The following is a 57325-nucleotide window of genomic DNA, read 5'->3' on the forward strand; positions in this document are numbered from 1 at the left end:
CACCTGGCGGATCGGCATCGCCGGATTCGGCCGTCTCGGCCTGCACCTCGACGGACGCCCGCTGCTGGACGATGAGTTCGCCGCCACGACCGACGACCCGGCCGTGATCCACGTGAGCCCGCCCACTCAGGTCGTCACGGCGCGACTGACCGCCGGCACGACTCCGTTGCTGGTCGCCCGCCGGGAACTCGCCCCCGGCACCGGCCGGGCCACCGTCGTCGGCGCCGAACCCCCCGCCCCAGCCGCCTCCGAGGCCCTCGCGGCCGCGTCCCGGGCGGCGCGCGAGGCGGACGTGGCGGTGGTGGTGGTCGGCACCGGGGAGCAGCACGAGTCCGAGGGGCGCGACCGCACGCACCTCGGGCTCGGCCCGGAACAGGACGCCCTGGTCCGTGCGGTCGCCGGGGCGAACCCGCGCACGGTGGCCGTCGTCAACAGCGGCGGCCCGGTGGAACTGCCCTGGCGGGACGAGGTCGGCGCCCTGCTGCTCGCCTGGTTCCCCGGCCAGGAGGCCGGCGGCGGCCTGGCCGACGTGCTGCTCGGCCGGACCGAGCCCGGCGGGCGCTTGCCCACCACCTGGCCCGCCGCGCTCACGGACAGTCCCGTCACCCGCACCCGGCCGGACGCCGGCCGGTTCTCCTACGACGAGGGCGTGCACGTCGGCCACCGCGGCTGGCTCCGCGCCCGGCGCACCCCCGCGTACTGGTTCGGGCACGGACTCGGCTTCACCACCTGGGAGTACGAGGAACTGTCGGGCCCGGAGCGGACGCAGGCCGGGGAGGACCTCACCGTACGGGTGCGGCTGCGCAACACCGGCGCGCGCGCCGGCCGGGAGGTCGTGCAGATCTATCTCGCCCGCCCCCGCCCGACCTCCGTGGACCACCCGGAACGATGGCTCGCCGGCTGGGCGGCGGTACGGGCCCGGCCCGGGGAGACCGCTGTCGCACAGGTGCGGATCCCGGCGCGCGCCCTGTGCCACTGGGACGTCCCCGCGGGAGCCTGGCGGACGGAACCCGGGCCGTGCCGGGTACTCGCGGGACGCTCGGCGGGAGACCTGCCCCTGAGACTGGAGGTGGACGTGCTCGACCGGCGCTGAGCACCTCGCGCGGCGGCAGGAGAGCGCTCTATCCGCGCGGGCCGCCGGGCCGTTAGGGTGCGGGCATGAGCAGACAGGCCCCCACGCTGGAGGACGTCGCCCGGGAGGCCGGTGTCTCCCGGGCGACCGTCTCCCGGGTCGTCAACGGCGTGCGCAACGTGGACCCGGCGATCCAGGAGGTGGTCCGCCGAGCCATCGAACGGACCGGGTACGCACCCAACCGGGCCGCCCGCTCCCTCGTCACCCGGCGGGCCGAGACCGTCGCCCTGGTCGTGTCCGGCGCCGGGGAGACCTCCGACGAGGCCCAGGCGGCCTTCGCCGCCCGGGTGTTCGCCGACCCCTTCTTCGGGCGGGTGGTCGCCGGGATCGTGGGCCATCTGCGGCCCCGCTCGGTGCACCCCGTGCTGATGTTCGCCGAGTCCGCCGAGGCCCGCCAGGAGGTGCTGACCTATCTGCGGCAGGGCCGGGCCGACGGCGCGCTGGTCGTCTCCAGCCACGCCGACGACCCGCTGCCCGCCCTGCTGGCCGAGGCACGGCTGCCCGCGGTGCTCTTCGCCCGCCCCTCCCGCCCGGTCCCGCTCAGCTATGTCGACCTGGCCCACCGGGACGGCGGCCGGCTCGCCGCCGAACACCTGCTCGCCCGTGGCCGGCGCAGACTGGCCACGATCTGCGGCCCGTTGGCGGTCGCCGCGAGCCAGGAACGGCTGGCCGGCTTCCGCGACACCCTCGCCCGCAACGGCCACCCCTACGTGCCCGTCTCCGAGGGCGGCTTCACACTGGACAGCGGCATCGCCGCCATGACCGACCTGCTGGCCGAACACCCCGATCTGGACGGGGTGTTCGCCGCCAACGACCTGATGGCCCAGGGCGCCTGCCAGGTGCTGCGCGAACACGGCCGCCGGGTGCCCGAGGACATCGCGGTGGTCGGCTTCGACGACTCCACCGTCGCCGCCACCTGCCGGCCCCCGCTCACCACCGTCCGCCAGCCCGTGGAGGACATGGCGGCCGACATGGCCCGGCTGCTCGACGAGCACATCCACGGCATCCGCACCGCCCCCACCTCGGTCGTGTTCGACCCGGAGCTGGTGGTCCGGGACTCGGCCTAGGGAAGGCGCGGGCTCGGCCGGTCCGGTCGAATCCGCCCCGGCCGGAACCGCGCCGGCCCCCGAACGGGCGATCCTCGGTACGCGGCGGCCGGGCGCCCGGTGCCTAAGGTGGAGTGTGATCAGTAGCGCCACGGAGGACCACCGGCAGGACCGGCGGGCGGACCGGTGGCGGCCGGGTTACCTGGCCGCGGCGGCCGTCTTCGCCGTCGGGATGCTCGGCACCACCCTGCCCACACCGCTGTACGGGCTGTACCGGCAGCAGCTCGGTTTCTCCGAGCTCATCGTGACGGTGGTGTTCGCCGCCTACGCGGTCGGCGTCATCACCGCCCTGCTGATCGCCGGTGGTTTCTCCGACGTGCTGGGGCGGCGGCCGGTGCTGCTGGCGGCGCTGGGGCTGGCGGCGCTCAGCGCGGTGTGCTTCCTGACCGAGGGCGGACTGCCACTGCTGTACACGGGCCGGGTTCTGTCGGGCTTCTCGGCCGGGCTGCTGAGCGGCACGGGCACCGCGGCCGTCCTCGAACTGGCCCCGCCCGGCAGGCACGCCCGGGCCGGGTTCGCGGCGACCGCGGCCAACATGGGCGGGCTGGGGCTCGGCCCCCTGGTGTCCGGCATCCTCGCCGAGTACGCGCCGCAGCCGCTGAAGCTGCCGTTCGTCGTCCATCTCGCGCTGCTCGCGGTGGCGGCTGTGGTCGTCTGCCTGCTGCCCGAGACCGTGCACCGCTCGCATCCGCGGGGGTCGCTGCGGCCCCAGGGAATGACGGTGCCGCCGGAGGTGCGCGAGGTGTTCGCGCCCTGTGCCCTCGCCGCCTTCGCGGGCTTCTCCATGCTCGGGCTGTTCACGGCGGTCGCGCCGGCCTTCCTCAACCAGACCCTGGGGGAGCACAACCTGGCGGTCGCCGGTGCCGTCGTCTTCTGCGTGTTCTGCGCCTCCACCTGCGGGCAACTGCTCATGGGCCGGATCGGTGCGCGCCGGGCCCTGCCCTGGGGCTGCGCGGTGCTCGTCGCCGGACTCCTCCTCATCGCGCTGTCGCTGCTGCTGACGTCCTTCCCGGTGCTGCTCGCGGGCGCGCTGACCGGCGGCACCGGCCAGGGAATGGCGTTCCGCGCGGGTCTGAGCGAGGTCAGCTCGGCGGCACCGGAGGCCCACCAGGGCGCCACCATCTCGGCGTTCTTCGTCGTCGCCTACGTGGGGATCTCGCTGCCGGTCGTCGGGGTGGGCGCCCTGACGTCGGCGCTGGGGCTGCGCGGCGCCGGGCTGGTGTTCGCGGGGTGCGCGGTCCTGCTCGTAGCGGCCGTGGGCGTACGGGTGAGCCGCACCCTGTCCCGGACCTCCGACCGGTGACGCAGGCGCCGCGCACCTCCGGCGAACGTCCGGCCGTCCACCGGCGTCGAAGGAGAGACCGCCGGCGAAGCTGAGAGGCGCCCCATGACACGCGTACGTTCCACATCCCGCTCCCCGCTGCCGCGCCTCGCGACGATCGCGGGTCTGGTCTGCGTGGCAGCCGCCTGCCAGGGACCGAGCGTGTCCACCCATCCGGCGCGGACCGCCGGCACCGCCTGGCAGGAACCGTCCGCCTACACGTACCTCCTGCGCTCGACCGGCGGGGAGCGGGCGCTGATCGGCTCGTTCCGGGTCAGTGTGCGGGCGGGGAAGGTGGTGCGCGCGGACGGTCTGGACGCGGAGAGCCGGGCCGTGGTCCGGCGCTCGCCCACGATCGTGCCCACCATCGGCACGCTGGTGCGGGAGGTCGAGCAGGCGCGGCGCGAGGGCGCGGACCGGGCCGACGCGGAGTACGCGTCCGCCGGGTACCCCCGCCGTATCACCGTGGACTGGTCGGCCACCGCCGTCGACGACGAAGTCCGCTACGAGATAAGCGGCTACACGCCCGGTGGGAGGCGACCCGGCGCCAACTGAGCACCGCTCGCGGGGCACACGCGCGTGCGGGCGAGTCCGTCACTCGCGTGGGGTCAGGACCTCCTGGAGGAGCGCGCCGTAGCGCGTGATGAGTTCCTTGCGGTCGGTGCGGAGCAGGCCCTCGTCCCGGGCCACCCACAGGCCGTAGAGCAGGCCGCCGGACATCGACGCCGCGAGCCGGGCGCGCAGGTCGGCGTCGGGTCCGCGGAGCCGGTCGCGCAGGGGCGCGATGAGCACCTTCTCGTGGGTCTCGCGCAGCCGGTCGAGGATCTGCGGTTCGCCGCTGCCGTGCACCAGGGCCAGGAAGATCCCCCGGGCGGTGCCGTCGAGGTCGAGGAGGAGTTCGGCCAGCCGCTCGCCCAACTGCTCCAGCGGTACGTCGAACAGGGGCTCGTTGTCGATCGCCAGGTGCATCGTCTCCAGGAACAGCAGCTCCTTGCTCTTGAAGTGACGGATCACCAGCGCCGGGTCGGTCCCGGCGGCCGCGGCGATCCGGCGGACGGTGGTCCTGGCGAACCCCTGGTCCCGGAACAGACGGGCGGCGGCCTCGTGGATGGCGTCACGGGTGGTGGAACCGGAACCGGTCTGCAGCATGCGGCACAGCCTATGCGGCGCCCCGCCCGGCTTCGCGAGCTCTCCTCGACTGCTCCGCGAACAGGGCGTGAACCGGCCCCTGACCGGCTGGAAGATCGGGATACGTGAGCGTTTCAAGAAGTTCGGTCAACATTGTTGACTCGCCGCTGCGGCGCCCGCACATTACCTATCAGTAGAACCGCCCGGTAATCCCGTGACGGTCCTTCACGGACGTCGACGTGCGCCTTTCCGCCCACGCTCCGCCGGCCGGCACTCCCCCCCTGCTCGAGCCGCCCCGTTCTCGCGCACCAGGTCCGCGTGCACCGCCGTGCCCGCGTGCTCCCCACGCGCCCCCACCGAGAAGAGAGAGCAGATGCACATGCCCGCATTGCGCCATGTCATGACCGCGACAGCCGCCGCCGCCGGTGCGCTGGCGCTCGGCCTCACCGGCTCCACCGCCCAGGCCGCCACCCCGCTGCACTACGCGGCCCTCGGCGACAGCTACAGCGCCGCCTCGGGCGTCCTCCCCGTCGACCTCTCCAGCCCGCTCTGTCTGCGGTCCACGGCCAACTACCCGCACGTCCTCGCATCCCGTACCGGCGCCCGCCTGACGGACGTCACCTGCGGCGCCGCCCAGACCAAGGACTTCACCGCGTCCCAGTACCTCGGTGTCGCGCCGCAGGTCAACGCGGTCACCGCGGACACCGACCTGGTGACCCTGACGATCGGCGGCAACGACAACGGCACCTTCATCAACGCCATCCTGTCCTGCGGCACCGCCGGCGTCCTCAGCGGCGGTCAGGGCAGCCCCTGCAAGGACAAGTACGGGACCTCCTTCGACGACGCCATGGACGCGAACACCTACCCCGCCCTGAAGAAGGCCCTGGGCAGCGTCCGGGCCAAGGCGCCGGGGGCCCGCGTGGCGGTGCTCGGCTACCCGTGGATCACCCCGGCCACCGCCGACCCGTCCTGCTTCGCCAAACTGCCGATCGCCTCCGGCGACGTCCCCTACCTGCACGCCATGCAGGCCCATCTCAACGCCGTCGTCCGGCGCGCCGCCGAGGAGACGGGGGCCACGTACGTGGACTTCGCGCAGGCGTCCGCCGGCCACGACGCCTGTCAGGCCCCCGGCACCCGCTGGATCGAACCGCTGCTGTTCGGGCAGAACATCGTCCCCGTGCACCCCAACGCCCTGGGAGAACAGCGCATGGCCGAGCGCACCATGACCGTCCTCGGACTCGGCTGACCGACCGCCGGCCGGCCCGGCTTGCCTTCGAGCGGACTCCAGCGTCCACACTTAGCGCGACGGAATCCGTACCGGGGACGAGGATGGGCGCAGCCGATGGACACGACGAGCAGGGCAGGGCACCCGCTGCCGTACGACACCTACCGTGAGGCGATCGCACGCGAGACCCTCCGCTTCACCGAGGCGGTCGACGGCGCCGACCCCACGAGCGCGGTGCCCTCGTGCCCCGACTGGACCCTCGCCGACCTCACCCGGCACGTGGGTGCGCTGCAGCGGTGGTTCTGCACGCTGCTGACCCGGCTGGTGCAGGAGCCGCCCCGCTCCCGCGACGTGGAGCTGGGGCTGCCGGACAGCGCGGCCGAGTACCCCGGCTGGGTGGCGGCCGGGGTGCCCGCCGTGGCGGCCGTGCTGCGGGACACCGATCCCGGGGCGCCGATGTGGGCCTGGGGTGAGGACCAGCACGCGCGGTTCTGGGTCCGCCGGATGCTCTTCGAGACACTCGTGCACCGGGTGGACGCGGAGCGCGCCGCCGGCCGGGAGCCGGACATCGACAGCGCACTGGCGGCGGACGGGGTGGACGAGTTCCTCGTCAACCTGCCCCACGCGGGCCTCTTCGCCCCCGGCGTGCGGGAGCTGCGGGGCAACGGCGAGACCATCGCGTTCCGTTGTGCGGACACCGGCGAGGAGTGGCGGGTGCGGCTGGACCCGGACGGCTTCCGCCCGCTGCCGCTCGGGGAAGACGGCACCGCCCGGTCCGAACCGTGCACCGCGGCGGTACACGGGCCGGCGGCGGACCTGCTGCTCCTGCTCTACGGCCGCAGGTCCCACCAGGAGCCCGTCTTCGACGTGTCGGGTGAGGCCGCGACCCTCGACCGCTGGTTCGCCCACACGGCCTTCTGACCCGGCCGCCGCTTCCTACGGTTCGCCTGCCTTCGGCTCGCCGGAGAGCAGGCAGGCGGCCAGCGCCGCGGTGTCGTCCTGCAGGCGGTTGTCGCTGTAGGCCAGCAGGTCGTGGTGGAGCTGGTCCAGCAGTTCCCGGGGCGGCAGCGGACCCCACTGGCGCAGGCGCTCGGTCAGGGGGTAGAAGGAGCCGTCCGCGTCCCGCGTCTCCGTGACACCGTCCGTGTACAGCAGAAGCTGGTCACCGGGCCGGAACGGATAGGCGTCCACGTGATACGCGTCCCCGACCAGCACGCCGAGGTTCAGCGGCGGCGCCGACCGCCCCCGGTCCAGCTCGCGCACCTCTCCGGGAAGGATGAGAAGCGGCGGCGGATGGCCGCAGTTGACGACGCGGACGACCTGGCCCTCGCCCGGGATCTCGGCGAACACGGCCGTGACGAACCGCTCGCCCGCCTCGTTTCCGCCGAACTGCGTCGCCCTGCGGCTCATGCTCGTCTCCACCCGGTCGGCCAGGGCGGCCAGATCGGACTCGTCGTGCGCGGCCTCGCGAAAGGCGCCGAGCAGGGCGGCCGCGGTCTCCACCGCGAGCAGCCCCTTGCCGCGGACGTCGCCGATGAGCAGCCGGACGCCGAACCGGGTGGGCACGGCTTCGTACAGGTCGCCGCCGATGCGTGCCTCCGCCGCCGCCGAGAGGTACAGGCTCTCCAGGCGGAGGTTGCCGATCCGGTGCGGCACCGGCCGGAGCAGGACCCGCTGCGCGATGTCGGCCACGAAGCGCACGTCCGCCAGGGTGCGCTCGCGGCGGATGCGGTGCGTGGCCAGGATCGTGCCGAGGGCGCCGACCAGGGCGGTGCACACGTACGCGGCCACGTAATGGCGCTCCCACAGGTAGCCCACCTGCCGGCCCGCGCAGCACGGGGTGCCGGCCAGCACGCCTTCGAGGAACACGGCGAACGCGGCGGCGGCGACCACGACGACGGGCCGGTGGGCGAACGCCGTCACCAGCGGCAGCGCGATCAGTACGAAACTCACCGGCCACTGCACGGGGGTGACGGGTTCGAGCAGCAGCACGGCCGCGACGAACATGACCGGCAGCCAGCGCATCCACGCCGGTGCCGCCGGTAACCCGATCCGCGAGACCGTGCCGTACACCGGCCCGTGACCGGTACGTCCGTGCTTCACCCCTCGCACTCGCCACTCCCGTCACATGATCCGGACGAGACCCAGCCTGGTGTGCCGGGCCCCGGCGCACCGGCGATTGCTCCACCCAGCGGCATGTTCAACCGCCCGCCGGCGGCCGCACCGGCCCGTGTCCGGAGACACGAACTGGTAACAGCGCACAACTGGACCGGAGTCGACGAGGTCTGCACCGGCATGAAGATCTCTTTCCTGCTCCACAACGCCTACGGGATCGGAGGGACGATCACCACGACGTTCAACCTGGCCCAGGCACTGGCCGAGCGGCACGACGTGGAGATCGTCTCCGTGTTACGGCACCGCAAGCGCCCCCAGATCACCCCCGACCCACGGGTGAGCCTGCGGCCGCTGGTCGACCTGCGGGAGGAGAAGGACCACGCGTCGCACCGGACACCGGCGAAGGTGTTCCCCTCCGCCGAGTACCGCTACCGCCAGTACAGCCGGCTGACGGACGAGCGGATCGCCGAGTGCCTGGCGGCCACCGACGCCGACGTGGTCATCGGCACCCGGCCGGGACTCAACGTGCACCTCGCGCTCCAGGCCCCCGAGCGCGTGCTGCGCGTCGGCCAGGAGCACCTCACGCTGGACAACCACCCGGCACCGCTGCGCACCTCGCTGCGCCGGGCCTACCGGCGTCTCGACGTCCTCACCACGGTCACGGAGGCGGACGCCCGCGACTACCGGCGCAGGATGCACCTGCCCGGCGTCCGCGTCGAGGCCCTGCCGAACAGCGTGCCCGATCCCGTGCTGCCGCCCGCCGACGGCCACGCGAAGATGATCGTGGCGGCCGGCCGGCTCGTCCCGGTGAAACGCTACGACCTGCTCATCCAGGCGTTCGCCCGGGTCGCCTGCGAGTACCCCGACTGGCACCTGCGCATCTACGGAGCGGGCGAGCAGCGGGACGCGCTGCGGGCCCGCATCGAGCGGCTCGGGCTGAGCAACAACGCCTTTCTCATGGGCCCCGCAGCGCCCATGGAGGCGGAGTGGGTGAAGGCGTCCATCGGCGTGTCCACCTCCTCCTTCGAACCGTTCGGCATGACCATCGTCGAGGCCATGCGCTGCGGCCTGCCGGTCGTGAGCACCGACTGCCCCCACGGTCCCGCCGAGATCATCGAGGACGGGGTGGACGGCCGGCTGGTGCCGGTCGGGGACCGGGACCGGCTGGGCTCGGCGCTGCTGGAGCTGGTCCGCGACGACGAACGCCGCCGGGCCATGGGACGGGCGGCCGCCGAGAACGCCCGCCGCTTCGCTCCCCGGAACGTGGTGGCACACGCGGAGCGCCTGCTGGAGGAGGCCGTCGCGGCCCGGTCCGCGGGGCGGAGCGCCACAAAGACGCCGCACGACGTGCGGCAGACCCTGGTGAGCCACGGGTTCGCGGCCCGCGACATCGCGCACACCGCCACCGGGCGGGTGCTGAGGACTCTGCGCAGGGGGCAGCGGTGACCACGGAAAGCGGCGCCGGAGCGCGCGTGAACTGCGTCGTGGACGCCGAGGGCCGCGTCGCCCTCGAACTGCCGGCGCCCGTGGCGGCCACTCGGCCACACCTTCTGCTGCGGCTGCGGCCCAAGAAGGGCGAACCCGTCACCGTCAGCCGGACCGTCCCCCTCGAAGCGGTGGCGGACGGGCCGGCGCGTGCCGTCCTGGAACCGCTGCCCGCCCTGGAGGAGGGCCGCTGGGACGCGTTCCTGCTGAACGGACCCGACGACACCGCACCCGAGCGGCTGCGGCCCGGCCTGCGCGACCTGCGGGCCCTCGTCGACGGGCATCTCAGGGACCGGCCCTCCCCGGTGGCGGTGCGGATCCCGTACGTGACCAAGGAGGGTTATCTCGCGGTACGGGCCTGGCTGCGCACGGCCCACGCGGAGGCCGGCCGGATCGACGTCGGCGACCGGTCGACGACGGTCACCGCCCGGCTGCACGGCGCCACGTTCGAGGACGGCGCCGTCGTCCGCCTGCGGATGCGGGGGAGTGATGCCCCCGAGCGTGACGTGCGACCGGTGACCGACGGCGACCACCTTGGTTTCCGCTTCACCGTCGACCACGAGGACCTGGCCGCCGGCACCGCCGCCGAGGGCGGCATCTGGGACGTCTTCGTCCACCCCGCCGCGGGCGCGCCCCCGATCCGGGTCGCCCGGCTCCTCGACGACGTGGCGGACCGCAAGGCGTCGTTCGTCCACCCGGCCGCGCGCGCGGCCGGCGCGGTTCTGCGGCCCTACTACACGCTCGACAACGACCTCTCCATCCGGGTGGCCACAGGCTGACCGCCCGGCGTCCGTCGGGGACACGGGCCGGGGCGCGCGCGGCCGCCCCGGCCCGTGTCTTGCCCCCGCCGGGCGTCCGGCGCACGCTGTTGCTATGCGCGCGCACGACAGCCCCACGCTGATCACGTCCGTACAGCGCGCCTTCCGCCTGATGGAGGCGGTCAGCGCGCACGAGAACGGCGCGCCCGCCAAGCAGCTGGCCCGGGAGACCGAGCTGCCGCTCGCCACCGCCTACCACCTGCTGCGGACGCTGGTGCACGACGGATACCTGCGCAAGCTCGACGACGGCGGCTTCGTCCTGGGCGACAGGCTGCAGACCCTGCACGCCACCAGCCGCGCGCAGGTCCTGCTCAACCGGGTCCGTCCGACCCTCGCCGCGCTGCGCGACGAGCTCGCCGGAGCCGCCTACCTCACCTTCTACGAGGACGGCGAGATCAGGGTCGCCGAGATCGTCGACGGCCCCCGCGCGCCCCGCGCCGAACTGTGGGTGGGCTTCGAGGACGCGGGACACGCCACCGCCCTGGGCAAGTCCGTGCTGCGCGAACTGGACGACGACTCCCGCCGCGACTACCTCTCCCGGCACCACCTCGCCGACCTCACCCCACGGACCGTCACCAGCCTGACCGAACTGCTCAGACGGCTCGACTCCGCCCCGCTGGCCCCGGCCGTCACGGACCTCGAGGAGTACTCGCTCGGCACCGTCTGCGTCGCCGTGCCCGTCTACAGCGGGGACACCCTGGGGTCGCTCGGCGTCTCCCTGCCGGTGGAGCGGCTCTCCCGGCTGCCTGAGGTCGGTGCCCGGCTGATGCCGGCCGCGAGCCGCGTGACCAGAAGCCTCTCGCTCACTATCTGAAAATCCGCTCCTTGAAGCCGTCCCGCCGAGCCCGTTTCCTTGAATGCGGGAACAGGGCGAGGGACAGGACAGGGGAGTACCCCCGGACAGGTGAGGAACAGCGCGACAGGTGAGCGACTCCGGAAAGAACTCGAGCCGGCGCCGGGAGCACGGTGGCGAGCACTGGGCGACACGGCTGCTCAGGGCGGCCCCCGGCGCGTCGGCGCCACGGCGCGCCGCCGCACAGGCGGCCGGCGCGCTTCCGGTGGTGATCGTCATGGTCATCGTGCTCGTCGACCTGCTGACCGGAGCGGGCGTGCCCTGGCTGCCCATGCTGGCGGCGGGGCCCGCGCTGGCCGCCACCACCAACGGGCCGCGAGGTGTCCTGTGCGTAGGTCTCCTCGCCGCGGCGCTGTGCGCGACCCTCAGTACGGTCTACCGCGCGCCGGGCCGTGAGCCGGCGGCAGTGCTGTGCGCCGTGCTCGCGGTCACCGCGGCGAGTGGCCTGGCCAGCGAGCTGCGCGGCCGGCGGGAGCGGGTGCTCGCGGCGGTCCGCTCGGTCGCGGAGGCCGCCCAGCACGCACTGCTCAAGCCGGTCCCGGAGACCGTCGGCCCGTTCCAGGTGGCGGTCCGCTACAGCGCCGCGGCGGCGGAGGCCCGTATCGGCGGGGATCTCTACGCGCTCTTGCCCACCCCGCACGGGGTCCGGCTGATCGTCGGCGACGTGCGCGGCAAGGGGCTGCCGGCGGTGAGCACCGCCGCGCTGGTCCTCGGCGTCTTCCGCGAGGCCGCGTGCGACGAGCCCGACCTCCTGGCCGTCGTCGGCAGGATCGAGCGGAGCCTGGCCCGCAACCTCGGGCCGGACGACTTCGTCACCGCCGTGGTCGTGGGCTGCCCGCGGCCCGGGGAACTGGAAGTGGTCAACTGCGGGCACGCGCCCCCGCTGCTGATATCCGCGTCCGGGGGAGTGGAGCCGGTGGAGCCCGCCCGTCCCACCCCGCCCCTCGGGCTGCGCGCGCTGTCCGGTGAACATCCGGAGCTGCACCTGCTGCCCTTCTCGGACGGCGACCAGTTGCTGCTCTACACCGACGGGGTCACCGAGGCCCGCGACCACGCGCGTGAGTTCTACCCGCTGGCCGAAGGCGTGGCGCGGCACGTGTCCGACGAGCCGGCCCGCACCCTCTCCGCGGTCCACGCCGACCTCCTGGCCCACGTGGGCGGCCGGCTGCACGACGACGCGGCCCTGCTGCTGCTCCGGAAGTCCGTCGAGGAGCCGGCCGGTGGCGAGCCGGAGGAGGCGGGCCGCGCGCCGGACGCGGGGCGCGAAGTCGTGCCGGTGCGGTCCGGCGCCCGGCCCGTGGCCGTGACCTGCCGTGGCGGCGGCCGCTGAGAGCGGTGCTCAGGCCGCCACGAGGTCGGCCCAGCGCGTGCACCCGCCGGGATGGATGTGTATGCCGTGCCGGGTGGCCAGAGCGTGCACGATGTCCTCGCCCCGCCCGTGTTCGTCCGGGTCGGCCCACACTCGTGACTGTCCCGCCGGCCGGGCCGGGCCCGCGTCGGTGACCTCCACCCGCAGCACCCCGGGCCCGTCGCCGCGCACCCACGAAAGCCGCAGCACCGCCGGTGGCAGGGCGTGCACGATCGCGTTGGTCAGCAGTTCCGACACCACCAGCAGCGCGTCCTCGACGATCGCCGGGGACACCTTCCAGTCCTCGAGGATCGCGGTCACCCGCCGGCGCACGAGCGAGACGGCCCCGGCGAAGGGCGGCAACACGAAGACCTGCTCGCGTGTCTCCCGCGCCAGCGTATTGAGCTGTACCGCCATGTTGGTCTCCTGGGGGTGAACACTGCGGGCCAGGCGCCCGGTCCCGGCATGTGCCGGGCTCTGTAGGCACGCTAGGGAGAGCCGGCGGGCCGGTCAATGAACAAGGGTCGGCATTGCCGAACGCCCCCGCCCGAGCGGGGTTACCGTACGGTCCCCCCGCACGCGAAGCGAATCTCCAGCAACGGTAATAGGCTCGCTGCATGGCCGGTCCGGTCCAGTCGATCGAACGGGCGGCGGCGATTCTGCGCCTGCTCGCCGGTGGGCCCCGACGGCTCGGGCTCGGCGAGGTGGCCGCCTCGCTCGGGCTGGCGAAGGGAACCGCGCACGGCATCCTGCGCACCCTGCAGCACGTGGACTTCGTCGAACAGGACGCGGCGACCGGAAAGTACCAGCTCGGGGCCGCCCTGCTGCACCTCGGCACCAGCTATCTCGACGTCAACGAACTGCGGTCGCGCTCCATCAACTGGGCCGACGCCCTGGCCGCCCGCAGCGGGGAGGCGGTGCGCCTGGGCACCCCGCTGGAGGGCAAGGTCCTGGTCGTCCACCATGTGTTCCGGCCCGACGACACCCTCCAGACGCTGGACGTGGGCTCGCTGCTGCCGCTGCACGCCTCCTCGCTGGGCAAGGTCCTGCTGGCCTTCGGCACGGCGCCCTTCGAGCAGGCCCTGGAGTCCGGCCTCGAGACGTACACCCGGCACACCCTGGTCAGCCCCGACCGGCTCAACCGCGCGCTGGCCGAGGTACGGGAGCACGGCTGGGCCGCCGAGATCCAGGAGATGAGCATGGGCGAGGCCGGCATCTCCGTGCCGATCCGGGGACACGGCGGTCTCGTCGTCGGCGCCATCGGGCTGTCCGGGCCGGTCGAGCGGATCTGTGACAACCAGGGCCAGCCCCGGCCGAACCTGATCACCCTGATCCGGGAGGCAGCACGGGCCATCTCCAGAGACCTGGGCGCGGCCCGCTGGTAGGCCCCTCCCGCCCCCGACGCGACGCATCGGAAGGTGAACCCGATCATGGTTGACCGGTATGTGATGTCCATCGATCAGGGCACCAACTCCACCCGCTGCATCCTGTTCGACCACGGGGGACGGCTGGTGGCCGTGGCGCAGCGGGAGCACGAGCAGCACTTCCCGAAACCCGGATGGGTGGAGCACGACGCCGTCGAGATATGGCAGAACCTGCGGCGCGTCGTGCCCGAGGCCCTGTCCGGCGCCGGAGTCGATCCGGCCCAGATCGCCGCCATCGGCCTGGCCAACCAGCGGGAGACGACCGTGCTCTGGGACCGGCGCACCGGAGCCCCGCTGGACCGGGCGATCGTCTGGCAGGACACCCGCACCGAACCGCTCGTCGAGGCCCTGGGACGGGACCCCGGCAGGGAGTTCTTCCTCGACCGGTGCGGCCTGCCGCCCTCCACCTACTTCTCGGCGCTGCGCCTGCGCTGGCTCTTCGACCACGTCAAGGACCTCGAACAGCGTGCCAGGGACGGCGAGGTGCTGTTCGGCACGATGGAGAGCTGGCTGATCTGGAACCTCACCGGGGGCACCGACGGCGGACTGCACATCACCGACGCCACCAACGCCAGCCGCACCATGCTGATGAACATCCGCACCCTCACCTGGGACGAGGAACTCCTCGCGTTCTTCGGTGTGCCCCGTGCGATGCTGCCGGAGATCAGGTCCTCCGCCGCGCCCTACGCCGAGTCCCGCGCCCTCCTGCCCGGGGTGTGGATCACGGCCGCCCTCGGTGACCAGCAGGCCGCCCTGTTCGGCCAGACCTGCTTCTCCCCGGGCGAGGCCAAGTGCACCTACGGAACGGGCAGCTTCCTGCTGCTCAACACCGGCACCGAACTCGTACGGTCCCGGCACGGGCTCCTCACCACCGTCGCCTACCAGATCGGCGACCGGCCGGCGGTCTACGCCCTGGAGGGTTCGATCGCCGTCACCGGCTCACTGGTCCAGTGGTTCCGCGACCGGCTGCGGCTGATCAACAGCGCGCCGGAGATCGAGACCCTGGCGCGGACGGTCGAGGACAACGGCGGCTGCTACATCGTTCCCGCCTTCTCCGGCCTGTTCGCACCCCGCTGGCGCAGCGACGCGCGCGGGGTGATCGTCGGCCTCACCTCGTACATCACCAGCGGCCACCTGGCCCGGGCCGTCCTGGAGGCCACCGGCTGGCAGACCCGGGAGGTCGTCGACGCCATGAACGCCGACTCCTCGGTGCCGCTGCGGGAGCTGAAGGTGGACGGCGGCATGACCGCGAACAACCTGCTGATGCAGTTCGTCGCCGACGTGCTCGACGTCCCGGTGGTGCGGCCCATGGTCGCCGAGACCGTCTCCCTCGGCGCCGCCTACGCCGCCGGACTCGCCGCCGGCTACTGGCCGGACCTGGAGGTCCTGCGCCGCAACTGGCACCGGGCCGCCCAGTGGCTGCCCGACATGGACTCCGCCCTGCGCGATGCGGAGTACGAGGACTGGCAGCGAGCCGTGGAACGCTCCCTGGGCTGGGTCAAACCACCCCGCCCCTCCTGAACCCGGGCCGCGCGGCGGCCTCCGCACCCGCGGCCCGGCCCGGCTCAGCGGCTCGCGCGCCGGCCCCGCTCAGCGGCTCGCGCGTTGCGCCGTCACGATCGTGTCCATCGTCCGCTCCGCCCCCGCCAGTCGCTGCACCCGCTCCGCGAACCCCGGGAAGTGCGAGGCCACCTTCGTCAGGAAGCGCAGTTCGAGCGGTGCCACGTTGATCTCGGCGACATCGCGTTCGATCGCCCGGACCACGCCTCTGACGACCCGCTCGGGCGCCACCGTGCGGACACCGCCGGGCGTGGGCGAGCCCGTGTCGGCGAACATCCCCAGCTCCCGTACGAAGCCGGGCTGCACGATCGAGACGCCCACGCCCGTGCCGTGCAGATCCTGGCGCAGGGCCAGCGAGAACCCGCGCAGTCCGAACTTCGTCGCGTTGTACAGGGACGACGACCTGGTCGCCGCCACCCCCGACAGCGAGCCGACGAAGCAGATGTGGCCGCGCCCGCCGGCCACCATGGCCGGGGCGAGCAGCCGGGCGAGCATCGCGGGCGCACGCAGGTTCACCGCGAGCGCCCGGTCGATCTGGTCCGGCGTGTAGTCGAGCAGGTCGCCGCTGGAGGGCAGCGCCGCGTTGGCGAGCAGGATGTCCGTACCGGCGGCTTCCCGGGCGAGGCGCGCCACGTCATCGGCGTCGCCGAGGTCGGCCAGGATCATGCGCGCGCCGTACCGGGCGGCCAGGGGCTCCAGCGCCTCGCGCCGCCGGCCGGTGAGGACGAGCCGCGCGCCGCGCGCGGACAGCTCCGCGGCGAGCGAGCCGCCGATCCCGCCCGTGACCCCGGTCAGCAGAACAGTTGCCCCAGCAATGCGCACGGTCATCCTCCGGTGTCTTGTTCGTTCGAACGAACAATAGGCAGGAGGGGAGGTCATGTCCACTGGTGGAACAATGCGGGGCATGCCGAACGACGCCTCCGCCGCCCCGACGCGCCAGCGCATCATCACCGCCGTCCTGCGGATCATCGGCGAGGACGGGGTCGCGGCCGTGACCAACCGGCGGATCGCCAAGGAGGCGGGCGTGTCGCTCGGCTCGGTCACCTACCACTTCGAGACCCAGCACGATCTGCTGCGGGAGAGCCTGCTCCACTTCGTGCGCGAGGAGGCGCGGCACTTCACCGAGCTGGCCGACCAGTGCCAGACGGACGGCCTCGACATCGCGGACGCGGCCTCCCTCGCCGGCCAGGTCGCCTGCGGCGCGGCGCTCGACAGCGCCCATCTCGCGCCGTTCGAGCTGTACCTGCACGCCGGGCGCGACGAACGGCTCAGGGAGTCGGCGGCGGAGGCGTTCCGGGCCTACGACCGGCTCGCCACCCAGATCCTCACCGCACTGGGCGTCCCGGACGCCGAACGCCTCGCGGCCACCACCGTCGCCCTGGTGATGGGCCTTCAACTGCGCCGCCTGGCCACCGGCAGCCCCGTGGACGACCTCGCCGACGCCCTGCTCCTCCTCGTACGCGGGGCCGTCGGACCGTAAGCGGAGCGCGATCCCACGTCCTGACGAAACGCCACTCGCAGTGTCAGGTCGGCGAGTTGAGGGTGCTCCGAACTCCGGCTCATCGCGCCGCCCCCATTGACGCCGCACGTTCGCGTTGGTTGAGTGGCTCATCCACTGAGCCACTGGGAGGACGCGTGGAGGCACTGCCCCGGGAGACCATCGTCGACGTGCTGGAGGGCCGGCTGCGGGAGGACATCCTCACCGGGCGCCATCCGGCGGGCAGTTACCTGCCGCCCGAACGCACCCTCGCCGACGGCTACGGCGTCACCCGCACCACCCTCAAGCACGCCTTCGGACGACTGACCCAGGCCGGACTGCTGGAGACCCGGCACGGTGTCGGCACCCGGGTGCGGGACTACCTGCGCCTCGGCGGCGCCGACCTGCTGCCGATGCTCGTACGGCACAGCCCCGACTGGATCCGCGAGGTCTTCGAAGTGCGGCGCGGCATCGGGGCGTTGATCGCCGAGCGGGCCGCCACCCGGGCCGGCGGCCGGCAGCGGGCCGAGCTGCGCGACCTGCTCGCGGCGGTGGGAGAGGCGGCGGACACCGACGCTGTTCAGCTCGCGGACATCGAGGTCCACCGGGCCCTCGCCCGCGCCACCGGCAACCGCGTCTACGTCCTGCTGACCAACACCCTCTTCAACGCCTACCTGCCGGTCCGCGCCGCGCTGAGCGGTCCGTTCACCGACGCCAGGGTGGCCCGCGAACGCCTGGCGCCGGTGGTCGAGGCGGTCGTGGCCGGTGACCGGGCCGGTGCCCGGAGTGCGGCCGAGCGGTATCTGACGGTGACCGAACGGATCATGCTGGAGGGCCTCGCATGAGCAGGGGCACCCGCAACCGCGCCGGCGCGCCCGCCCGCGGCACCGCTTTCGCCGAGACGATGCTCGGCACGGTGCGGCTCGACGGCGAGGACCGCACCCGTCCGATCCGCCTCGACCTGACGGTCCGCGCGGACCGTCTGCTGCGGCTCCTCGGTACGACCGAGGCCCGCGCCACCGGCCGGATACGGGTGGCCGGCTGGGCCGACGATCCGCGCGCCGAGGGGGAGTTGGAGATCTCGCCGATCGCCCGCCACCGCATCGGCTACCGCCTCGAGTTCAGCGCCGGCGGCCGTCGGCTCACCCTCGACGGCTGGAAGTCGGTCAGCGCGCTGAGGCCCCTGGCCTCGATGACGGTGCTGCCGTACACCCTCCACGAGGACGGACGGCGGATCGGAACCGGCACCCTCCGCTTCCCGCTCGGCACCCAACTCCTGCCGTTCCTGGCGAGTTTCCGCTTTCCCCGGCCCGCGAACTCCGCTGCCTTCCTCGCGCCCCGCTGGCGCGGCGAGCCCGGTCGTACCGAGGTCTGGTACACCACCCTCACCGACCCGGACAGCGGCAGCGGACTGTGGCTGCACCACGAACTGACCGCCCCCGCCGACGGATCCGAGCCGTACGCGCACGGCTGGGCCGCGGTGTTCCCCAAGGACGGCCCTGTGCGGCACGCCCGCTTCGGCCCCGCCGAGTGGACACCCGGAACATCCGGCTTCCACGCCGGCGGGGTCGAGGCCGGACCGGGGCACCTGACGGGCACGGCCGAAGGCGGAGCCCTGCGCTGGGACCTCACCGAACACCCCACGGACGAGCCCCTGTTCACCTTTCCGCGCTGGTCCTGGCGCCGGCCCCTGCTGCCGGCCGCCCAGATGCTCCCCGCCGCCCGCGCCGCCTACGACGGCACCTTCACCCACGACGGCACGACACTGACGCTCACCGCGGCCCCCGGCGCCTCCGCCCGGATCTACGGTCACGGCAACGCCCGCCGCTGGGCCTGGCTGCACGCCGACCTCGGCGGCGGGGACGTCCTGGAGGTCGTCGCCGCCGTCTCCATGCGCCCGGGCCTGCGCAGGCTTCCCCCGCTGGTCTTCCTGCGGCTGCGCCGGTCCGGCCGCACCTGGCCCCGCCGCCCCGAACGTCCGGCCTTCGGCTGGGCCGGAGCCGGCCGCTTCCGCGCCGACCTCGCCCTGCCCACCTGGAAGGTCACCGGCCGCAGCGGCCTGCGCCGCATCCGGGTCGAGGTCACCCAGCCCCCGGACCGCACCCTCGCCCTCGACTACACCGACCCCGACGGCCGCCACGCGACCTGCCGCAACAGCGAACGCGCCGACGCGCACGTGCTGCTGGAGCGGCGGTGGTTCGGCGGCTGGCGCACCGAGGCCGAGTGGACGCTCGACGGCACGGCACACGCGGAGGTGGGCACCCGATGAGCCTCACCGGTCTGGTGTCCGCCCTCATCGCCGACGACGGCACCGCCGACTGGCCCCGGCGCGTCCCCGGCAGACTCCGCACGGTCCTCTCGACGATGCCGCTGCCCGCCCGGGCCGGACTCCGGGCGGCCGCGAGCGCCGTGGACGCCTACGCCCTGGCGCGCACCGGACGCACCCTCGACACCCTCGGCGCACCCGAGAGGCAGTCCGTACTGGACGAACTGGGCGCACGGCCCGCCCTCCTGCCGCTCCTGGACGTCCTCAAGGTGCCCGTCCTCCTGGCGGCCGGGACCGAGCGGATGCTCCAGGACGGCCCCGCACCGCGCGGCCCCGCCCGCGAGGACCCGCCGCTCGACCTGACGCCCGCGGCCGACTGGCCCGCCCGGTCCCGCGCCGACGCCGTGGTCGTAGGCTCCGGCGCGGGCGGGGCGATGGCCGCACGGACCCTGGCACGCGCCGGACTCGACGTCGTCGTCCTCGAAGAAGGCCGGCACCACTCCACCGAGTCCTTCGGCAGGCGCGCGCCCCTCGACCGGTTCACCCGGCTCTACCGGGACGGCGGAGCGACCGTCGCCGTGGGCCGCCCACCCCTGCTGCTGCCGGTGGGCCGGGCCGTCGGCGGCACCACGGTCGTCAACTCCGGCACCTGCTACCGCACTCCGGGCCATGTCCTCGCCCACTGGAGTCAGGACCTGGGCTTCACGCTCGCCGACGGCTTCGACCGGCACCTGGACGAGGTCGAGCGCACCCTGAGAGTGGCCGTCCAGGCCACGGACGTCCTGGGGAACAACGGCCGTCTCACCCTCGCCGGCGCCCGTGAACTCGGCTGGCGGGCCGCGCCGTTGCGTCGTAACGCGCCCGGCTGCCGGGGCTCCTGCCAGTGCGTGGTGGGCTGCCCGACCGGCGCCAAACAGAGCGTGCAGCTCTCCGTGCTGCCCGAGGCCTGCGCCGCCGGGGCCCGGATCGTCACCGGAGCCAGGGTCGAACGCGTCCTCGTCGACCCCGACCGCCCCGGCGGCCCCCGCGCGGCCGGCGTCCGCGTGCGCCGGGAGGACGGCGCGTTCGAGATCCTCGCGCCGCTGGTCGTCGTGGCGGCCGGCGCGCTGCAGTCTCCGCCGCTGCTGCGCCGCTCCGGACTCGGCCGGCACCCCCGCCTCGGCCGCAACCTCAGCGTCCACCCGGCCACGAGCGTCGCGGGACGCTTCGCGGAGCCGGTCACGGCGTGGGAGGGCGTGCTGCAGAGCGTCGGCGTGGAGGAACACCACGCCGACGGCATCCTCATCGAGGCCACCGCCACCCCGCCCGGCATGGGCTCCTTCGTCCTCCCCGGGCTGGGCGGCGAGCTGCGCCGTGAACTGGAGGGCGCCGACCGGCTCGCCACGCTCGGCGCGATGATCGCCGACCGTCCCTCCGGCCGGGTCCTCGGCCGGGACCGCACCCTGCTCCGCTACGACCTGGACCGCCGCGACGCCGGCCGGCTGACGCGGGCCGTGCGGGCCATGGGGGAACTGCTGTTCGCGGCGGGCGCCGAGGAGGTGCTCACCGGCATCCCCGGCACACCCCGCGTCCACCGGCTCGCCGAACTGGACGCCGTGCTCGCCAGTACGACGGCGCGGCAGCTCCACCTGTCGGCGTACCACCCCACCGGCACGGTCGCGGCGGGCGCGAGTCCCCGGCTCTTCCCGGTGGACCCGCGCGGCCGGCTCCGCGGAGTGCACGGGGTCCTGGTCGCCGACGCCTCGGTGCTCCCGAGCTGCCCGCAGGTGAACCCCCAGCTGAGCATCATGGCGGCGGCGCTGGCGATCACGCAGGCGCACCTGGGCGGCTGAGGGGCGACTCGCGGGCGCGGTGGTTGCCCGGGGCACCGGTGATCGTCAGCATGGGCGGGTGGTTCTCGTTCCCGGCTGGGTGTGGCAAGGGGGCCCGGTGCGCAGGGCGCTGGGCGCCGGGTCGGCCGCGGGTGTCTTCTTCGCTCTCTTCGTCCTCGTCGAGTCCGGAATGTGGGCGGCCGCCGCCGTCGTCCTGCTGGTGCTGACCCCGCTGTACGGCGTGCGCGTGGCACGGCGGATGAGCAGGGTCTGGCCCGCCGGCGCGGACCTCGACCCGGCGGACCGGGCGGCGGTGGTACGGGCCACCCGGCGCGGCGAGACCGTCCGGGACCCCCGGCTCGCGCCGGATGTCGTCCGTTACGCCGAGGCGCTGCGCGTCACCGCTGAGCGGGACCGGCTCCGCTGGTGGGTGATGGCGCTGGTGGCCGCGGTGGCACTGGCCCTCGCCGGGTACGACACCGTGGCCGGGACGGCGCGGGAGGCTCTGGTGTCGTGGCTGGTGGTCGTCCTGGTGGCGCTGGACCTGATCTGGTGGCCCAGGCGGCGGGACCGGCTGATGGCGAGGGTGCGGCGCGCCGAGGCGGCGGCCCGCGTGCCGGAGCGACGCGACGCGCCGGGCGGGTGAGAGACCCCCGCCCGGCCCGCGCTCCGGACTTTTCAGGCAGCCGCCGACGGGCGGATGTTCTGGTTGAGACGGAACATGTTGGTCGGGTCGTAGGCGTCCTTCACCCGCACCAGCCGCTCGTGCACCGCGCCGGGGTACGAGGCACGCACCCGGTTCTCGGCGGCGTCCCCGGTGAAGTTCACGTACATCGAGCCGTCGCCGTGCCGCGCGATGTCCTCACGGGTCCCGCGGGCCCAGGCGACATGCGCGTCGAAGTCCGTCGCGTCGGGCGACCGCGCGATCACGTTGCACAGCATGCCCGGCGCGCGCCGGCTGAACGCCGTGGCCTCGGCCGGGAACCGGGCGAAGGCTCCGCCGAGCTGGTGCAGATGCACCTCGCTGAACGGCGTCGGTGTCGTGAGGTGGTGCCGCAGCACCGCGTCGAGGGCGTCGTCGGACGGCTCGATGAACGCCGACGTGAAGTAGTTGTGGGCGCCGGGCGTCCACATCGGGTCGAGCAGCGACTGCATGCCCGTGTACGGCATCGGGCCCATGAGGTCGGCGATGGGTGTCCCCAGGGTGCGCAGCGGGCCGACCGCCGCCTCGCCGGCCGCCGGGTCGCCCGCGTACATGCCGGCCAGTACCACGACGCGGGTGCCGTGCACCTCCGGTGGCAGGAACGGCAGCGGGGGCGCCGTCGTCAGGACGGCCATGGTCGTCAGCTCGTCCGGCATGCCGCGCGTCAGGTCGCGCCAGCCGGTGACCACCTGCCGGGCCTGGTCGAGGGGGTAGAAGATCAGCCCGCCCAGCACCTGGGGCCCGACCGGGTGCAGCCGGAACTCGAGCGAGGTGACGACACCGAAGTTGCCGCCGCCCCCGCGCAGCGCCCAGAACAGCTCGGAGTTCTGCTCGGCGTCCGCGCGAACCACACGACCGTCGGCGGTGACGACCTCGGCCGCCACCAGGTTGTCGGAGGCCAGCCCGTGGCGGCGCACCAGCCAGCCCACCCCGCCGCCGAGCGTGAACCCGGAGATGCCGGTGGAAGAGACCAGCCCGCCGGTCACGGCGAGGCCGAAGGCCTGCGTCTCGTGGTCGAGGTCGCCCCAGGTCATCCCCGCCTGGGCGACGACCCGCCGGCGCACCGGATCGACGATGGCCCCCTTCATCGGCGACAGGTCGATGACGATGCCGCCGTCGCAGGTGGAGAACCCGGCGATGCTGTGCGCGCCGCCGCGCACGGCGACGAGCAGATCCTGGCTGCGGGCGAACTCGACGGCACGGATCACGTCCGCGGTGCCGGCGCAGCGCACGACGAGCGCCGGCTTCTTGTCGTGCGCGGCGTTCCAGACCGCCCGCGCCTCGTCGTAGGCGGCGTCGCCGGGGCGGACGACGGTGCCGCGCAGGCCTGCCTGAAGTTCGGCGATGGTGGCGTCCCCCAGAACGCCCTGTGCCGTGTCGATCGACATGGTCGGCTCCTCGGTCACGAGTGCTTGCGCTGATACCCGTGACCGTAGGCAGCGCCTCTTAGCAACCACTCAGCAACCGCTTTGACCCGTCGGCGGCGGCACCGGGCGCCGCAGCGCGGCGAGGCCACGACGGTCGCCCAGGCGGGCGAACTGGGCTTCGGCCCGGGCGGCCGCCGCGACGGCCGCCTCGTCTTCGCCCCGCTGCCGGAGCAGATGTGCCAGCATCAGCTCGACCCAGCCGGCGGCGGGCACCGACCCGGCGACCTGTTCCAGGCTCCGGGCACGGGTGAGCAGGGTACGGGCCCGCGCCCAGTCACCCGCGGCCCGGGCCACGAGCCCGAGGTGCAGCAGGCTGTTGGTGGCGCCGGGGCGGTCGTCGCTGTCCTCGAAACCGGCGAGCACCGTCTCGAGGGTGGCCCTCGCGCTCTCGGTGTCACCGGCGGCCAGCTCCAGCAGGCCGAGGCAGCCGAGGGTGATGCCCTCCTCCCGGCGGTCGCCGAGCCGGCGCCGTATGGCCAGGGCCGCCTCGAGGTGCTTGCGCGCCACATCGTGGCCACCCGTGCCGCGGTGGATGTTCCCGAGGGCGTTCAGGGCCATGGACTCCCCGTGCTGGTCGTCGAGCGCGCGGAAGCTGTCGGCGCCGCGCTCCGCCGCCGCCGCGGCGGCGTCCGTGTCACCTTGCAGCCGGGCGGCCCACGCGAGGGTCGTCAGGACGTATCCGCGGGCCCGGGACGGACCTACCGTGCGGCCGGTGAGCACGGTCTCCTCGAAGAGGACCGTCACCTGGCCGCCGCCGTCGCCCTCCACCGCGTAACCCGGTGTCATGACCGGGAAGAAGGGGCCGGTCGCCACCCCGACGTCGTCCAGCAGCCGCAGACTCTCCGAACAGGCCGCGCGGGCCGTCACGCCCTCACCGCGGCAGGCGGCCCGGATGCCGTCCAGGTGGGCGACGGCGGCGAGGACGGAGGGCTCACCGGCCTCCTGTGCGAGCGCGCGGGCCCGGTCGAGCGCGGCGCGCCCCCGCGCCCACGCACCGCGCATCCACAACAGGATCGCCTGCTGGTAGTAGGCGTACGCCAGGGCGGCCCGGTCCGGCCGGCGCTGCTGGATGCCGACGATCTCTGCGGCGATGTCCTCCAGCGGGGAGCCGTCACCGAGCCGGATCGCCAGCACGGCCCGGCCCATCAGGGCCTTCGCCCGCTGCGGAGTGGGCTCCGGTGCGGCGGCCAGCGCGTCGTCCAGCCAGCGCCGGCCCTCGGCGAGCCGCCCGCGCTCGGGCCAGAACGAGCGCAGCGCCACCGCCAGGCGCAGCCCGCTCTCGGGCCGGTGGCGCAGGAACGAGCGCAGGGCGGCCCGGAGATTGCCGTAGTCCGCCTCCAGCTCCAGCGAGGTCGCACCGGCGACCCCGGTCGCCGGCTCACGATCCCGTGCCTCGGCGAGCCGCAGATAGAACTGCCGGTGCCGGGCCTCGACCGCGGCCGGTTCCGCACTGCCGCGCAGGAGTTCGGCGGCGTACTGCCGGATCGTCTCCAGCAGCCGGTACCGGGCCTCGTGCGGCCCGGGCTCCACGCACACCAGGGACTTGTCGGCCAGCCGGCCGAGGAGGTCCAGCACCGAGCCGGCCGGAACGCCGTCCGCGCAGACGTCCTCGGCCGCCGCGAGCGAGAATCCGCCCGTGAAGACCGAGAGCCTGCGCAACAGGCACTGCTCATCGCCGTCGAGCAGCCGGTGACTCCACTCCAGCGTGGCCAGCAGCGTCTGCTGCCGGGTCGCGCCGTGCCGGCTGCCCCGGCTGAGCAGGGCGAGCGCGTCGTCGAGCCGTTCGGCGATCTGGTCCGGGGCCAGCAAGTGCACCCGGGCCGCCGCCAGTTCCAGGGCCAGGGGCATACCGTCCAGCCGGAAGCAGATCTGCGCCACGGCCGCCGCGTTCCGCGGGGTCAGCCGGAAGCCCGGTGCCGCGTCGGCGGCCCGGTCCACGAACAGCCGTACGGAGGCGAACCGGGCCAGTTCCCCGACGGGCGGCAGCCGCCGTGGATCCGGCAGCCCGAGGGACGGCACCCGGAAGGTGCGCTCCCCGTAACTGCGCAGCGGCTCCCGGCTGGTGGCGAGCACGGCCACCCCCGGGCAGCGGGCGATGATCTGCGAGACCAGGGCGGCACACGCGTCGACCAGGTGCTCGCAGTTGTCCAGCACCAGCAGCGTCCGCAGGCCGCCGAGCTGTGCCAGCAGTGCTTCCCGGGCCCTGCCGGACGGCGGTAGCTGCAGCCCGAGCACGGCGGCGACGGCCTCGGGGACCAGGTCCGGCTCCGTCAGCGCGGAGAGGTCCACGAACCACGCCCCGTCCCGGAACGCGTCGCCGCTCCGGTCCGCCACGGCGAGCGCCAGCCGGGTCTTGCCGCAGCCGCCGGCCCCGGTGAGGGTGAGCAGGCCGCTGCGCCCGAGCAGCCGCCGCACCTCGGCGATCTCCCGCTCCCGGCCGACGAGCTCGGTCGCCGGCGTCGGTAGCCGGCCCCGCCGACCGTCCGCCGACCGCTCGCCGGGCTCCACCGAGTCGGCCAGCAGAGCCCGGTAGAGGCGGCGGGTCTGCGGGTCGGGATCGGCACCGGTGTCCTGGTGGAGCGTGTCGCGCAGACACTCGTACGCCGCCAGTGCCTCCCTGCGCTGCCCGGACTCGGCCAGGGTCCGCATCAGGGCCCGCAGTCCGGGTTCGTCCAGGGGGTCCCGGGCGACCAGGGCCCGCAGCACGTCCACCGCCTCGGCCGTGCGGTGATCGCGCTCCAGCGCCTCGGCAAGCCCCAGCCGGACCGCCGTGAGCCGGGTCTCCAGCGCCCCGGCCGCCTCGGCCACCCAGGTCTCGTAGCGGTCCTCGGGCAGCAGCTCGGCGGCGGCCAGGGCGAGCGCGGCACGGAGGTCCGCCGCCGTGCCGCCGGACGCGGCCCGCCGGATCGCCTCGTCGAGCCCGTCCAGGTCGACGCGCACACCGCCGTCCGGCCCGAGCAGCACCATGTCGTCGCGCAGCACGACGATCTCGCCCCGCGCCCCGGCGGAGGCCAGCGCGCGTCGCACGGCGTGCAGCACCTGGTGCAGGTTGTTCGACGCCGCCGTCACGTCGAGGTCCGGCCACAGGAGGTCGTAGAGCCGTTCCCGGTGGAGCCGGTGGCCCGGTGCCAGGCTGAGCAGTTTGAGCAGGGTCCGGGCCTTGCGCAGCCGCCACGCCCCGGTGGCGACCGGGCGGTCCTCGACCGCCACGGCGAAACCGCCGAGGAGCCGGATACGTACCTCATCGGCCATGACTGTCCTCACGAGCAGGCTACCGCCCGGAGAGCGGCCCCACCCCCGCACCGGCCCCGGGGTTCGGCCACGTTTGCGGGCTCCGTGAGGGGCAAGCCGCATTCCATGAGTGAACCGAACAAGGGCACGAGTCAGCAGACGCAGGACAAGAAGCGCACGGCCGCCTCTGCGGCCCGGCGCACCGCCGCCAAGGCGACCGCTCCTGCCTCCGGCGTGGCAAAGAAGGCCGAGGCCGCGGCCGGTGACGGAGCGTCAGTGGCGAAGAAGGCCGCCGGGCGCGCCGCCGACAGCATGGCCGGCACGGTGAGCGCGGCGGCCAAGGGTGTCGAAGCGGGGCGTCGGGCCGCCGTCGTGGCCTCGGGCCGGGTCGCCACGGTGGCCACGACCGCGTGGGCGGTCCTCGCGCACCGCAAGCTGGTGGCCGCGGGCGTGAGCGCCGGCGTGACCGCGGTGGGCGTCGCGTCCTACGCAGTGGGCCGCCGGTCGGGCCGCCGTACCCTGGGGCCGATCACCCGGTTCACGGGCGGCCGGATCTGACGTCCGGCCGACCGGGGCGCGGCGGGACCGTTCGCGGACGGCGGCTACCGGACCGCCGCCTCCGGCGGGCGCTCCCGCAGCGCGCCGTACCCGATGAAGTACGCCGGGAGCCGGCCGAGCCGCGATCCGGTGACCAGTGCGGCGAGGCGCCGGGCGCGCGCCGCGCTGCCGAGCGGCGGCCGCCCGTCCAGCACCGGGGCGACGAACCGGGCGTGGGCCGCCCGCTGCAGCGCCTGGGTGGCGACCGTGGTGGGGCGGCGCCGGCGCTGCACCTTGCGGACGTCGCGCAGCCCCACGGCCCCGCGCCGCAGCGGCGCGGTCAGATACCGCGCCGCGGCCACGGCGTCCTCGACGGCGAGGTTGATGCCGATGCCGAAGACGGGGGACATCGCGTGCGCGGCGTCGCCGATGCACAGCAGCCCCGGCCGGTGCCAGTGGCGCAGCCGGTCCAGGCGTACGTCGAGGAGCCTGACCTCGTCCCATGAGCGGAGCTGCCCGGTGCGGTCCGCGATCCAGGGGACGGCGGCGCCGAAGTCGGCCCGGAACCGCTCCAGGCCGGCCGCCCGGCGCTGGAGGTCGGTGCCCTTGCGGATGAGGGTCGCGCACTGCCAGTAGTGACCGCGGTCGATCATCGCGGTGAGGAAACGGTCCCCGGCGCCACCGACCAGTCCGCTCGGGTCGCCCTCGCGGCGCGGCAGCCGGAACCACCAGGCGTCCATCGGGCAGTCGAAGCGGCGCAGCCCCAGTTCCGGCCGACCGCGCGCCAGGGAGCCCCGGCCGTCGCAGGCGACGGTGAGCACGGCGCGCAGTTCGCCGGTGCGGCCGTCGCGAGTGCGGTAGCGCACCCCGGTCACCCGGCCGCCCTCGGTCAGCAGAGCGGTCGCCTCGGTGTTCATCCGCAGGTGGAAGGAGGCCTCGCGCCCGGCCTCGGCCGCCAGCAGGTCGAGCAGGTCCCACTGGGGGACCATGGCCACATAGTTGTACGGGCCGCGCAGCACCGAGAGATCGGCGACCGTCACCGGCGAACGCCCCTCGCCCACGGGGAGCTGGACAGTACGCACCCTGCGCTGCGGCAGCCGGGCGAAGCGCTCGGCCAGCCCCAGGTCGTCCAGCAGCGCCAGGGTCGAGGGGTGCACGGTGTCGCCGCGGAAGTCGCGGAGGAAGTCGCCGTGCTTCTCCAGCACCGTGACGTCGACGCCGGCCCGCGCCAGCAGCAGGGCGAGCACCATGCCGGCGGGACCGCCTCCCACCACGCAGCACGTGGTCCGCTCCATCATGCCCCCGCCTCTCCGGAGAACATTAATTCATCGGCTGATGAATACTGTACTCCTCGGCGAGGGCCCGGGCGCACGGGCGCCCTACCGCCTCCGGCGGCGCCCCGGCGAGCGGCCGGCGGAGTCGACCTCCCGGGAGGCGCCGTCCACCTGGACCGGGTCCCGGACCGGGTCGAGGATGTGCTCGCCGTACAGATCCTGCAGCCAGTTGGTCTGGTAGATGGTGTCGAGGTAGCGCTCGCCGAGGTCGGGCGCGATGGCCACCGCGGTGATGCCGCCGGTGTCGTGCTCGGCCAGCCAGTCGGTCGCCCCGCTGACCACCGTGCCGGTGGAACCGCCGAACAGGAAGCCGCGCCTGGCCATGCGGTGGCAGGTGCGGATGGTGTCGGCCTCCTCCACCCGGATCACCTCGTCCACATAGGACTCGTCCAGCAGCGGCGGGCGCATGCTCATGCCAAGGCCGGGGATCATCCGGCGGCCCGGCTCCCCACCGAAGGCCACCGAGCCCACGCTGTCCACCGCGACGATCCGCACCGGGCGGTGCCACTGCCGGAAGAAGCGCGCGCAGCCCATCAGGGTCCCGGTGGTGCCCGCACCGACGAACAGCACGTCCAGACGCGGGAAGTGACTGGCGATCTCCGGCCCGGTGGTCCGGTAGTGCGCCCGCCAGTTGCCCGCGTTGGTGTACTGGCTGAGCCACACGTACCGGTCGTCGGACTCGCACAGCGATCGGACGTACTCCAGCCGTGTGCCGAGGAAGCCGCCGTTGGCGTCCAGGTCGGCCACCACGTGCACCTGGCTGCCGAGGGCCTCCATCAGCAGCCTGGTCGACAGGTTGCAGCGGGCGTCCGTGACACACAGGAACCGGTAACCCTTGCTCGCGGCGATCATGCTGAGCGCCACGCCCAGGTTCCCCGACGAGGACTCCACGAGGATGGAGTCCGGCTTCAGGATCCCGTCCCGCTCGGCGCTCTCCACCATCTCGTTCGCGGCTTTCAGCTTGATGGAGCCGGCGAAGTTGAAGCCCTCGCATTTCAGGTAGAGGGGGCACCCGAAGATCGACTCCAGGTCGACGAAGAGGTTGCCTTCGTTGAAGGCGTTGGGGGAGGAAATGACGGGCACGGCGGGCCTCCTGGTCCCGGCTGAGGAAGGCCTCAGCCGTACCGACGCAGGTCGTGGAAGAAGTCGTCGACGAGGCGGAGGTTCCCCGCCCGGGCCACTTCGTCGTAGACGTACTTTCCGACGGCGAGATCGAGGACGCCGAGACCGAAGGGCGAGAAGATCACCGGCTGGTCGGGCGGCGGCGCGGCGCGTCCGAGCATCACGTCGTTGAGGGTGCCGTTCAGGAAGTCGCGGTCGCCGGTGCGCTGCTCGACCAGGTGGGGGGAGGTGTCGGCCTTCAGGCAGTGCTCGACGTCGTCGACGAAGTTGGCCGCGCCGAGCAGGATCTCCGGGGCGAGGTCGCGCAGCGACACGTGCAGCACCACGGGGTTGTGGTCGAACCAGGCCGGCGCCGTGACGTGCGGCCGGCCGGCGACGGTGGCGAAGACCACGAGGTCGCTGGAGCGGACGAGCTCCTCGGCGCTGTCGTGGACGGTGACCCGCGCCGCGGTGCCGGTCCCGCGCAGATAGCCGCTGAAGCCGGCCGCGCTGTCGGCGGACACGTCGTGCACGCCGATCGAGTCGAACGCCCAGCCGGTGCCGGCCAGGAAGGTGTGGATGTACCGGGCGATCAGGCCGGTGCCGAAGAAGCCCACGCGGGTCGGTCGGGCACGGGTGCGGCTGAGCCAGTCGGCCGCCAGCGCGGCGGACGCGGCGGTCCTGGTGGCGCTGATGATGGAGCTCTCCATGCACGCGAACGGGTAGCCCGTGTCATGGTCGTTGAGGATGAGCACCGCGGAGGCCCTGGGCAGCCCGGCGCTCACGTTCTCGGGGAAGCTGGAGATCCACTTCACGCCGTCCACGCGCACCGAGCCGCCGATGGAGGCCGGCAGCGCGATGATCCGGGAGGTGGGCCGGTCGGGGAAGCGCAGGAAGTACGACGGCGGGTTCACCGAGTCCCCGGCGCCGTGCAGCCGGTAGGTGGCCTCGACCAGCTCCATGATCTGTTTCTCGCGGCCGCCGAGCGCCTGCTGCACCTGTTCGCCGGAGATCACCGCGAACGTCGGCGCGGTGGCCGGGCTGGGCGTGGCCGACTGGGTCCCGGTCGACAGAAGATGGGTCATCGCTCACTCGCCTCCGGGGTCGGGCAGCCGTCGGCCAGGCGCTGCGGCTCGGCCATGCCGACCACCACCTGCCGCTCACCGGTGAAGGGCTCCCTGCTGTGCGCGGTGCGGATGTTGTCCACCAGCAGCAGGTCACCGGCCTGCCAGGGCTCGCGCCTGGTGTGCTTCTCGTAGGTCGCGTTGAGCAGCTGGACGACGTCCTCGCCGATCGGGGTGCCGGCGCCGTAGCGGGTGTTGAACGGCAGGCCGTCCGCGCCGTACTCGTCCACCAGGTACTCGCGCACCTCCGGGGCGAGCGTCCACTCGTTGAGGAACGCGATCTGGTTGAACCAGCAGCGCCTGCCGGTCAGCGGGTGCCGCACCACGGCGCTGCGGCGCTGCTCGGTGCGCAGCGAACCGTCCGGCTGCCAGTGGAAGTCGATGGCGTGGGAACGGCAGTAGCGTTCGATCTCGCCGCGGTCCTCGGTGCCGAACGACTCCGCCAGGGAGGCCCCGATCTCGTCGTTGTAGCTGCGGGTGAGCAGCCAGCCCTCGCGCTCGAAGCGTTCGGTCAGACCGGCGGGCAGGGCCTTGAGCACCTCTTCGGCGTCGGCCACCGCGGTCGCACCGCCCTCGTCGGGCGCGCTCAGGCACGCGAACAGCATCAGGCCGGGCACCTCCAGCGTGTAACTCAGCTCGTGGTGCATGCACATCGGCTGGTTGGCCGGCCAGGCCGTCGAGGAGTACAGCCCCGGGCCGAGGGGCTCCCGGGGGGCGAAGGCCTCCCGCTCCGTCATGAGGACACCGGCCAGCTCCGCGAAGACGGCTCCGGCCCGGTCCGCGTCCCGCAGTCGCAGGCCGCGGACGACGAGCGCCCCGTGCTCGGTGACCTGCGCGCGCAGTGACTCACGGTGCTCGGCCGCCCAACTCGCCGCGTTACCGGGGGAGTCGACGCGCAGGATGGCGGGACTGCCCGGCCGGGGCTCCACGTCGAGCGAGGTGGCCAGAGGTGAGGAGGACATCTCGGATTCCTTTCGTTGCCCGGCTGCGGGCTCGGCGAGGTTCAGGAAGGGGCCAGGGGCGCTACGGCGGTCAGGACGGCCCGCGCCGCCTCGGCCGGCCGTGTGCGTGGGAAGTAGTGGCCGCCGTCGGGGAGTTCGTGCAGTTCCACGTGGTCGGCCAGCAGCAGCCAGTCCCGGTGGCGGTCGGTGTGCCCGGCGGTGTGCGGGTCGTCGGCGGCGACGACCACCGAGACCGGCGCGGTCAGCCGCACCGCCGGCGGGCTCTGCAGCGCGTCGCGGAAGTAGCGGTGCGCGGACACGCAGTCGTGCCGGTAGGCGGCACCGATGTGTCCGGCGTGCCGGTCGTTCAGCTCCCCGAGTTCGGTGTAGCCGCTGTCCGAGGTCAGCCGGGCGGCGATCTCGGCGTCGCTCCGGCCGGTCAGCTCCTCGGCGGCGGCCCGCCGCTCGTCGGCGGTGCCGAGCAGTTGCGCGCCGAGGAACACCCGGCTCACGTCCACCCCGCGTTCCTCGAGCCGCCTGGCCGTCTCCACGGCCGGCGCGGCCCCCGACGAGTGGCCCCAGATCATGACCCGGGTCAGACCGCGCGCGGCGATCTCGTCGGCGACCCGCTCCGCCACCCGTGTGATCGACGCGAACGGCTCGGGGCGGTCGGACAGGTCGTGGCCGGGCAGGTCGACCGCGAGGACCGCCAGGCCGCTGCCGGCCAGCACGCTCGCCATCGGCTGGTAGTTGACGGCGTTGCCGCCCGCGTAGGGGAAGCACACCAGTGCGTACTCCGCGGTAGCGGCCGCCCGCGACAGCGGCTGGAGCAGTTCGGTGCGCTGCCGGCCCGCGCCGTCGAGCAGGGCCGCGAGGTCGGCGAGGACCGGGTGCCGGGTGATGTCCTTCAGGGACACCGCGCGGTCGAGCGCGATGGTGAGGCGGACCGCCGTCAGGGAGGTGCCGCCGGAGTCGAAGAAGTGGTCCGTCCGGCCGATCCGGTGCTCGGGCACGCCGAGCAACTCGGCCCAGGCGCCCGCCAGTTTCCGCTCGGTCGGGGTGAGCGGGGCACCGTCCCGCTCCGCTGCGCCGTCGCCCGCCACGGGTTCCGGCACCTGCTCGGCCCGCGCGGTGAGCGCCTTGCGGTCGGTCTTGCCGTTGGCGGTCAGCGGCAGTTCCGGCTGCCAGTGGAAGGCCGAGGGCACCATGTAGCCGGGCAGCACGGCACCCAGCGACTCCCGCAGCGTCTCCACGGGCTGCCGCTCACCCGTGTAGTAGGCGATCAGGTGCTTGCTCCCGCCGCCCTGCTCGGCGACCACCACGGCGGCGTCCCGCACCCCGGGCGCCCGCAGCAGCGTGTTCTCGATCTCGCCGATCTCGATCCGGAAGCCGCGGATCTTGACCTGGTTGTCCCGGCGGCCCAGGAACTCCAGCTTGCCGTCCGGGTGCCAGCGCCCCCAGTCGCCGCCCAGGTAGAGCCGCTCACCCGGTCGGTACGGGTCCTCGCGGTACGCCTCCCGGGTGCGTTCCGGATCGTTGACGTACCCCCGGCCCACACAGACGCCGGAGAACGCGATCAGGCCCGGGGCGCCCAGCGGAACCAGCGCCAGCCGCTCGTCCACGACGTGGATGCGGACGTTGTTGACCGCGCGGCCCAGCAGCACCCGCTCGGGCACCCGGTCCATGACCTCGTGGTTGGTGTCGTCCGAGGTCTCCGTCAGGCCGTAGGCGTTGACCAGCCCGATCCCGGGCCGGCTCGCGAACCATCGCTGGACCAGCTCCCGTTTCAGCGCCTCACCGGTCACCGACACACAGCGCAGATCGGGAAGGGCGCGGGGGTGCCGCTCCAGATAAGCGACCACGACCTCCAGGTAGGAGGGCACGACCTGCGCCACGGTGACCCGGCCCCCGGCCAGTGTGTCGACGAACCGCTCCACGTCCACGATCACGTCCTGCGGGACCAGCAGCGTCCGCCCGCCCACCAGCAGCGCGGACACCAGTTGCCACAGCGAGATGTCGAAGCACTGCGGAGCCGTCTGCGCCACCACCGAGCCCTCGCCGATCCCGAGGTCGTCGATCTTGGCGAAGAGGTGGTTGAGCATGCCCGCGTGCTCGCACATCGCTCCCTTCGGCTCGCCGGTGGAGCCGGAGGTGAAGTAGATGTAGGCCAGCTGTCCGGCGTCGACCCGCACCCCGGGGTCGTCGTCGGCGTGCGGCTCCGCGTAGGCCTCCTCGACCGGCAGCTTCGCCGTGTCCGTGAGCGTGGCCAGCGCCTCGTCGAGGGTGCCGGTGCTGCCGGACTCGGTCAGCACCAGCCGGCAGCCGGCCCGGGACAGGGTCGCCGCGATCCGGCCGGCCGGGAAGTGCGGCTCGATCGGCAGGTACACGCCTCCCGCCTTGAACACCGCCAGCGTCGCGGCCAGCCAGTCGAGGTCGCGCTCGGTGACCACGGCGACCACGTCCTCGCGGCCGACCCCCCGGGCCAGCAGGGCCCGTGCCAGCCGGTTGGCGCGCGCGTTGAGCTCGCCGTAGGTCCACTCCCGGTCGCCCCGCGCCGCCGCCACGGCCCGCGGATGCTCCCGGGCCCGCCGCTCGAACAGTTCGTGCGCCCGCGCGTCCGGCAGCGACCGGTGCGGTCCGGCGAACCCGTCGAGCTGCTCACGCACCTCGTCGTCGCCCAGCAGGCTCTGCCGCGCGTGCCCGGCGTCCACGTCGGCCGTCATCAGCCGCAGCGCCGTCAGGTGGTAGCCGGCGATCCGGTCCGCGCAGTCGGCGTCCAGCACGTCCGTGCGGTACCGCAGCCGCAGCACCGGCCGCCCGTCCCGGTCGGACCACCGCACCTGCAGCACACCCTCGTCGGCGAACCCGTCCTCGGCGTCCGGGGGCCCGAGCACGACCTCGTACGACGGCTCGGTCACGCCCAGTTCCCGACGCAGTTCCGCCACCGGGAACTCCCGGTGCGCCCTTACCTCCGCCTCGGCCCGCCGGGCGGCCGACACCAGGTCCCGCCAGGATCCCGTGGGGACGGTGACACGGCAGGGCAGCGGCTCTCCGCGCGCGCCGGCGGCGAGCCCCGTCACCACGTCCTGCTCGCCGGAGAGGGCGGCCAGCACCTTGGCGTGCGCCGCCAGGAGCAGCGCTCCGGCCGGCGCCCCGCACCGCTCGGCGAGGCCGCGCAGGGCCTTGCCGATTTCGTCCGGTACGGCTGTCTCGTGCTCCGCCGTTCCCGGCACCGGCTCCCGGACCCACCGCGGCACCGAGGTGGAGCCGCCGGCGGTCAGCACACGGCTCCAGAACTCCCGGTCCGTATCCACGCGCGCTCTCATCGAATGGCCTTCCTCAACTCACCGTCACCGAAGTGGCGCCGGCCGGGCACGGGGGTGCCGCCAGGTCGCCGTCACCGGGCCGGCCGGCGGCCTCGGGCATGTCCACGGCGGGGTTGCCGCCCCACCGCGCGTGCGGCGGGACCTCCTCGCCCTTCATCAGGAAGGAGTCGGCCGTCAGTACCGCGCCGTCACCCACCGTCACGCCGTAGTGCACATGGGCGCCGACGCCCAGCGTGCAGCCGTCCCCGAGGGTGGTGCCCTCGGACTTGAAGGTGCCGTCCTCCTGCGAGTGGCACTGGATCTTGCTCCCCGCGTTCAGGGTGCAGTCGTCGCCGATGACGGTGAGGGTCCGCTCCGTCAGGTAGCAGCCGTCGTCGAACACCCTGCGGCCGATGCGCACGCCCATCAGGCGCCAGACGAGGCTCTTGAAGGGGGTGCCGTTGAAGATGTTGAGGTAACGGTCCGGAACCTTCCACAGGCGTTCGTGCCGCCAGAAGGTGGGGTCGTAGATGGAGCACAACATGGGGCGCAGCCGGCGGAATCTCATGATCAGGCGTTCCACCAGGACGTGGTAGACGGTGGTGAAGACGAGCGTGGCCGCCAGGTAGAGGGCGATCACCGCCTGCCCGGCGGCGCCGTACAGGTCCACCGAGACGAGGGCGAACAGCGCGAGCCCGAAGGTGTGCACCCACCTGGCGAACAGCATCACGGCCATCGAGCGCAGGTTGTAGCGGTTCTTCGCCGCGAGACGCCGGCGCAGTGTCTCGCCGGTCCTGAGGTCGTCGAACCGCGCGTCGCGCTCCACCGTCCGGGGGATCTCGAAGCACGGCGAACCGAGCAGTCCGACGCCTTCCCTGACCTCCCCGTCGAGGGGCACCATCACCTTCGTCGCCAGCAGGCAGTTCTCCCCCGTCCGGCCTCCGGCGGGATACGCGATGTTGTTGCCCAGGAAGTTGCGCGCCCCGATCGACGCCCGGGAGAGCCGGAACGACGTGCTGGAGTAGTCCGCGTTCACGACGGAGAGTCCGTCGGCCACCATCGTGCCGCTGCCGACGGACACCAGGAACGGAGTCTCGTGCTGCACCTCGGTGCCGAAGTTGGACCCCGTCTGCTCGACGTGCGACAGGTCGTATCCGAGCCCGCGCAGATAGTGCACGATGTAGGAACTGTCACCGAACAGCCAGGCGAAGAACCTGATGTTCGTCATCCGGGCCGTCGCCCGGTGCACCGCGTAGTGGAATCCGTAGAGCGGATACACCCGGTCGGGCCTGACCAGCAGATTCAGCAGGCGCGGCACGGTGTACAGCACCAGCAGGCCGCCCACCACGAAGCCCGCGAACAGCACGAGCGACAGCAGCAGCGCGTCGGGGATCAGTTCCGCCCGCGACAGCGCGGCCGTCTGCGGGTCCAGCCGCTTGCCGAGCGCCGGGACCTCGATGAACAGCATGTACATTCCGCCGACGGCCAGGGGGATGTACAGGAAGAAGAGCTGGGCCAGCGTGACGAACCCGAACCAGGCCCGGCGCACGGTCCCGCACGCGGCCGGTTCGACACGTACGTAGTCGGTCCCGCCGGGTTCCGCCGGGGAGCCGTGCCAGCGCTCGCCGTCCGGGACCGCCTGGCCGCGGTGCAGGGCCGAGGAGTGGCCGAGCTGAGCGTCGTCGCCCATCGACGTGTCGATGTCCAGGACGGTCTTCTCGCCGACGAACACACCCCTGCCGAGGGTGATCCGGCCGGTCTGGATCCGCCCCGAGTGGGCCCGGTAGCCGAGGAGGAACGAGTCCTTGCGGATCACCGTTCCGGCGCCGATCGTCACCAGGTCGGTGCAGACCGGCACGGAGCGGGTGAGGATCGTGACCCCCTTGCCGATCCGCGCGCCCAGGGCCCGCAGGTACAGCACGTACAGCGGGTTCCCGACGAAGAGGATCATCGGGTTCGCGTGCAGCAGTACCTTCAAGAGCCAGAACCGGAGATAACGGGGGCCCCAGAGCGGGAACTCGCCCGATTTCCAGCGGCCCACGAGCACCCACTTGGCGGCGACGGGGAACACGCACAGGGCGATGAACCCGAGGCCCCCGAACAGCAGCGACCGCACATAGATGTCGGCCAGTCCCGAGCCGGCCGCGATCCACTGGTACCCGCGGTCCGTGACGAACCCGGCGACCAGGGAGTACAGCAGGAAAATCAGCAACTGGGAGAAACCGCAGAGGACATGATTACGGCTGCTCGCGCGCGGTACCCGGTCCGGTACAGCGGCCGGTGCCGGTGACGAGGCGGCCGCGGGAGCGGTCTCAGTGAGAGCGGCCGCCAGGCTCCGGATCGTGGGATACCGGTAGATGTCCTTCATGGACGGGGAAGGAAGGTCGGTCCGCTTCCTGACCCGGGCGCAGAACTGCGCCATCACCAGGGAGTTGGCGCCGAGGTCGGTGAAGAAGTGCCCGTCCAGCGGTACGTGCGCGGCGCCCACGACGTCGGCGAGCGCGACGGCGAGTTCCGTCTCGGTGTCCGCTCCCGCCGGGCCCGCGACATTCCGACTGGTGACCGTGCCTTCGTCCGATCCTGCTATCTGGACCTCGGAGGACTGTTCCACCATTCGATCTCCTGCAGGGCATCTGGGACAGCCGACGGCGGGGCACGGTCGGTCCCCGGCCCCAGTGGACCGGGACGCGGCCCGACCGGGCCGTCGGAGGTTCTTGGCGTGTCATTCCTGATCACGAACCGCCATCTTCAGTCTCGGTCGATCACCGTGAGGCTGCCACTTCGCGGCCTTGGTCATGTTTATTACGAATGACCTACATGCCGGGATTTACCGGCCCTCCGGTGGCCGGGGGGCGCGCGGCGGATCACCCGACCGGCGGTCCCCGGCACGCCCCCGAGGCCGTTCACGCTCCGTCCGGCCGGCGCGCCCATGCTCGGGTGAGCCCTGTACGCGCCCCCGCCCGGGCGAGCAGAATCCGCCGTGCCGGCGAGCGGGACACCGGGGGACACCGGGGCGCCGCCACGCCGGCTGCCCAGTCGTCCCCAGGAAGGCAGGTCGGCCCCGTGCTGCTGCGGCTGCCCACGTCCGTGTCCGAAGCGCAGGAGTGTCTGGCCGAGGGCGCCGTGCCGATCGGCGGGGCGACCCTGGTGTGGGCCGCCTGGCAGCGGGACGGCTTCCCCGCGCGGGCCATGTCCCTGCGGGAACTGCCGGAGGCCAATGTGATCGGTCGCGAGGCGCTGGGCGCCGCCGTGGTCCTCGCCCGCCTCGACGACCGGGTGCCGGACGTGCTGCGCCGCGCGGCCGCCTCGGTGGGCACCGGAACCGTGCGCCGTACGGCCACGGTCGGCGGCAACCTCGTGGGCAGCACCCTGCGCTGTCTGCTCCCGCCCGCGCTCGTCCTGGACGCCCGAGCCAGGGTGCTGGGCCCGGACGGCGTCCGCGAGACCGGCCTCGCCGATGCGGCGGCCGGACGCGCGGTGCTGCTCAGCGTCCACTGGCGGGAGCCGGTCGCCGCCGCGTACCGCAAGTTCCCCGGCGCGGACGGCGGGCCGCCGCCCCTGGTCGTCGCCTCGGCGCTGCACGACGTCGAGCCGGGCCCGCGCCTGCGCGTCGCCGTGCGCACCGGCTACGACGTGCTCAGTGAAGACGTCGACCGCGGCGCCGACGCCGAGGACACCCTCGGCGTACTGCGCGAGAGGTCCCTGGGCGGCCTGCCGCCGGTGGCCTGGGAAGCCGTCCGGGAGCAGGTTTCGGGCCTCCTGGGCCGGCCGGAGGGGCGCTGAGCGGTACGCGCGGGGTCAGGCCCACAGCTCCCGGCTGTCGCACACCCGGGCCCCCATGTTCCGCTCCATCATGCGCAGTGCCGCCTCCGCCAGGTCCGCGTGGATGTGCGCCACCGCGTCCCGGGGGATCACCACGTCGAAATGGCGGATGTGGGCGTCGAGGGACGAGTAGAGCACGCACTGCTCGGTGACCTGGCCGGACAGCACGAGCCGATCGATCCCCTGCTGGTGGAGCAGGTACGCCAGCGGGGTGTCGAAGAAGATCGAGTGGCGGGCCTTGACCACGAACAGGGAGCTCCGGTCGGGCCGCAGCGGCTCGACGAGTTCGGCACGCGGCCCGGCCAGCGCGTGCTCCAGCAGTTCGCCGTGGTGGGAGCGCCACTCGCCGAAGTTGTCGTTCACGTAGATCACCGGCACGTCGTTGTGCCGGGCCCGTCCCAGGAGGTCGGTCAGCACGGGCACGACGGAGGTCACCGAGGGGAGCAGCAGCTCGGCGTCCTTGTGGTCATAGGTGTTGATCATGTCGATGACGATCAGCGCGGTCTTGCTCATGCCTGCAGAGTTCCACTCCGCGGGGGCGGGCAACCGGTCGGTGACAGATAACGATCTCGGCGAACACCTTGCGTAATCCACATGCCCCTCTAGCCTCCGGCCATGGCTTTTCTATCGCGTCGCCGCCGAGGGGCACGCCTGGCGCCGGAGCTCGGCGACCAGGACCTGGGCAGGCTGCTGAAGTCCCTGCTGGCGACCACGAGGACTGGAACGATCGCGACGACGGACCTGTGCGCCGCCCAGCTGTCCCGGCTCCTGGGGCAGGAGCCGGGCGACTGGGACCGCCGTACGCACCGCATGAGTGTGCTGGCCGATTTCCTGGCCGGATCGCATCTGGCGCGGTCCTGGGCCACGCGCGAGCCGCGCGACGCGAACGCACTCGTCCTGCACGCCTGGACCGAGGTCGCCCACGCCCGCGCGCGGGGGAGCCTGGAGGACGCGGCCGGCACGGTGGACCGCTGTCTGCGGGCCGCCGAACTGGCGCCGGAGGATCCCACCCCATGGGTCGTCCTCCTGGCGGTGGCACGTGTGGAACGCTGGGCGCAGCCCCGGGTGTTCGGGGTGTGGAACGAGGTGCTCGCGCGTGACCGCTGGAACCGTGAGGCCTATCTGAGCATGCTGGGCTATCTGAGCCCGGCGGAGGCCGGATCGCGCATCCAGGTCCTGGAGTTCGTGGACACCCTGCGGGCCCGCATGCCCGCGAACGCCCCCTGCGCGGCGACGGAACTCACCGCCCAGGTCCAGCAGTACCAAGCCGTGCTCGACCGGGGCGGGTTCGAGGCGCTGGTGGCGCGCAACCACTGGTCCCAGGCGATGGCGGCCCAGGCCCTCGACCGTGTCGTCCACACCTGGGTGCGGCCGGGGTTCCTGAACCACGCCGCGGCCCCGGCCGATCTCAACGTCCTCGCCTACGCGTTGCTGGCCGCCGACCGGCGGGTGGAGGCCCGCGCGGTCTTCGAGGTGCTCGACGGCACCGTCACCGCCTGGCCCTGGCGGGCCGGCGGCGACCCGGTCCAGGAGTTCGAGCAGGCGCGGCGCAAGGCGACGGCCGGTATGTGACCGGCACCCGTTCCCGTTTCAGAGCGCGTCGGTGAGCAGGGGGAGATAGCCGAGGGACTGTCCGGTCGCCGTCGGGTGGTAGGACTCGCCGAGATCCAGCCAGTCGACGCTGTGCAGCCAGGGCTCGGCCGAGCAGATCTCGTGCCCGTCGAAGACGGTCCGTACGTCGACGAAGGTGAAGCCGTGGGCGGCGGCGCGCGCGGCGAGCACCTGGTTGAGATGGTCCGAGGCGTCGTTGAGCGCGGACCGCTCGGTGTCCGGCAGGCCGCCCGAACAACTGCCGTGCAACTGGTACAGGCGCGGATAGCCGAGCACCACGACGCGGGCGGCGGGCGCCTTGCCGCGGATGGCCGAGTAGAGACGGTCGAGGTCGCCCGGCAGCGCCCCGTCCGTGGCGGAGCGGGCCTTGGCCACGGCGGACAGGCACGTGCCGCTGCCGCCCAGCACGCAGGCCGCCATCACGCTGGTGAAGCCCGCGTCCCGGCCGCCCGCCGTGACCGTGACCAGGCCGGTGCGCGGGCCGAGCGCGCCGAGCTGCTTCTTCAGCACGTCGCCGGTCTTGGCGCCGTCGCAGGCCGTGAAGCTGAACGACGAGGGGGAGTGGGCCGCGGCCCACAGGGCGGGGAAGGACAGGCTGCTGCGCAGGCAGCGCGGCGCGGCGGTGAGGTAGCTGCCGGCTCCGACCCCCGCCGAGTAGGAGTCACCGAGGGCCACGTAGCCCGTGGCCGCGATGCCGGGTGCCGCCGCTGTGGCCGCGGGACCGGCGAGGGTGCAGGCGGCCGCGAGGAGAAGGGCGGCCGCCCAGGGCGCTATTCGGGACTTTCTCATGACTCTCCTCTATCCCGGCCCGGCCGGCGCCGCCCCCGCTGGATCCCCCGGCGGCGCGCCCGGGTTGACGGGAGCCGTCGGCCATGACGCGGCCGGGGCGCCCCGTGACGGGAGGTCCGCGGGCCGGACGCGGGTACGTGGTGACGTGCCGTCCGGTCGGCGGACTTCACCCGATGAGCCGTCACCCGCCCGGCGGCGTACCGGCCGCCGCTTACATCGTTGAAGTGCACCGTGCATTGGCATGGACCTGACGCACGAACCGGGACTAGGCTCTGCCCCGCCACGCATGAGAGCGCTCTCAGACATCGGCTGTTCCACCCCCACTCCTGGAACGACGAAGGGCAACCCCCATGAGACGCACCAGACTTGCGCATGCGGCCCTGGCCGCACTCCTCGTCCTCGGCGGACTGAGCGCGGCCGGTACCTTCCCCGCCTCCGCGACCGGCTCCGCCGCCGGATCCGCCACCTCCGCACGACCCGCCGAGCCCGCCTCCGGCGGGATCGTCACCGCCATGCAGCGGGACCTCGGTCTGACCCGAACCCAGGCGGTGGCCCGGCTCGCCGCCGAGAAGACCGCCGCCACCCTCGCCCCCAAGGTGCGCCGCACGGCCGGCGCCGCCTACGCGGGCTCCTGGTTCGACGCCCCGAGCGGGCGCCTGACCGTGGCGCTCACCCCGAACGCCCCGGCCGCCACACGCCGGGCGATCGAGCGATCCGGGGCCACCGTCCGCACCGCCGGGCACAGCGCCCGGCAACTGGACGCGGCCAAGGCGCGCATCGACCGGCTGACCGCGCCCTCGGGGGTCAGCGGCTGGCATGTCGATCCGAAGGCCGGCACGGTCGTCGTCGAGGTCGTGCGTGGTAAGCGGGCCGACAACGATGTCCAGCGCTTCCTGTCCCGGGCCCGCCGGACCGGGCCCGTCACCGTCGAGGCCACCGCGGCTCCGAGGACCCTCGCCGCGGGCACCGTGGGCGGCGACCCGTACTACACCGGCAACGTCCGCTGCTCCATCGGCTTCTCGGTGTACGGCGGCTTCGTCACCGCCGGGCACTGCGGGCAGCCCGGCGCCGGTGTCAGCGGCTGGGACCACTCCTACATCGGCACCTTCCAGGGCTCCTCGTTCCCGGACAACGACTACGCCTGGGTCAGCGTGGGCAGCGGCTGGTGGACGGTGCCGGTGGTGCTCGGCTGGGGCACGGTGCCGGACCAGCTCGTACGCGGCTCGAACGTGGCGCCCGTCGGCTCCTCGGTCTGCCGCTCGGGTTCCACCTCGCACTGGCACTGCGGCACGGTGCTGGCGCTGAACGAGACCGTCAACTACAGCCAGGGCGCGGTGCACCAGCTCACCAAGACCAGTGCCTGCGCCGAACCCGGCGACTCGGGCGGCTCCTTCATCACCGGGGACCAGGCACAGGGCGTCACCTCCGGCGGCTGGGGCAACTGCTCCAGCGGCGGCGAGACCTGGTTCCAGCCGGTCAACGAGATCCTCAACCGATACGGTCTGACCCTGCACACCTACTGACCGCACGCGGCAGCACGGGGGGTTGCGCGCGCCGGCGCGGAACCCCCACCCGCGGCCCCCGGGACCGGGGGCCGCGAGACCGTCCGCGTGACGACACCACCGCGGAACGGATCTCCACCCACGATGCGCGACACCTGGACCACCCGCCCCGAGACCGCCGCCGACGCGGCCGCCGTCCGCGAGATCCACCTCGCCGCCTTCGGCACCCCGCTGGAGGCCGACCTCGTCGACGCCCTGCGCGCCGACCCCGCCTGGATCGACGGGCTGTCCCAGGTCAGCTCCGGGACGGACGGCGCACCGACCGGCCACGCGCTGCTGACCCGGTGCCACATCGGCGACGTTCCGGCCCTGTGCCTCGGCCCCGTCGCCGTACACCCCGAGCACCAGCGCACCGGCGCCGGATCGGCGGCCGTGCGCGCCGCCCTCCGGGCCGCCGGGGCCCAGGGCGAGCGCCATGTCGTCGTCCTCGGACACCCGGAGTACTACCCGCGCTTCGGCTTCGGCCGCGCCCGCGCCCACGGCATCGGCCTGACCATCGACGTACCGGACGAGGCCCTGATGGCCCTCACCCTGGACGCCGGCAGCCCGCTGCCCGCCGGAACCGTGCGCTACGCCGTGCCGTTCGGCATCTGAGACGACCGCGCCGCGCGGGGCACTGCCGCCCCGCGCGGCGCGTGGTCCGGACGCAGGGCAGGTCACTGACCGCCGAGTCCGGTCGTGGCGACGGACTTGACGATGTGACGCTGGAAGAAGACGAAGACCACGACGAGGGGGAGCGCCGCGAGGACGGCGGACGCCATGGTCTGCGCGTACTGGATGCCGTAGGCGTCCTTCACCGAGGTGATACCGACCGGCAGGGTCATCAGCCCCGGGTCCGACGTCGAGACGAACGGCCACAGGAAGTTGTTCCAGGCCCCGATGAACACGAAGATCGCGACGGCGGCCAGCATGGGCCGCGACAGCGGCAGCAGCACGGACCAGAAGATGCGCCAGTGGCCCGCGCCGTCGATGCGCGCGGCCTCCTCCAGCTCCCGCGGCAGCGAGTCGAAGTGCTTCTTCAGGATGAACACCATGACCGGCGCCACCGTCTGCGGCAGGATCACCGCCGCGTAGGTGTCGACCAGGTGCAGGGCGAGCATCTGCCGGAACCACGGCACGATGAGCAGTTGCGGCGGCACCAGTACCGCCGCCACGGTGAGCGCGAACAGCCACCGGCGCCCGGCGAACACCGTGCGGGAGAAGGCGTATCCGGCCATGGCGGAGACCAGCACCGTGATGACCGTGACCGCCGCGGACACCAGGAAGCTGTTGAGCATCCACAGCGGAAGGTCGCCGCGCTCCCACACCGTCGAGAACCCGTGCAGCGTGAAGCCGTGCCGGGGCAGGAACCACTGCCCGGGATCACTCGCGTCCTGCTCGGACTTGAACGCGGTGAGCAGGGCCCAGGCCATCGGCAGCAGCCACACCAGGGCGAGCACCGCGAGCACGGCCAGGGCCAGTCCCCGGGCGAGCCGGCTCTCCCCGAGGGTGAGGTTCCCTTCCGGCCGGGCGGCCCGGCGCGGCCCGCCCGGGCCTCTCGACGGACGCGTGGCGCGGACCGGCGCGGCCGGGCGGACGGGCAGTTCGGTGGAGGTCATGTCACTTCTCCCGGCGGCGGAGGGCGGCGTACTGGGCCGCGGAGGCGATGAGGACGAGGGCGAAGAAGACGTAGCCGACCGCCGAGGCGTAGCCCAGCCGGTAGCCGGTGAAGCCGACGTCGTACATGTACTCGATGACCGGGCGGGTCGAGTTGTTCGGTCCGCCCTTGGTCAGCAGGTACACCTGGTCGAACACCTTCAGCGAGGCCAGGATCTGCAACACGGTGATGACGCCGGTGATCCGGCTCAGCTGCGGCAGCGTGATCGACCACAGCCGCCGCCAGGCACCCGCCCCGTCGATGGCCGCCGCCTCGTACAGGTGGTCCGGAATCGCCTGCAACGCGGCCAGGTACAGCAGGAAGTTGAAGCCGACGGTCCACCACAGGGTGGTCAGCACGATCGCCCACATCGCCACGGACTCGTCGCTCAGCCAGGACACCGGTCCGAGGCCGGCCACCTCCAGGAGGTGGTTCAGGAGCCCGAGGTCCGGCTGGTACAGCCAGATCCACAGCAGGCTCACCACGCCGACCGGGAGCAGATAGGGCGCGAAGAGCGCCAGCCGCCACACCCACTGGCCCGGCAGGCCGGTGTGCACGAGCAGCGCCATGCCGAGCGCCACCGCGACGAGCGGGACCGTCGACAGGGCGGTGAACCACACGGTGTGGCCGAGTGAGCGCCACATCTCGGCGTCCCCGAGGGCCTCGGTGAAGTTGTCCAGGCCGACGAAGGACGGCGCGTGGGCCGACAGCGAGGTGTCGGTCAGGCTCATCCACAGGCCCTGGACCAGCGGCCACACCATGAAGAGGGCGAACAGGACGAGGAAGGGCAGCGCGAACAGCAGGCCCGGGGGCAGCAGCCGGCGCGCCGACGGGGCCCCGGTGCGGGGCGAGGCATGGGGAGAGGACATCGTTGTGCCTCCTGCGCGGTGGATCGCAGCCGGGTCAGGCCGGGCTGGGCTTGGAGAGGAAGGTGTTCAGGCGCCGCACCATCGCGCGCGCCGCGCGGTCGGGGGCGAGACCGTCGAGCAGGGCCTGCTGCAGGACCTGCGACATCGCGTTCTGGAAGTCCGAGCCGGCGCCCGCGAACCACACGGACGGGTCGAGCACCACATGGTCCTGGGCCTTCGCGTAGTGCGACTGCGGCTGGAGTCCGGCGTACGCCGACGTACGGGTGACCGGGCCGTAGGCGGGGATGTGCCCGGCCGTCGCCCAGATCTGGCCTGCCTTCAGCAGCGCCGCCACCGCCTGGTGCGTACGACGGCGGCGCTCGGGGTCCGGGTCCGGGTGGTGCGGAAGGACGAAGGAGTGCGAGTCGGCGTAGACGGCCGGGGTGCCGAACACCGTCGGGAACGGGGCGGCCCCCACGTTCTTGTCCGAGGTGCGGAAGGTGCCCAGTTCCCACTCACCGGAAAGGATCATCGCCGTCTGCCGGTTGGTGAAGGCGGCGATCGCCGAGGCGTAGTCGAGCCGCCTGGGGTTCACGCGGCCGTCGACGATCTTGGCCATGAAGGCGATGACCTCGGCCATCCGGTCCACGTCGACCTCGGCGGGCCCGCCCTCCGGCAGCCGGAACGCCCCGCCGGTCTGCCGGTACAGGCCATAGAACAGCCGCCATCCCTGAGCGGTGTCGGTGACGTACCCGAAGGCGATGCCCTGCTTGCCCGAGGCCTTGGCCAGTTCGCGGCCCGCCGCCAGGAACTGGCCGGGGGAGGAGAACGCGTCGGTGTCCAGCGCCCCGTCGCGGGTGAGCAGGCCGGCCTCGCGGGCCGGTTCCGGGTGGTAGAAGACGATGAACGGGTGTGTGTCCAGCGGGATCGCGTAGGTGTGGCCGTCGAACTGGGTCCGGGACCACACGGCGTCGGTGAAGGCGTCCTCGGTGATGCCGTACTCCGCCAGGACGTCCAGGTCCCACGGGTCCAGCAGTCCGGTGGGGGCGTAGCCGGCCAGCCGGGACATGTGGGAGATCGCCATGTCGGGGCCGCGCCCGCCGGCCGAGGCCATGGCGAGCTTTGTGTAGTACGGGGTGCCCCACTCCAGCACGGTGCGCTCGATACGGGTGCCCGGCATGCCGGGGCGCGCCGCGCGCACCATGTCGTTGAGCAGTCCGCCGTCGGCCCCGCTGAACAGGTCCCACAGACGGACGGTCGAGGCGTCGGCCGCCTGGGCGGAACCGCAGCCACTGAGCGCACCGGCGCCCAGGACCGCGGCACCGGAGGCGAGCGCGGCCGTCAGCACCCGGCGCCGCGAGGGCGCGGGCGGACCGACGGGTGCGGGTATGCCGGTCATACAGCTCCTCTCCTACGGGCGGCGGCCCGCGGGACGCCCCTCGCGCCCCGCGGGTGCCACCCCATGGACATACATCGATGTAAATCGCATGGTCGTGCGTCCCTCCCGCGGTCGCGGGAAGGGGTGAGATGTCACCGGGTGCTCTCGAAGGCCGCCGGACGGGTCTGGGCGGCGCGCAGCAGCGCGGTGTCGACCTTCTCGGAGCGGTCGAAGCGGTAGACGCCGTTGCGCTCCTGGAAGACGTCGGTGAGCTGGGTGTAGCAGTACCCGAACATGTCCGGGTCGTCGAGGAGCACGGCGGTCAGCCCTGTGAAGCGCTCGACGAACTCCTCGGCGGTGCATGGGCGTTCGCCGTAGCCCCAGGAGGCCTCGGTGTCGTCACCGGCGGCGTTCGCCGCTGCCTGCGGATCCCACCAGACACCGCCGAACTCACTGCAGAAGTACGGCTGACCGCGGTAGGGCAGCGACCAGGGGCGGCCGTCCGGGCCGGTGTTGACGTACGGCCGGTCCGCCGCCAGACCGGCCATCGTCTTGGCGAAGGCGGCCGGATCCTGCTCGTAGCAGTGGGAGTCGTAGACGTCCGTCTCGGCCACCCGGTGGGCGTAGCCGGAGGCGTCGACGACGGGCCGGCTGGGGTCAGCCTGTTTGGTGGCGAGGAACATCGCCCGGGTGACGTCGTCGAGCCCGGTGATGCGGTCGTGCAGGTGCTGGTAGGTCTCGTTCAGCGGGCACCAGCCGACGATCGAGGGGTGCGAGTGGTCACGCTCCAGCGCCTCCAGCCACTGGGCGACGTAACTGGCGTCCGGGCGCTGGTTGTCGTCGCGCACACCGGTCTCGCAGCCCCAGTCGCCGAACTCGCCCCAGACCAGGTAGCCGAGGCGGTCGGCGTGGTACAGGTAGCGCTCCTCGAACACCTTCTGGTGCAGCCGGGCGCCGTTGAAGCCCGCCGCGAGACCCAGTTCGATGTCGCGCACCAGGTCGGCGTCGCTGGGCGCGGTCATCAGCCCGTCCGCGTAGTAGCCCTGGTCCAGGACCAGGCGCTGGAAGACCGGTTCGCCGTTGAGCAGCAGCCGCTTGCCGTGGATCGCGACCGAGCGCAGACCGGCGTAGGAGCGGACGGAGTCGACGACCTCGCCGCCGGCGTCCAGCACCTGCAGGTCGAGGTCGTACAGGTGCGGGTCGGCGGGCGACCACACCCGGCGCCGGTCCTCCGGTACGGCCAGCACCAGGCGGGGGGTGAGGCCGAGGTCGGCCCGGGACTCGGCGGTGACGACCGGGCCGTCCGGGTCGCTCAGGATGGCGCGGACCCGGTGGCCGGGCGCGTTGGCGGTGAGCGGCAGCTCCACATGGAAGGAGGCGGAGGCCAGGTCGGGTGTGACGCGCGGGCGCCTGAGGGCGACCGAGCGGGGCACCGGCTCCATCCAGACCGTCTGCCAGATGCCGGTCGTACGGGTGTAGTGGCAGTGCGAGTTGGCGTACCAGGTGGCCTGCTTGCCCCGGGCCTGGACGCCGTGCCGGCTGTCCCGGGCGCGCACCACGACGGTCAGCTCCCGGCCCGGGGCGGCCAGGTCGCCGAGGTCCGCGCTGAACGGGGTGAAGCCGCCCCGGTGCCGGGCCACCTCGGTGCCGTCCACCCACACCGCGGTGTCGTGGTCGACGGCCCCGAAGTGCAGGAGCACGCGGGCGTCGGTCCAGTCGCCCGGGATCGTCACCGTGCGCCGGTACCAGACCGCCTCGAGGAAGTCGGTCTCGCCGACACCCGAGAGCTCCGACTCCGGGCAGAACGGAACGACGATGCGGCCGGTGAGCGGGCGGTCCCTCAGCCCGCGCTCCAGGCCGGTGTCGGAGCGGTCGATCTCGAACTGCCACTCGCCGTTGAGATTCAGCCATGCCTCACGGACGAACTGCGGCCTGGGGTACTCGGGTCGGGGCAGGTCCGTGGGGTGCGGGACGGGCATGGTGCTCCTTGCGTCCGGGGTGCCGTTCGGTGCGAGCACATGGCATCATGAGATTTACATCGATGTAAACACCTGGGACGGAAGAGGACCGGGGCCGGGACGGGGGCCGCCCGGATCGGCTCGGAACCGGACCGTGCCCATCGGTATGATCCACGGCAGGCGGGAGGATGATCGGCGTGGCAGCCAGACCGAGGATCAAGGACGTGGCGGAGTACGCCGGGGTCTCACCCAAGACCGTCTCCAACGTGATCAACAACTTCGAGCACGTCTCGGACCGGACCAGGACCGCCGTCCAGGAGGCCATCGACGCCCTGGGCTACCGGGTCAACATCGCGGGACGCCAGCTCCGCCAGGGCCGTACCGGGATGATCACGCTGGCCGTTCCGGAGCTGGACGTCGCCTACTTCTCCGAGCTGGCCAAGCATGTGACGGCCGAGGCGGACCGCCGCGGCCGCACCGTGCTGCTCCACCAGACCGGGGGAGCGCGGGAGCGTGAACTCGCCGCGCTGCACGGCTTCGACGCGCAGTTCTCCGACGGCGTCGTCCTCAGCCCGCTGTCCCTGCTGCCGCGCGACCTCGCCACCCGTGACCGGCGACTGCCCGTCGTCCTGCTCGGCGAGCGCTCCGCGGCCGGCACCACCGACCACGTGGGCATCGACAACGTCGGCGCCGCCCGCGAGGCCACCGAGCACCTGCTCTCCCGCGGGCGCCGGCGCATCGCCGTGATCGGTGGCTCGGTCCGCGGCCGGCAGGGCACCGACCGGCTGCGCACCGACGGCCACCGCGAGGCGCTGACCGCCGCCGGACTGCCCTTCGCGGAGGACCTCGTGGTACCGGTGCGGGCGTACCACTGGCAGGACGGCGCCCGCGCGGCCACCGCGCTGCTGGACCGGCCCGCGCCGCCGGACGCCCTGCTCTGCCTCAACGACCACCTCGCGCTGGGCGCGCTGCGCGCTCTGCACGAGGCGGGCCGGTCGGTGCCCGGCGACCTCGACGTCATGGGCTTCGACGACATCGAGGCCTCCCGCTTCAGCGTCCCCTCCCTGACGACCGTCGCCCCCGACAAGGAGGAGATCGCCCGCAGCGCCGTGTCCCTCCTGCTGGACCGCATCGACGACCCGGAGTCCGGCTCCCCTGAGGACCGGGTCGCGGGCCACCGGGTGATCGTGCGGGAGAGCACCGGGGGCTGAGTGGACTTGCGGTGGGACGGGCGGAGGCGCCTGCGGGGCGGGCGGCACGGGGCCGATGGGCCGCACGCCGGGCCGAGCCTCGTGCGGAGCGCGACCGTTGTCACTCGTGGGGTACGCAGGAGCCCGGCCTCACTCTTGGGCGTGTGAGCCTGGGTGTCGCTCGCGGGCGCCGCGTACGGGTCCGGTGTCACTCAGGGGTGTGTGAACCGGGTTGTCACTTGTGGGCCATAGTGGCCCGGCGGAGCAACAGTCAAGACCTGTGGATCAGGTTGTTGCCTTTAGCCGCCAGATTCCCGCCCACCCCAACTCCTGTCCCTCACCGACCTGTTGCTTGCGGGCGCACCCTACCTGCCGGCTCCGGCAGCGCGCGTGAAGCCGGTGTGACCCGTAGGCCCGCGGGCCCGGTCGGTGTTCACGGGCGCGCGGGCCTACGGGCGATTTCGCGGGGCCCGACGCACCGGGAATCCGGCGGAGCCGCGAGCGGCGGCGGGCCGGCGGTTCACAGCACCCGGCGCCGGCGTCCCAGCCATGTCTGGGCGATGACGACCACCGCGAGGAAGGCGCCGCTGACCACCTGCTGGTAGGCCGAGTCCAGGGAGCCGATCTGGTTGATGACGTTCTGGATGACCTTCAGCAGCGCCACGCCGACGAGTGAGCCGCTGATGAACCCGAACCCGCCGGTCAGCAGAGTGCCGCCGATGACCACCGCCGAGATCGCCTCCAGTTCCATGCCGGAACCGAGGATCGTCACCCCCGACAGCAGCCACGCCGCGTTCAGCGCGCCCGCGAGACCCGCGCACAGCCCGGACACGGTGTAGACGGCGACCTTGGTGCGGGCCACCGGCGCGCCCATGAGCGCCGCCGCGTCCTCGTTGCCGCCGACCGCGTACACGTACTGACCGAAGCGCGTGCGCCGCAGCACCACCGCGCCCAGCACGAACAGCGCCAACGTGATCCAGACCGGCACGCCGACGCCGAGCAGCGAACCCTGCCCGAGCCGGGTGAAGAAGGCGCCCTTGTCCACGAGATACGTCCGTGAGCCCTCGTCGGTCAGCACGAGCAGGACGCCGCGCGCACCGAGCATGGAAGCCAGGGTCACGATGAACGGGGCCAGCCCCGAGCGCGCGATCAGCAGCCCGTTGAGCAGGCCGACGAGCCCGCACACCACGAGCGGCAGCAGCAGCGCCACCGCGGTGCCGTACTGCGAGCCCCACGCCGCGAGCACCCCGCCGAGGGCGAACAGCGAACCCACCGACAGGTCGATGCCGCCGGTGACGATCACGAAGGTCATGCCGAGCGCGACAACGGCGAGGAACGCCGACGACAGCGCCATGTTCTCCAGGTTGTCACCGGTCAGAAAGGTGTCGAAGCTCAGTGAGGCGACGACCATCGCGAGCACCAGGGTGACCAGCGCGCCGTGCTGCTGGGCGAGCGCGCTCAGCCGCTCCGAACGGCTCGCGCCCGGCGGCTCCTCGCCGGCCTGGGCGGTGGGGGCATCCTTCCGCCTGGTGGCTTCCCCGGCATCCGTGGTCATCGCTTCCCCCGTTCGCGTGCCGCGTACACGGCACCGACGATCACCACGGCCTGCGCGATCTGCGTCCATGACGGGGGCAGGTCGTGCTTGATGAGCGTGGTGGTGAGCAGTTGGATCAGTACGGCGCCCGCGACCGTGCCGCCGATGCGGACCCGGCCGCCGCTGAGCGGGGTGCCGCCGACGACCACCGCGGTGATGGCGGACAGTTCCATCAGAGTGCCCAGCGAGGTGGGGTCGCTCGCGGTGAGCCGGGCGGTCGCCAGCACGCCCGCGACCGCGGCCAGCGCGCCGGAGCACACGTACACCACGACCAGTACGCGGCGCACGGGCAGTCCCGCGAGGCGGGCGGCCGGCCGGCTGTCGCCGATGGCCAGCAACTGCCTGCCGAACGTGGAGCGCCGCACGACGAACGCCACGAGCAGTGCCAGCGCCGCCGCGATCAGCACCAGATAGGGGACGCCCAGCACGTCCCCGGAGCCGAGGGCCGCCAGGCCGGGGTCGTGGACGTCCTTGAGCTGGGGGAGCAGCACCAGGGCGAGCCCCCGGGCGGCGACCATCAGCGCGAGCGTGGCGACGATCGGCTGCACGCCGACGAAGGCGACCAGCGCCCCGCTCGCGAGGCCGGCCACCACGCCGCCGAAGACCGCGATCAGCGTGGCGATCCAGGGGCCGTAACCGAGGTACAGCGACAGCAGTGAGGTGGACAGTGCCATCACCGAGCCCACCGACAGGTCGACGCCCTCGGTGCCGATGGCGAGCGCCATGCCGAGCGCCACGATCAGCACGGGCGCGACCTGGACGGCCTGGGTGCGGAAGTTCGCCGCGGAGGCGAAGTACGGGGTGAAGACGAAGTTGAACAGCAGCAGGACCACCACACCGCCGTAGACGCCGTAGTCCTGCAGCAGGCGCAACGCCCGGTCCCGGTCCACGGTGCCTCGGGCGAGGCTCAGTTCAGTCATCGTGCCCTCCGGCCGGTACGGCGGCGATCGCGCGCATCAGCTCGTCCTCGGTGACGGCGTCGCCGGTCAGCTCGCGCACCACCGCCCCGTCCTTGAGGACGATCACACGATCGCTGCCCTCGATCAGTTCCTCGGTGTCGGAGGAGATCAGCAGCACCGCCAGGCCGTCGTCGGCCAGTTCGTCGACGAGTGCCTGCACCTCCGCCTTGGCACCCACGTCGATGCCCCGGGTCGGCTCGTCCAGCAGCAGCACCTTGGGGTGCAGGGCGAGCCATCGGGCGAGCAGCACCTTCTGCTGGTTGCCGCCGGACAGTTCGCCCACCTTCTGGTGCGGTCCGGCCGCCTTGATGCGCAGCCGCTTCATGAAGGTGTCGACGATCCGGTCCACGCGGGCGTCGTCGACCAGGCCGAACCGGGACAGCCCCGGCAGCGCGGCGAGCGCGATGTTCTCCCGTACCGACAGGCCCGGCACGATGCCCTCGGTCTTGCGGTCCTCGGGGAGCAGGCTGATGCCGGCCCGGATCGCCGCCGCGGTGGAGCCCCCGCGTACCGGCTCACCGGCCACCACGACCCTCCCGCCGTCGACGGGCAGGGCGCCCGCGATGGCCTTCGCGGTCTCGCTGCGTCCCGAGCCGAGCAGTCCGCCGAGCCCGACCACCTCGCCCGGCCGCAGGGAGACCGACACGCCGGCCAGTTGATGACGGATGCTCAACCCCTCCGCTTCGAGCACCGGTTGGGCCGCGGCGTCGTGAGAGCCGGTGAACTTGGTGAGCCCCTCCTTGCGCACGTCGCCGATCTCCCGCCCGAGCATGAGAGCGACCAGCCGGAGCCGGTCCAGCTCGGCGAGCCGGCCGGTGTGCACCACCCGGCCGTCCCGCAGCACGGTGACCGTGTCGCAGATCTCGTACAGCTCGTCCATGCGGTGACTGACGTAGATCACCGCGATGCCCCGCTCCCGCAGGGTCCGGATCACCCCGAACAGCGTGCGCACCTCGCGGGGCTCCAGTGAGGAGGTGGGCTCGTCCATGATCACGACCCGGGCGTCGAGCGCCACGGCCCGCGCCAGCGCGACCATCTGCTGTGCGCCGACGCCCAGTTCACGCAGCGGACGGCGGACGTCGACCCGAATGCCGAGACCACGCAGGGTGTCCTCCGCCTCCCGGTTCATCCGGCGGAAGTCGATCAGACCGAGCCGGCCGCGTGGCTCGCGGCCGAGGAACAGGTTCCGCGCCACGCTCATCAGCGGGACGAGGTTGACCTCCTGGTAGATGGTGGAGATCCCCGCCTGCTGCGCCTGAAGCGGCGTGGCGAAGCGGACCGGGGAGGCGTCGTAGGACATCTCGCCGGCGTCGGGCTGGTACACGCCGGTGAGCACCTTGATCAGGGTCGACTTGCCCGCGCCGTTCTCACCCACCAGTGCGTGCACCTCCCCGGCGCGAGCGGTGAAGTCCACCTCGGACAACGCCCGTACGCCGGGGAAGGTCTTGCACAGTCCGGTGACCGTGAGCATCTCAGAAGGCCTTGCCCAGGTCGGACTTGGCGTTGGCCTCGGTGTAGGAGCTGTCCTGGATGACGATGTCCTGCGCGACCTTCTGGCCCTGGGTGAAGCTGTCCAGGGTCTGGAAGGCCAGCGGCCCGAAGCGCGGGTTGGACTCGATCACACCGGAGATCCAGCCGTCCACGATGCCCTGCACGGCGTTGCGCGTGCCGTCGATGGTCACGATCTTCACGTCACCGGGCTTCTTGCCCGCGCTCTTGAGGGCGTTGACCGCGCCGAGGCCCATCTCGTCGTTCTCGGCGTAGATGCCCTTGATCCCCGGCTTGGACTGGATCAGGTTCTCGGTGACCGACTGGCCCTTCTCCCGGGCGAACTCGGCGGTCTGCCGGAACACGATCCTCAGGCCGGGCGCCTTCTCCTTGACGCGGTCCTCGAAGCCCTTGGTGCGTTCGGTGGTGACGTTGTTGCCGGCCGCGCCGAGCAGGACGGCGATCTCGCCCTTGCCGCCGGTCGCGGCGATCATCTGGTCGGCCGCCCGCTTGCCCTGTTCGACGAAGTCGGAGCCGATGAAGCTCACATAGTCCTTGCAGGCGGTGGCGTTGATCTTGCGGTCGACCGTGACGATCGGGATGTGCTTGGCGGCCGCCGTGCGCAGCACGGGCTCCCAGCCGTCCGAGTTGAGCGGCGCGATGACCAGGAGGTCGGCACCCTTGGCGATGAGGTCCTGGACGTCGCTGATCTGCTTGGAGAACTGCGACTGGGCGTTGGCGGTGAGCAGTTTGACGCCCCGCTTCCGTGCCTCCGCCTTGATGGAGGCGGTCTCCGCGATCCGGAAGGGGTTGGCCTCCTTCTCGGACTGGGAGAACCCGACGGTGGCGGACTTCAGGTCCAGCTTCTTGCCGCCGTAGGCGTCGATGGCGCAGGACGGTCCGGAACCGCCGCTCGGCGAGGCGACGACCTGGCCGGCGTCCTTGTCCTGCGAGGCGGCCTTGTCGCCGCCGGAGTCGTCCTCCGACTTGGCGCATCCGGTCATGAGGGCCAGGCTCGTGGCGAGTCCGGCGGCGATGAGGGTCCGCGTACAGGCGCGACGCAGTGGTGCTGTGGGCTTCATGGGAGTCCCCAAACGGCGTGGCCCCGGCGCGCCGTTGGCGCTCACGGGGGTAGGACGGCTTGCGGTCAACGCGGCGTGCACGTCGTTCAGGGGAGGTTTTTACATCGTTGGAAGAGCGTTGTAAACCCTCCCGTCCGAAATCCCGGTCAGGCGCCCGGGGTTCGGCCTCACCGTCGCCCGAGTGTGCTCTCCCGCTCCACCAGCCGGAATTCGGCGGTGAGTTCGCGTCCGCCGGGCGCCTCGCGCCCCGACAGACTGCGCAGCAGCGAGCCCACCGCCATCCGCGCGATGGCCTGCTTGTCCGGCGCGATCGTGGTGAGCGACACCGCGCCGAAACGGCCTTCGGCGATGTCGTCGAAACCCACCACGGCGACGTCCCACGGCACCCGCAGACCGCGCTCGTGCAGCACCCGCATCGCACCGATCGCGATCAGGTCGTTCAGCGCGAACACCGCGTCCGGCCGCACACCCGAGTCGAGCAGCTCGGCCATGGCTCGGGCGCCGTCGTCCCGGTCCCAGCCGCCGACCGGGACCACGAGGTCGTCCGGCGCCGGCACCCCGGCCGCCGCCAACTCCTGCCGCCAGCCCACGAGTCGCAGGTGGGCCGGGCGGTTCGCGGAGTCCGTGCGGGCGCCCAGGTAGGCGATCCGGGTGCGGCCCCGGCCCAGCAGATGGCGTACCGCGGCCCGGGCGGCGGCCACGTTGTCGATGGCGATGTGGTCGTGCGGGGCGTCGTACTCGCGCTCGCCGAGCAGCACCAGCGGAACGTCGTCGGACCGCCCCTGCAGGTCCTCGGCCTCCAGCTCCAGCGGGCTGAGGATGAGTCCGTCGATCACCCGGGCCCGGAAGCCCTGACTGACCAGCACCTCCTGCTCACGCCTGCCGCGGGTGTGGTCCAGCAGCACGGTGAACTCGTGCTCCGCCGCCGCGTCGACCACCGCGCTCGCCAGTTCGGCGAAGTAGGGGTTGCCCAGCTCCGGCACGGCCAGCGCGATGATGCCCGTGCGGCCCTTGCGCAGGTGCCGGGCGGTCAGGTTCGGCCGGTAGCCGAGCTCGTCGATGGCCTGCTGCACCCGGGACCGCATCGCCGGTGTGACGTGCGGATAGTTGTTCACGACGTTGGACACGGTCTTGATCGAGACGCCGGCCCGCTCGGCCACGTCCTTCAGGCTGACCCGCAAGGGGATCTCCTCGCATCGATGGGAGCTCCGAAGGGCGGAGCCATGTCGTGACTCTGGACAGCGGCCGGGAGCCGTGCTCTCATGCCAACTGCTGTGCTTCCAACGTTGTACAGACTGAAGCAGAGAGCCGCCACCCTTCCTCAGCCACAGGGAGATCCGTGCGCATCAGATCACTCCGACATCGACTCTCACTCCTCCTGGCGGCCGCCCTCGGCGTGGCCGGACTGACCGCGGCGCCCAACGCCACCGCGGCGGACGACCCCGTGGAGGTCCATGGCCTCAAGGGCGAGTACTACACCCAGTCCGCCCCCGGAGCCTTCGACTTCGACCAGCTCAAGGCCACCGGATTCGACCCGAAACTCGACTTCGACTCCCTGGAGTCCCGCCTGAACTCGGCGACCGGACGGTCGGACGACGTCAACGTCCGCTGGACCGGCCGGATCGTGCCCGAGAAGACCGGCGCCACCACCTTCTCGATCATCGGCGACAACGGATTCCGCCTCTGGGTCGACGGCAAACTCGTCATTGACCACTGGGTCGACGACTGGGACCGCGAACAGACCGGCGGACCCGTCGAGTTGACCGCCGGCAAGGCGTACGACATCAAGGTCGAGTACTTCGAGCACTACGGAGGCTCCAACCTCCACCTGCGCTGGACGCCGCCGGGCGGCACCAAGGCCGCCGTACCGCAGTCGGCGTTCCTGCTGCCCGAGGGATACGCCTACGACGGCGCCATCGCCACCACCGTCCTGAAGGACGGCCGTACCCTGCGGCTCGACTTCGCCCAGGCGCTGGCCAAGCCCACCGCCGCGCTGACCAGTCACCTCGACGCCGTCATCGGCGGCGCCACCTGGCCGCTCGGCAGCGCCCGGCTGGACCCCGCCGACCCCAGATCCCTGCTGGTCTCCCTGAAGGAACCCGTCGTCGGCGACAAGTCCGGCACCGCGCCCGGCCTGGCGGACGTCCGCTACGACGGCGAGGGCGGACTCACCAGCGAGGACGGCAACGTTGTCAGCGCGTTCTGGAGCAGTGGCGGCAACCACTCCACCTACGAACTGCGCACCAAGTGGGCCGACGACGTCACCCCGGCCACCGCACACCGCGAGTACCCCAGACCGCAGTTGACCCGCGACGCCTGGCGGAACCTCAACGGGAGCTGGCAGTTCGCCGCGGCCAAGCAGGGCGAACAGCCGCCGGTGGGCCGCACCCTGGGTGAGCGGATCCTGGTCCCGTACCCCGTCGAGTCCCAGCTCTCGGGCATCGAACGGCACGAGGACCGCATGTGGTACCGGCGCACCTTCACCGTCCCGGCCGGCTGGAAGGTCGGCGACCACAAGCGGCTCCAGCTGAACTTCGGCGCCGTCGACTGGCAGGCCGAGGTCTACGTCAACGGCACCAGGGTCGCCGAACACGAGGGCGGCTACGACAAGTTCAGCGCCGACATCACCGACGCCC

The 57325-nt window shown here is 73.0% G+C and carries 47 protein-coding genes (2 of these 47 cut by a window edge); 24 read left to right on the forward strand and 23 right to left on the reverse strand.

Annotated elements, in window-relative coordinates; genetic code table 11:
* From ACFVVO_RS23300 to ACFVVO_RS23315, 4 genes are all read left to right on the forward strand, one after another.
* Window positions 1–1093, forward strand: partial view of a glycoside hydrolase family 3 C-terminal domain-containing protein gene (locus tag ACFVVO_RS23300; protein ID WP_390057508.1) — the end only. It extends 1349 nt beyond the left edge of the window; only the last 1093 of its 2442 coding nucleotides appear in the window; the start codon falls outside the window, past its left edge; its stop codon occupies window positions 1091–1093.
* 65 nt (window positions 1094–1158) lie between these two features.
* Complete coding sequence (locus tag ACFVVO_RS23305) at window positions 1159–2199, forward strand: LacI family DNA-binding transcriptional regulator (protein WP_390057509.1); 1041 nt, start codon at window positions 1159–1161, stop codon at window positions 2197–2199.
* A 181-nt stretch (window positions 2200–2380) separates the two neighbouring features.
* Entirely contained in the window at window positions 2381–3541 is a 1161-nt protein-coding gene (locus ACFVVO_RS23310) for an MFS transporter (RefSeq protein ID WP_390057742.1), read from the forward strand.
* A gap of 84 nt (window positions 3542–3625) precedes the next feature.
* Window positions 3626–4114, forward strand: a complete 489-nt coding sequence (locus ACFVVO_RS23315; RefSeq protein ID WP_390057510.1) for a DUF6174 domain-containing protein — start codon at window positions 3626–3628, stop codon at window positions 4112–4114.
* 39 nt (window positions 4115–4153) lie between these two features.
* Here ACFVVO_RS23315 and ACFVVO_RS23320 read toward each other — a convergent pair whose 3' ends face one another.
* Entirely contained in the window at window positions 4154–4708 is a 555-nt protein-coding gene (locus ACFVVO_RS23320; RefSeq protein WP_390057511.1) for a TetR family transcriptional regulator, read from the reverse strand.
* A 352-nt stretch (window positions 4709–5060) separates the two neighbouring features.
* On the opposite strand from ACFVVO_RS23320, the gene ACFVVO_RS23325 reads away from it, so the two are divergent.
* Together ACFVVO_RS23325 and ACFVVO_RS23330 are read left to right on the forward strand one after the other, a co-directional pair.
* Entirely contained in the window at window positions 5061–5933 is an 873-nt protein-coding gene (locus ACFVVO_RS23325; RefSeq protein WP_390057512.1) for an SGNH/GDSL hydrolase family protein, read from the forward strand.
* Between the two features lie 96 nt (window positions 5934–6029).
* Complete coding sequence (locus tag ACFVVO_RS23330; RefSeq protein WP_390057513.1) at window positions 6030–6833, forward strand: maleylpyruvate isomerase family mycothiol-dependent enzyme; 804 nt, start codon at window positions 6030–6032, stop codon at window positions 6831–6833.
* Between the two features lie 15 nt (window positions 6834–6848).
* Here the strand turns inward: ACFVVO_RS23330 and ACFVVO_RS23335 are convergent, their stop codons facing one another.
* Entirely contained in the window at window positions 6849–8015 is a 1167-nt protein-coding gene (locus ACFVVO_RS23335) for a PP2C family protein-serine/threonine phosphatase (RefSeq protein ID WP_390057514.1), read from the reverse strand.
* 192 nt (window positions 8016–8207) lie between these two features.
* On the opposite strand from ACFVVO_RS23335, the gene ACFVVO_RS23340 reads away from it, so the two are divergent.
* The 4 genes from ACFVVO_RS23340 to ACFVVO_RS23355 all read left to right on the forward strand — a co-directional run bounded on the left by ACFVVO_RS23340 (window position 8208) and on the right by ACFVVO_RS23355 (window position 12513).
* Entirely contained in the window at window positions 8208–9473 is a 1266-nt protein-coding gene (locus ACFVVO_RS23340) for a glycosyltransferase family 4 protein (RefSeq protein ID WP_390057515.1), read from the forward strand.
* On the forward strand, window positions 9470–10291 hold the full coding sequence (locus ACFVVO_RS23345) for a transferase (protein WP_390057516.1): 822 nt from the start codon (window positions 9470–9472) through the stop codon (window positions 10289–10291). The genes ACFVVO_RS23340 and ACFVVO_RS23345 overlap by 4 nt, the downstream gene beginning before the upstream one ends.
* 94 nt (window positions 10292–10385) lie before the next feature.
* Window positions 10386–11144, forward strand: coding sequence for an IclR family transcriptional regulator (locus ACFVVO_RS23350; protein WP_390057517.1), 759 nt, complete (start codon window positions 10386–10388; stop codon window positions 11142–11144).
* A 244-nt stretch (window positions 11145–11388) separates the two neighbouring features.
* Window positions 11389–12513, forward strand: coding sequence for a PP2C family protein-serine/threonine phosphatase (locus tag ACFVVO_RS23355; protein WP_390057743.1), 1125 nt, complete (start codon window positions 11389–11391; stop codon window positions 12511–12513).
* A 9-nt stretch (window positions 12514–12522) separates the two neighbouring features.
* Here the strand turns inward: ACFVVO_RS23355 and ACFVVO_RS23360 are convergent, their stop codons facing one another.
* A complete protein-coding gene (locus ACFVVO_RS23360; protein ID WP_390057518.1) occupies window positions 12523–12948 on the reverse strand; it encodes an ATP-binding protein in 426 nt (141 codons plus the stop codon).
* A 200-nt stretch (window positions 12949–13148) separates the two neighbouring features.
* Here ACFVVO_RS23360 and ACFVVO_RS23365 point away from each other — a divergent pair, with 200 nt between their 5' ends.
* Both ACFVVO_RS23365 and glpK read left to right on the forward strand, forming a co-directional pair.
* Window positions 13149–13916: an IclR family transcriptional regulator gene (locus tag ACFVVO_RS23365; RefSeq protein ID WP_390057519.1), complete on the forward strand. Its 768-nt coding sequence runs from the start codon at window positions 13149–13151 to the stop codon at window positions 13914–13916.
* Between the two features lie 45 nt (window positions 13917–13961).
* Window positions 13962–15476: a glycerol kinase GlpK gene (glpK, locus tag ACFVVO_RS23370; RefSeq protein ID WP_390057520.1), complete on the forward strand. Its 1515-nt coding sequence runs from the start codon at window positions 13962–13964 to the stop codon at window positions 15474–15476.
* Between the two features lie 69 nt (window positions 15477–15545).
* On the opposite strand, the gene ACFVVO_RS23375 is transcribed toward glpK, so the two are convergent.
* Window positions 15546–16337 carry an SDR family NAD(P)-dependent oxidoreductase gene (locus ACFVVO_RS23375; protein WP_390057521.1) on the reverse strand — a complete coding sequence of 264 codons (792 nt, stop codon included), beginning with the start codon at window positions 16335–16337 and terminating at the stop codon, window positions 15546–15548.
* A gap of 82 nt (window positions 16338–16419) precedes the next feature.
* Here ACFVVO_RS23375 and ACFVVO_RS23380 point away from each other — a divergent pair, with 82 nt between their 5' ends.
* From ACFVVO_RS23380 to ACFVVO_RS23400, 5 genes are all read left to right on the forward strand, one after another.
* Entirely contained in the window at window positions 16420–16995 is a 576-nt protein-coding gene (locus tag ACFVVO_RS23380) for a TetR/AcrR family transcriptional regulator (protein ID WP_390057522.1), read from the forward strand.
* Window positions 16996–17150: 155 nt separating this feature from the next.
* Window positions 17151–17837 carry a FadR/GntR family transcriptional regulator gene (locus ACFVVO_RS23385; RefSeq protein ID WP_390057523.1) on the forward strand — a complete coding sequence of 229 codons (687 nt, stop codon included), beginning with the start codon at window positions 17151–17153 and terminating at the stop codon, window positions 17835–17837.
* Window positions 17834–19261, forward strand: a complete 1428-nt coding sequence (locus ACFVVO_RS23390) for a hypothetical protein (protein ID WP_390057524.1) — start codon at window positions 17834–17836, stop codon at window positions 19259–19261. The genes ACFVVO_RS23385 and ACFVVO_RS23390 overlap by 4 nt, the downstream gene beginning before the upstream one ends.
* Window positions 19258–21090: a GMC family oxidoreductase N-terminal domain-containing protein gene (locus ACFVVO_RS23395; protein ID WP_390057525.1), complete on the forward strand. Its 1833-nt coding sequence runs from the start codon at window positions 19258–19260 to the stop codon at window positions 21088–21090. Before ACFVVO_RS23390 ends, ACFVVO_RS23395 begins: the two co-directional genes overlap by 4 nt.
* A gap of 58 nt (window positions 21091–21148) precedes the next feature.
* Window positions 21149–21715, forward strand: coding sequence for a hypothetical protein (locus ACFVVO_RS23400; protein ID WP_390057526.1), 567 nt, complete (start codon window positions 21149–21151; stop codon window positions 21713–21715).
* A gap of 32 nt (window positions 21716–21747) precedes the next feature.
* Here ACFVVO_RS23400 and ACFVVO_RS23405 read toward each other — a convergent pair whose 3' ends face one another.
* Together ACFVVO_RS23405 and ACFVVO_RS23410 are read right to left on the reverse strand one after the other, a co-directional pair.
* Complete coding sequence (locus ACFVVO_RS23405) at window positions 21748–23160, reverse strand: FAD-binding oxidoreductase (RefSeq protein WP_390057527.1); 1413 nt, start codon at window positions 23158–23160, stop codon at window positions 21748–21750.
* A 69-nt stretch (window positions 23161–23229) separates the two neighbouring features.
* Window positions 23230–26451, reverse strand: a complete 3222-nt coding sequence (locus ACFVVO_RS23410) for a BTAD domain-containing putative transcriptional regulator (RefSeq protein ID WP_390057528.1) — start codon at window positions 26449–26451, stop codon at window positions 23230–23232.
* A gap of 105 nt (window positions 26452–26556) precedes the next feature.
* Between ACFVVO_RS23410 and ACFVVO_RS23415 the strand changes: the two genes are divergently transcribed.
* The gene (locus tag ACFVVO_RS23415) at window positions 26557–26988 is read left to right on the forward strand and encodes a hypothetical protein (protein WP_390057529.1); all 432 of its coding nucleotides are present in this window, start codon (window positions 26557–26559) and stop codon (window positions 26986–26988) included.
* A gap of 44 nt (window positions 26989–27032) precedes the next feature.
* On the opposite strand, the gene ACFVVO_RS23420 is transcribed toward ACFVVO_RS23415, so the two are convergent.
* The 6 genes from ACFVVO_RS23420 to ACFVVO_RS23445 form a co-directional block, all read right to left on the reverse strand.
* Complete coding sequence (locus ACFVVO_RS23420; RefSeq protein ID WP_390057744.1) at window positions 27033–28262, reverse strand: FAD-dependent oxidoreductase; 1230 nt, start codon at window positions 28260–28262, stop codon at window positions 27033–27035.
* An 84-nt stretch (window positions 28263–28346) separates the two neighbouring features.
* Window positions 28347–29384 (reverse strand): 2,3-diaminopropionate biosynthesis protein SbnA, encoded by a 1038-nt coding sequence (gene sbnA / locus ACFVVO_RS23425; protein WP_390057530.1) that lies wholly within the window; start codon window positions 29382–29384, stop codon window positions 28347–28349.
* Window positions 29385–29416: 32 nt separating this feature from the next.
* Window positions 29417–30487, reverse strand: coding sequence for a 2,3-diaminopropionate biosynthesis protein SbnB (sbnB, locus tag ACFVVO_RS23430; RefSeq protein ID WP_390057531.1), 1071 nt, complete (start codon window positions 30485–30487; stop codon window positions 29417–29419).
* The gene (locus ACFVVO_RS23435) at window positions 30484–31488 is read right to left on the reverse strand and encodes a TauD/TfdA family dioxygenase (RefSeq protein WP_390057532.1); all 1005 of its coding nucleotides are present in this window, start codon (window positions 31486–31488) and stop codon (window positions 30484–30486) included. The genes sbnB and ACFVVO_RS23435 overlap by 4 nt, the downstream gene beginning before the upstream one ends.
* A 41-nt stretch (window positions 31489–31529) precedes the next feature.
* On the reverse strand, window positions 31530–34793 hold the full coding sequence (locus ACFVVO_RS23440) for an amino acid adenylation domain-containing protein (RefSeq protein ID WP_390057533.1): 3264 nt from the start codon (window positions 34791–34793) through the stop codon (window positions 31530–31532).
* A gap of 13 nt (window positions 34794–34806) precedes the next feature.
* Window positions 34807–37386: a Pls/PosA family non-ribosomal peptide synthetase gene (locus ACFVVO_RS23445; RefSeq protein WP_390057534.1), complete on the reverse strand. Its 2580-nt coding sequence runs from the start codon at window positions 37384–37386 to the stop codon at window positions 34807–34809.
* Window positions 37387–37835: 449 nt separating this feature from the next.
* Here ACFVVO_RS23445 and ACFVVO_RS23450 point away from each other — a divergent pair, with 449 nt between their 5' ends.
* Window positions 37836–38555 carry an FAD binding domain-containing protein gene (locus ACFVVO_RS23450; RefSeq protein ID WP_390057745.1) on the forward strand — a complete coding sequence of 240 codons (720 nt, stop codon included), beginning with the start codon at window positions 37836–37838 and terminating at the stop codon, window positions 38553–38555.
* A 15-nt stretch (window positions 38556–38570) separates the two neighbouring features.
* On the opposite strand, the gene ACFVVO_RS23455 is transcribed toward ACFVVO_RS23450, so the two are convergent.
* Complete coding sequence (locus ACFVVO_RS23455; RefSeq protein ID WP_390057535.1) at window positions 38571–39107, reverse strand: cysteine hydrolase family protein; 537 nt, start codon at window positions 39105–39107, stop codon at window positions 38571–38573.
* Between the two features lie 102 nt (window positions 39108–39209).
* Between ACFVVO_RS23455 and ACFVVO_RS23460 the strand changes: the two genes are divergently transcribed.
* Window positions 39210–40166: a hypothetical protein gene (locus tag ACFVVO_RS23460; RefSeq protein ID WP_390057536.1), complete on the forward strand. Its 957-nt coding sequence runs from the start codon at window positions 39210–39212 to the stop codon at window positions 40164–40166.
* Window positions 40167–40184: 18 nt separating this feature from the next.
* Here ACFVVO_RS23460 and ACFVVO_RS23465 read toward each other — a convergent pair whose 3' ends face one another.
* Window positions 40185–40994 carry an SGNH/GDSL hydrolase family protein gene (locus tag ACFVVO_RS23465; protein WP_390057537.1) on the reverse strand — a complete coding sequence of 270 codons (810 nt, stop codon included), beginning with the start codon at window positions 40992–40994 and terminating at the stop codon, window positions 40185–40187.
* Window positions 40995–41344: 350 nt separating this feature from the next.
* On the opposite strand from ACFVVO_RS23465, the gene ACFVVO_RS23470 reads away from it, so the two are divergent.
* Together ACFVVO_RS23470 and ACFVVO_RS23475 are read left to right on the forward strand one after the other, a co-directional pair.
* Complete coding sequence (locus tag ACFVVO_RS23470) at window positions 41345–42517, forward strand: S1 family peptidase (protein ID WP_390057538.1); 1173 nt, start codon at window positions 41345–41347, stop codon at window positions 42515–42517.
* Between the two features lie 123 nt (window positions 42518–42640).
* Window positions 42641–43150 (forward strand): GNAT family N-acetyltransferase, encoded by a 510-nt coding sequence (locus ACFVVO_RS23475; protein WP_390057539.1) that lies wholly within the window; start codon window positions 42641–42643, stop codon window positions 43148–43150.
* A gap of 62 nt (window positions 43151–43212) precedes the next feature.
* Here the strand turns inward: ACFVVO_RS23475 and ACFVVO_RS23480 are convergent, their stop codons facing one another.
* From ACFVVO_RS23480 to ACFVVO_RS23495, 4 genes are all read right to left on the reverse strand, one after another.
* Entirely contained in the window at window positions 43213–44154 is a 942-nt protein-coding gene (locus ACFVVO_RS23480; protein ID WP_390057540.1) for a carbohydrate ABC transporter permease, read from the reverse strand.
* Window position 44155: 1 nt separating this feature from the next.
* Entirely contained in the window at window positions 44156–45061 is a 906-nt protein-coding gene (locus ACFVVO_RS23485) for a carbohydrate ABC transporter permease (protein ID WP_390057541.1), read from the reverse strand.
* Between the two features lie 34 nt (window positions 45062–45095).
* Window positions 45096–46439 (reverse strand): ABC transporter substrate-binding protein, encoded by a 1344-nt coding sequence (locus tag ACFVVO_RS23490; RefSeq protein WP_390057542.1) that lies wholly within the window; start codon window positions 46437–46439, stop codon window positions 45096–45098.
* Between the two features lie 131 nt (window positions 46440–46570).
* Window positions 46571–48397: a glycoside hydrolase family 2 protein gene (locus ACFVVO_RS23495; protein WP_390057543.1), complete on the reverse strand. Its 1827-nt coding sequence runs from the start codon at window positions 48395–48397 to the stop codon at window positions 46571–46573.
* Window positions 48398–48564: 167 nt separating this feature from the next.
* Here ACFVVO_RS23495 and ACFVVO_RS23500 point away from each other — a divergent pair, with 167 nt between their 5' ends.
* Window positions 48565–49587: a LacI family DNA-binding transcriptional regulator gene (locus ACFVVO_RS23500; protein WP_390057544.1), complete on the forward strand. Its 1023-nt coding sequence runs from the start codon at window positions 48565–48567 to the stop codon at window positions 49585–49587.
* Window positions 49588–50086: 499 nt separating this feature from the next.
* On the opposite strand, the gene ACFVVO_RS23505 is transcribed toward ACFVVO_RS23500, so the two are convergent.
* The 5 genes from ACFVVO_RS23505 to ACFVVO_RS23525 form a co-directional block, all read right to left on the reverse strand.
* The gene (locus ACFVVO_RS23505; RefSeq protein WP_390057545.1) at window positions 50087–51121 is read right to left on the reverse strand and encodes an ABC transporter permease; all 1035 of its coding nucleotides are present in this window, start codon (window positions 51119–51121) and stop codon (window positions 50087–50089) included.
* On the reverse strand, window positions 51118–52080 hold the full coding sequence (locus tag ACFVVO_RS23510) for an ABC transporter permease (RefSeq protein WP_390057546.1): 963 nt from the start codon (window positions 52078–52080) through the stop codon (window positions 51118–51120). The genes ACFVVO_RS23505 and ACFVVO_RS23510 overlap by 4 nt, the downstream gene beginning before the upstream one ends.
* Complete coding sequence (locus ACFVVO_RS23515) at window positions 52073–53590, reverse strand: sugar ABC transporter ATP-binding protein (protein ID WP_390057547.1); 1518 nt, start codon at window positions 53588–53590, stop codon at window positions 52073–52075. The genes ACFVVO_RS23510 and ACFVVO_RS23515 overlap by 8 nt, the downstream gene beginning before the upstream one ends.
* A 1-nt stretch (window position 53591) precedes the next feature.
* On the reverse strand, window positions 53592–54689 hold the full coding sequence (locus tag ACFVVO_RS23520) for an ABC transporter substrate-binding protein (RefSeq protein ID WP_390057548.1): 1098 nt from the start codon (window positions 54687–54689) through the stop codon (window positions 53592–53594).
* 167 nt (window positions 54690–54856) lie between these two features.
* Window positions 54857–55870: a LacI family DNA-binding transcriptional regulator gene (locus ACFVVO_RS23525; protein ID WP_390057549.1), complete on the reverse strand. Its 1014-nt coding sequence runs from the start codon at window positions 55868–55870 to the stop codon at window positions 54857–54859.
* Window positions 55871–56028: 158 nt separating this feature from the next.
* Here ACFVVO_RS23525 and ACFVVO_RS23530 point away from each other — a divergent pair, with 158 nt between their 5' ends.
* Window positions 56029–57325: the beginning of a PA14 domain-containing protein gene (locus tag ACFVVO_RS23530; protein ID WP_390057550.1), read on the forward strand. The gene runs 1307 nt beyond the window's last position; the window shows 1297 of its 2604 coding nt (coding positions 1–1297); it begins with the start codon at window positions 56029–56031; its stop codon lies off the right edge, out of view.

Origin of the sequence: Streptomyces sp. NPDC058145, from assembly GCF_042884245.1 — a bacterium.
In the GTDB taxonomy this organism is placed as follows: domain Bacteria; phylum Actinomycetota; class Actinomycetes; order Streptomycetales; family Streptomycetaceae; genus Streptomyces.

Coding starts and splice junctions, on each gene's coding strand:
- ACFVVO_RS23520 (WP_390057548.1), bottom strand. CDS start 54,689: ATGAAGCCCACAGCACCACTGCGTCGCGCCTGTACGCGGACCCTCATC.
- ACFVVO_RS23395 (WP_390057525.1), top strand. CDS start 19,258: ATGAGCCTCACCGGTCTGGTGTCCGCCCTCATCGCCGACGACGGCACC.
- ACFVVO_RS23435 (WP_390057532.1), bottom strand. CDS start 31,488: ATGTCCTCCTCACCTCTGGCCACCTCGCTCGACGTGGAGCCCCGGCCG.
- ACFVVO_RS23490 (WP_390057542.1), bottom strand. CDS start 46,439: ATGACCGGCATACCCGCACCCGTCGGTCCGCCCGCGCCCTCGCGGCGC.
- ACFVVO_RS23360 (WP_390057518.1), bottom strand. CDS start 12,948: ATGGCGGTACAGCTCAATACGCTGGCGCGGGAGACACGCGAGCAGGTC.
- ACFVVO_RS23475 (WP_390057539.1), top strand. CDS start 42,641: ATGCGCGACACCTGGACCACCCGCCCCGAGACCGCCGCCGACGCGGCC.
- ACFVVO_RS23315 (WP_390057510.1), top strand. CDS start 3,626: ATGACACGCGTACGTTCCACATCCCGCTCCCCGCTGCCGCGCCTCGCG.
- ACFVVO_RS23495 (WP_390057543.1), bottom strand. CDS start 48,397: ATGCCCGTCCCGCACCCCACGGACCTGCCCCGACCCGAGTACCCCAGG.
- ACFVVO_RS23460 (WP_390057536.1), top strand. CDS start 39,210: ATGGCTTTTCTATCGCGTCGCCGCCGAGGGGCACGCCTGGCGCCGGAG.
- ACFVVO_RS23500 (WP_390057544.1), top strand. CDS start 48,565: ATGATCGGCGTGGCAGCCAGACCGAGGATCAAGGACGTGGCGGAGTAC.
- ACFVVO_RS23365 (WP_390057519.1), top strand. CDS start 13,149: ATGGCCGGTCCGGTCCAGTCGATCGAACGGGCGGCGGCGATTCTGCGC.
- ACFVVO_RS23305 (WP_390057509.1), top strand. CDS start 1,159: ATGAGCAGACAGGCCCCCACGCTGGAGGACGTCGCCCGGGAGGCCGGT.
- ACFVVO_RS23455 (WP_390057535.1), bottom strand. CDS start 39,107: ATGAGCAAGACCGCGCTGATCGTCATCGACATGATCAACACCTATGAC.
- ACFVVO_RS23325 (WP_390057512.1), top strand. CDS start 5,061: ATGCACATGCCCGCATTGCGCCATGTCATGACCGCGACAGCCGCCGCC.
- ACFVVO_RS23340 (WP_390057515.1), top strand. CDS start 8,208: ATGAAGATCTCTTTCCTGCTCCACAACGCCTACGGGATCGGAGGGACG.
- ACFVVO_RS23380 (WP_390057522.1), top strand. CDS start 16,420: ATGCCGAACGACGCCTCCGCCGCCCCGACGCGCCAGCGCATCATCACC.
- ACFVVO_RS23445 (WP_390057534.1), bottom strand. CDS start 37,386: ATGGTGGAACAGTCCTCCGAGGTCCAGATAGCAGGATCGGACGAAGGC.
- sbnB (WP_390057531.1), bottom strand. CDS start 30,487: ATGACCCATCTTCTGTCGACCGGGACCCAGTCGGCCACGCCCAGCCCG.
- ACFVVO_RS23410 (WP_390057528.1), bottom strand. CDS start 26,451: ATGGCCGATGAGGTACGTATCCGGCTCCTCGGCGGTTTCGCCGTGGCG.
- ACFVVO_RS23320 (WP_390057511.1), bottom strand. CDS start 4,708: ATGCTGCAGACCGGTTCCGGTTCCACCACCCGTGACGCCATCCACGAG.
- ACFVVO_RS23510 (WP_390057546.1), bottom strand. CDS start 52,080: ATGACTGAACTGAGCCTCGCCCGAGGCACCGTGGACCGGGACCGGGCG.
- ACFVVO_RS23485 (WP_390057541.1), bottom strand. CDS start 45,061: ATGTCCTCTCCCCATGCCTCGCCCCGCACCGGGGCCCCGTCGGCGCGC.
- ACFVVO_RS23505 (WP_390057545.1), bottom strand. CDS start 51,121: ATGACCACGGATGCCGGGGAAGCCACCAGGCGGAAGGATGCCCCCACC.
- ACFVVO_RS23415 (WP_390057529.1), top strand. CDS start 26,557: ATGAGTGAACCGAACAAGGGCACGAGTCAGCAGACGCAGGACAAGAAG.
- ACFVVO_RS23420 (WP_390057744.1), bottom strand. CDS start 28,262: ATGGAGCGGACCACGTGCTGCGTGGTGGGAGGCGGTCCCGCCGGCATG.
- ACFVVO_RS23350 (WP_390057517.1), top strand. CDS start 10,386: ATGCGCGCGCACGACAGCCCCACGCTGATCACGTCCGTACAGCGCGCC.
- ACFVVO_RS23390 (WP_390057524.1), top strand. CDS start 17,834: ATGAGCAGGGGCACCCGCAACCGCGCCGGCGCGCCCGCCCGCGGCACC.
- ACFVVO_RS23515 (WP_390057547.1), bottom strand. CDS start 53,590: ATGCTCACGGTCACCGGACTGTGCAAGACCTTCCCCGGCGTACGGGCG.
- ACFVVO_RS23480 (WP_390057540.1), bottom strand. CDS start 44,154: ATGACCTCCACCGAACTGCCCGTCCGCCCGGCCGCGCCGGTCCGCGCC.
- ACFVVO_RS23330 (WP_390057513.1), top strand. CDS start 6,030: ATGGACACGACGAGCAGGGCAGGGCACCCGCTGCCGTACGACACCTAC.
- ACFVVO_RS23440 (WP_390057533.1), bottom strand. CDS start 34,793: ATGAGAGCGCGCGTGGATACGGACCGGGAGTTCTGGAGCCGTGTGCTG.
- ACFVVO_RS23405 (WP_390057527.1), bottom strand. CDS start 23,160: ATGTCGATCGACACGGCACAGGGCGTTCTGGGGGACGCCACCATCGCC.
- ACFVVO_RS23465 (WP_390057537.1), bottom strand. CDS start 40,994: ATGAGAAAGTCCCGAATAGCGCCCTGGGCGGCCGCCCTTCTCCTCGCG.
- ACFVVO_RS23470 (WP_390057538.1), top strand. CDS start 41,345: ATGAGACGCACCAGACTTGCGCATGCGGCCCTGGCCGCACTCCTCGTC.
- glpK (WP_390057520.1), top strand. CDS start 13,962: ATGGTTGACCGGTATGTGATGTCCATCGATCAGGGCACCAACTCCACC.